This is a genomic window from Kitasatospora sp. NPDC059577 (assembly GCF_042735475.1).
Taxonomy (GTDB): Bacteria; Actinomycetota; Actinomycetes; order Streptomycetales; family Streptomycetaceae; genus Kitasatospora.
In genome coordinates this window covers 1-54,754 of sequence record NZ_JBHWBZ010000038.1, presented here as the reverse complement: position 1 = coordinate 54,754, position 54,754 = coordinate 1, and the positions used below count along the sequence as shown (strand labels likewise).

The following is a 54,754-nucleotide window of genomic DNA, read 5'->3' as shown; positions in this document are numbered from 1 at the left end:
CCGTACTACAGGCCGTACTGCGTCTGGGCCGTGCCCCCGTACGTCCCCGCAACGGTCGCCGGCGTCGCCGACCTCGCCCGGCCCGAGGTGGCCGCACGGATGACCCGGACAGTCGACGGCATCAACGCGGGGGCGGGCATCAGCCGCTTCTCCGCCGACATGATCGGCACGTACGGGCTGGACCGAGCCGGCTACCGCTTCACCCCCGGCACCGAGGCCGGCTTCCTCACCCGCGTCGAACGCGGCATCGCCCGGCAGGAGTGGTTCGTCATCCCGCTGTGGCGCCCCCAGTACCTCAACCGCCTCCACGGACTGCGCCCCCTGGCCGAACCCAAGGGCCTGCTCGGCACCGTGGACGCGGCCTGCCCCGTCATCCGCCTGGACGCCCTCGAACGCATCCACCCCGAGGCCGTCACCCGGATGAACTCGCTGCGCCTTGGCAACGAGGGCATCGAGGAACTCGACACTCTCATCAACGCCGGCGGCCTCACCCCCCTCCAGGCCGCCGACCACTACCTCGCCACCCGCCCCGAGCTGCTGCCGTGACCGCACGGAACCACCGCCCGCACCACCGACCCGAGGACGTTCCCATGAACCGGATCCCGAGCACGATGCCCGCCGTCGCCTACCGCAGGAGCCTGCCGATCGACCACCCCGAGAGCCTGACCGACATCGAGCTGCCCGTCCCGACCCCCGGCCCGCGCGACCTGCTGGTCCGCATCGAGGCCGTCGCCCTCAACCCGGTGGACCACAAGATCCGCCAGAACGCCGACCCGGCCGGGGAGCCCAGGGTGCTCGGCTGGGACGCGGCCGGCACCGTCGTCGCCGTCGGCACGGAGGTGGAGCTGTTCGCGGTCGGCGACGAGGTCTACTACGCCGGAGCCCTGGACCGGCCGGGAGTCAACTCCCGCTTCCACGCCGTGGACGAGCGCCTGGCAGCACGCAAGCCCGCGACCATCTCCTTCACCGAGGCGGCCGCGTTCCCGTTGACCGCGCTCACCGCCTGGGAGGGCCTCTTCGAGCGGCTCGGCCTGCGCAGCGGTGCGCTGGAGCAGACCGGCACCCTGCTGGTCACCGCCGCCGCGGGCGGCGTCGGCTCCATGGTCGCCCAGATGGCGCGCGCCCTGACCAGCCTGACCGTGATCGGCACCGCCTCCCGCCCGGAGTCGGCGGAATTCGCCCGCCGGATGGGTGCCCGGCACATCGTCGACCACACCAAGCCGCTCGGCCCCCAGCTCACCGAGGTCGCGCCGGGCGGCCTGGACTACGTCTTCAGCACCGTCGGCACCGACCGCAACCTCGAAGCCTACGCCGAGGCCCTCAACCCGTTCGGGCAGATCGTCGCCATCGACGACTTCGACTCACTGCCGATCGGCGTACTCAAGGCGAAGAGCATCTCCTTCCACTGGGAGTTCATGTTCACCCGCTCGATGTTCCGGACCACCGACCAGGCCATGCAGCACCACATCCTCACCCAGGTCGCCCGCCTGGTGGACGCCGGCATCCTCACCACCACCGCTACCCGGGACCTCGGACCCGTCAACGCCGCCAACCTCCGCGAAGCCCACGGCATCCAGGAAAGCGGCACCGCCATCGGCAAGACCACCCTCACCGGCTTCTGACCCCCGACACACCGGCCTTGGGCCTGTTCAGCAGCTCGGACAGGGCGGGGCCGCCGGGATACCGGTCGGTGGTGCGCACGCCGACCGAGAGGCTTCGGTATCCGCCGGGTGCGTGCGTCCGGCGCCTGCCCACGAGTTCGGCGTCGACGAAGGCCCGCACGTGTCCGGGTGAGAAGCCGCTGCAGGCGCTGTCCGAGCGTCGGCGCGGAACGCCGGCCGCATCCGCGACGCACGGCGGGCGGGGGCCGGAGGTGGGACCATTCCTGCCATGACCTATGCCGTGGATTTCGTCACCGTGTCGACCGTCGGTCTGGAGTCCTCGCCGGTCGCGGACGCGCTCGCCGGTCTGCGGGCGAACGAGGCCCGCTACTTCAAGAACAAGTACGACCACGTGTTCACGGTGGAACCGGCGGGCGACGCCGGGGACGTCGTCGACTGGGTGCACCGGATCCTCCGGGAGGAACGCGAGATCGTCATCGAGTCCCGGCCGCTGGAGGCCACGTCCTTCCAGGTGGAGAACATCCGGATGGCCTACGTCTTCTACGAGAGCGGTCTGTCGGTCAACGTGATGTACACCGTCGACGACCCCAAGAAGCGGGCGGTCGGGTTCAAGCTCTCGGACGGCATGGAGGTCCCGGAGGAGCTCGCCGAGCGGTTCAAGTTCGCACGGCAGAAGTCGAAGCTCGCCGGCACCATCCGCGGGTCGTACTTCGTCATCAAGAACGAGTACTGAGCCCCGGGGTCAACGGGTACTGGGGCCCGGCCGGGGACGACGGGCCGGGCCGTTGCCCGTGGCCGCCGCCGGAGGGCACGGTGAGGCCGCGGTCGAGCTGCTCCGCGCGGGGGGCGTCGCCGTGCGCCGCGTAGAGCTCGGCGGCGGCGCGGAGGTGGTCGGCGGCCCGGGCGGGGCGGCCGTCCGTCGTGAGGAAGTCGGCGAACCGCTGGTGGACGAGGGCGTGCAGGCGGACGTTGCCGGTCGAGCGGCAGCGCTGCAGGGCGTCGCGCCAGGCGAACTCGGCGCTCTGCGCGGAGCCGAGGGCCTGGTGGGCCAGGGCCTCGCTGACCAGGGCCCAGATGGCGGCGTTGGCGCCGGGCCGGCCCGGGAGCAGCGCGTGGGTCTGCCGGGCGTGGGCGAGGGCGGCGGCCGGGTCGCCGAGGGTGAGCTTGATGGCGGCGGCGTTGCTGAGGACCGTGGCGGCGTGCTCCCGCAGCCCGGTGCGCCGGATGAGGGCCAGGGCGGCGGTGGCGATCCGGTCCGCCCCGGCCGGGTCCCCGGACAGGGCGGTCATCGACGCACGGACCGAGAGCGCGTGGATGTGGAGGTCGCCGTCCTCGGGGGTGGTGCGGTCGGCGGCCCGGACGGCGAGCGGCAGCGCCTCGGCCACGTAGCCGGCGGAACCGAGCGCGCAGGAGGTGGCGGCCTCCATGGCGGCCAGGCCCTCCCGGCCGCCGTCGAGCCGGGCGGCGTGCAGGCCGGCCCGCAGACAGGAGAGGCGATCGGCGACCCGGTCCGCGCCGTAGTACAGGATCGCGGTCACCTTGGCCAGCCGCCAGGCGCGTTCGTGGTCGCCCCGGGCGGTGGCGGTGGTGACGAGGTCGCGCAGCACGGGCTCCTCGGCGCGGCACCAGTCGAGCGTGGCGCGGGTGTCGGGCAGGGGTGGGAGCGCGTACGCCTCGGCCCCGGGCGGCAGGTACGGCCGGTGGTGCGGGTTGGTGCGGCGGACCGCGTGGCCGCCGGCGGCGAGTTCGTAGTCGGCGAGCCGGGCGAAGGCGGTGCTCCGCAGGTCGGCGGGCAGCCGGGCGAAGAGCTCGGCCCCGTAGGCCCGGACGAGGTCGTGGCGGCCGTACCGGCCGGGCGAGGGCTCGGTGAGCAGGTGGTGCGCGGCGAGGGCGCCGAGCGCCTGCCGAGCGCTCCGGGTGTCGGCGGCACCGGTGTGCGTGCTTCGGGTGTCGGTGGCACCGGTGTCGGCGGCGAGGAGGGCGGCGGCCGCGTACACGTCGACGGTGGTCCCGGGATGCGCCGTCAGCAGGGCGAGGAGGCGACGGGCGGGCGTGGGCAGCAGACGGCAGGTGTGGGAGAGCACGGCCCGTACGCTCAGTGCTCCCCGGACGGCCCCGAGGGCGCCCAGCCGGGCCTGCTCGTCCGACAACTCGGCGACCAGGGAAGACAGTTGCCAGCCCGGGCGGGCGGCGAGACGAGCGGTGGCGAGCTGCAGGGCGAGCGGGAGACGGTCGCACAGGTCGACGAGCCGGGCGGCCGCGGCCGGCTCGGCCGCCACCCGTTCGGCCGTCAGGCGGTGCTCCAGCAGGCGGAGCGCGTCCGCGGCGGGCAGCGCGTCGATCCGGAGCAGGAAGGCGCCGTCCGTGACGACCAGCTCCTCCAGGCTGTTGCGGCTGGTGACGACGGTCAGACACCCGGCACCGGAGGGCCGCAGCTCGGCGACGTCGGCCGCCGTGCGGGCGTTGTCGAGGACCACCAGCAGCCGGCGGTGCCGGGTCCGCTCGCGGAACAGGGCGGCGCGGGCCGCGAGCCCCTCCGGGACGGCCTGCTCGGGCAGGCCGAGGGCGGTCAGGAAGCGGCCGAGGACCTGCGCCGGGTCGGCCGGGCCCGCCGGGTCGAAGCCGCGCAGGTCGGCGAAGAGCCGGCCGTCGGGGAACAGGCCGCCGTCGGGGAGGTCCGCCGTGACGCGATGGGCCCAGTGCAGCACGGTCGCGCTCTTGCCGACCCCGGCGGGCCCGACCACCGCGGCGATCCCACCGTCGTTCGCGCCGGTGCCGCAGCGGCGGTCGAGCCACTGCGTCTCGGCGGCCCGGCCGACGAAGCCCTCCGGAGCGCCGGGGAAGGGGGTGACGGGGAAGGGAGCGCTGGGGAAGGGGGTGACGGGGAGTGGGTCGACCGCCGGGGCGGACGGGTTGCCGTCACCATCGCCCCCGCCCCCGCCCCTGCCACGGCCGTCGGCCGTCGGTACCTCGGCCAAAGCGGCCCGGAGCTCCGGCCCCGCCGCGAGGCCGAGCGCCTCGTCGAGGCGGGCGACCGCCTGTCGGTAGGCGTGCCGGGCGTCCTCGGCGCGCCCGCTCTGCAGCAGGCAGCGGACCAGCAGGGCCACGGTGGGCTCGCGCAGCCCGTCCGCGCGCACGCTCTGCTCCAGCGCGGGAACGGCCGCGTGCCCGCGCCCGAGGCGCAGCAGCCGTCCGGCCCAGGCGGTGAGCAGCCCGGTGCGGGTGTCGTCGAGCCGCGCGGCGAGGTCGGCGCCGAGCGGGGTGGCGGGCAGGCCGGTGAGGGCGGTGCCGCGCCACAGCCGCAGGGCCCGTTCGAGGAGCGCGGCGGCCGTGGCGTCGTCCTCGGTGCCGGTGGCGCGTGCGGCCAGGGCTTCGGCCTGCCCGACGTCCACGGCCTCGGTGTGCCCGGTGAGCCGGTAGCCGCAGGTGCGGGTGGCGATGGCGAACTCCGAACCGTCCAACAACCGTCGGAGAGCGGCGATGTGCCCCTGTAGCGCGGCCCTCGCCCGGACGGGCGGGCGGTCGGCCCACAGCAGTTCGGCCAGCTGCCCGACCGGGACGGTGCGGTTGGACTCCAGGGCGAGCAGGGCGAGGACGGCACGGCGCTGCGCCCCGCCCACGTGCCGGACGGGTGCGGCGTGCGGCCCGGGGCCTCCGCGGCCGTCCGTCCCGGCGTCCGGTCCCACCTCGACCGGGCCGAGCAGTCGTATCTCCATGTGGCGTGTCCCCCGTGGTGTCCCGTCGTCGTCCGGAGGGCCGAACGGACCGCCGGGAAGTTTACCGACGAGTAGGTCCGGTGCGGGCCCGTCCGGGGAGGGCACCGCCTGTGTGCCCGGCTGTGCGCCCGCCTGTGCGTCCGGGTGCCGGCCGGTCAGGATCGGGACGGTCGGTCAGCGTAGAGGGCGGCGGCGCGGCGGGTCGCCTCGGTCAGACGAGCCCGGAGTTCGGGCGGCTGCAGGACCTCGGCCTCCGGGCCGAGGCGGAGGAGTTCGAGGTAGCCGATGTCCCAGCTCTCGACCGGCAGGGTCACGGTGACCCAGCCGTCGGTGTCCGGGGGGCCCGCGGTGGCCAGGGCGTCGGAGGCGGCGGTCGGTTCCAGCAGCACGGCGAGGTTCGCCACGGCGAGCGGGCTGAGCCGGACCACCGCCCGCTCCCGCAGCACCGAGCGGGCGAACTCCCGTGCCGCCGCGGCCCAGTAGCCGGCGAGGTCGAACTCCGGGTCGCGTTCGAACCGTTCGTCGCCGGCCTCGGCCGTCTCGAAGCGGTCGACGCGGTACGAGCCGACCCGGCCGGACGGGCCGCGCGCCGCCACGTACCACTGCCCGGCCTTCAGGACCAGGCCGTACGGCTCCAGCCGCCGCTCCCGGGTGCCGGCGCGCGCCGCGTAACGGGCACGGAGGATGCGGTCCTCCCAGACGGCGCGCGACACCTCGGCGAGCAGCGGCGGGGGCTCGGCGTCGCGGAACCAGGCCGGTGCGTCGAGGTGGAAGCGCCGGGTGGCGGCCGCGGGGGCGTCGCCCAGGGCGGCGGCGACCTTCAGCCGGGCGGCGAGGGCGTGCCCGGCCAGGCCCATGTCGCGTAGCGGGCCCGGGAGTCCGGCCAGGTGCAGGACTTCGGCTTCGGCGCGTTCGAGACCGGTGAGGCGGGTGCGGTAGCCGTCGACGAGCCGGTAGCCGCCGCCGCGGCCGCGTTCGGCGTACACCGGCACCCCGGCCTCGATCAGCGCGGCGACGTCCCGCTGCACGGTGCGTTCGGAAACCTCCAGCTCGGCGGCGAGTTCCGTGGCGGTCATCGTCCGCCGGGCCTGGAGGAGCAACAGCAGCGCGATGGCCCGGCTCGCCCGCACGTCGCCCCTCCGTCCCGTCGCCTGCCGTACCTGCCGCGGCTGCTGCACGGATGACGCCGGCAGTACCCGCTCGCCCCCATTCTCGCCATGGGCTCAGTGCCGCGGGGGGAGCGGGCCGAGGCGTCCGTCGGTCCCGGTCGTGGTGGCGGCGGACGCCTCGGCATCGTGCCCGTTCGGCCCGTGCGAGCCGGACCGGCAAGGGCCCGCCCCGTGCGAGCCGGACCGCACCCATCCGGTGCGAGCCGGACCGGCACGGGCCCGCCCGGCACGGGCGCGGTCATGCCCCGTCCGCCGTCCCGCCGAGCGCGGCGGGGTCGGGGGCGAACGCGGCCATCCAGTGCGGATGCAGCCGGTAGAAGACCACGCCGTCGTCCCAGTCGAAGGCGTCGTCGCCGTAGAAGTCCCGGAAGTACGCGAGCAGGTCCGGCCAGTCGGGGGCCGGCCGGCCGTGGTGGGGGTTGAGCACCTCGACGGTGCCGTGGGTGAACACGCCCAGGTCCTCCCCGCGCAGGTGCGCGGCGCTGACGGCCGGCCGGGCGGCGAGGTGCCGGGCCTTCGCGGCGTCGCGCGCGGTGCCGAAGTGCCACGTCCCGTGCAGGAAGTGGCCGTCCACGCCGCTGACCCGCGGCTCGCCCTTCGCCGTCACGGTGGACAGCGCGAGGGTGCACATGCCGGTGAGCACGCCGGTGAGCCGGCCGGCGGTGAGGGTGCGCTCGCTGCTGATGATCGACCGCAGGTGCGCCGTGGAGCGGGAGAACGAGGTGTCGAGGAGGACTTGGAGGCGGTGGAGCTCGGCGGGTGTTTCGCGCATGGGGGTCGTCCTTGTCTGTGCGTCGTCCCGGCCGGCGTCACCACGACGCGACCGGCACCCCACCGTCCCCGGGAAACCCGACACCTCCTGTCGTCTTTTTCCCGCGGCGTCGTCCACGCCCTGTCGTGGAACGGACAATTCCGCAATCCCGGGGCGCGCCGTGTCAACCGTGTCGCACCCGATCGAATGTCACAGTCCCATCCCTGTCATGTCCTGACGACTGTGACGCCACGCGTGCAGCCAAATGCCGTCGGGCGGGCGTCCTTTGGACTGTCCGAGCACGTCAGTACGAACCGTCACCGGGGAGCCACCATGTTCGTCCGCAACCGTCGCCCGCTGCTCGCCTCCGTCGTCCTCGTCGTCGGGGCAGGGCTCGCGCTGACCGCCTGCGGGCCCGACAACACCGACACGGCCGGCGGCTCGAAGCCCTCCGCGACCACTGCGGCAACCGTCGCGCCCTCGACGGCGGGCGGCCCGGCCTCCGGTGCTCCCGCGCCGAGTGCGCCGGCCACCGGAGGTGCCTCGCACACTGCCACGAAGGCCGCGTCGGCACCGCCCGCCGCGAGCCCGTCCGGCGGCACCCGGCCCGGTGGCGCGGGTGGTGGCGGCGGCACCGACGCCCGCCCGTGCGACATCGAGAACCTCACGGTCCAGGCGACGGCCCGCTCCGGGGCGCCGAGCCAGTGGGTGATCGAGGTGCACAACACCGGTGCGAGTGCCTGCAGCCTCAGCTCGACCCCGGGGGTCGACCTGGGCAGCTCCACCGCCCGGGACCGGAGCAACAACCTCAAGCCGATCCTCGCCAGCGGCACGCTGCGGTACCCGGTCGCGGCGGGCCAGAAGGCCTACGTGGTGCTCGACCTCGACCCGAGCGGCGCCACCACCGGCACCACCCCGGGCATCGACGAGTTCAACGTGCTGGTCGACGACGAGGGCATGCCCCTCGCGGGCACCAAGAACTTCCCCCTGCCCAGCGGCGCCCACGTCCTGAACCCGCAGATGGGCGTCTACCGCCCCACCGTGGCCGAGGCGGTCACCTCCGAGGCGTCCGCCGGCAAGTAGCCCCGACCGTGGTCGAGCGGCGCGGCCCAGCGCTCCCGGGCCGCGCGCCGCTCACCGGTTCCGGGCCGCGCGCCGTTCACCGGCCGCGGCGGCTTTCATCGGTCACGGCGGCCCTCACCCGCCGCGGTCCCTCACCGGCTGCGGTTACTCACCCGCCGCGGTGGCCTTCGCCGGTCACGGTGGCCCGCCCCGGGACGTTGCCCGGCCAGGTCCGCCGGAGCCTTTCCAGCCGGTCGCGGTGGTCGTCCGCCCAGTCCTCCGGGGGCAGGATCCACAGCATCGTGGTGAGCCGGTCGGGATCGTCGATCGTCACGGCCAGCGAGCGGTCCTCCTGCGGCTGGAGGGCCATGCTCAGCCCGCGGTCCCCGCCGATGACCGCGCCCCTGCCGGCGGCGAGGCCGTCGAGCGCGTCCTGCCAGGCGTCGAGGTCCCGCCGGTCGAGGTGGAACTCCAGTCGGGCGTCGAGGAAGTCGGTGTGCGCCAGCACCTCGGCCCTGAGGACCTCGTGGCCGGTCGGCCCATTCGGCCGGAAGGGGCCGGTGACGCGCACGGTGCAGTGGTCGCCGTCCGCGTCCTCCAGGTGGATCAGGTCCACCGCGTCCGCATCGGACACCGTCGGCCTCGCTCTCTCGTGTCGGTCCGGCGGGCATCCTCTCGCATCGCCGTCCGACCGGAACCGGCGCCCCGATCCGCTGCCCCCGGTCTGCTGCCTTTGGTCCGCAGGGAGTCGGGGGTCAGAGCCGGGTGTCCGACGGCGCGGGAGGGGTCTGCGCCCGGCCGCGCAGGGCCCGTCGGGCCTCCTCGGCCGACGGGGTGTCGCCGCCGAGCCGGGCCACGTCGGCCAGGGCCGCCCGGTGGGCCACCTCGTGGGCGCGGGCCGGGTCCGTCTCGGTGTCCGGGATGACGCCGGTGCCCTCCCAGTTGGTGCCCGACACCGGGTTCACCGAGCGGGCGGTCGGGATGGTGGCCTCCAGGTGCGGGTGGAGCGTGAAGCCCCGCCGGGGGTTGGCGCCGCCGCCGGACGCCTCGCCGACCACCACGGCACGGCCGCGCTGCTGGAGGTCGTACGCGAGCGCCTCGCCGCCCGAGAAGGTGGCCTTGCTGATCAGCACGTAGAGCGGCTTGCTGCCGCCGAACCGCGGGCCGGGCACCAGCGCGGGGCTCCAGAACTGCTGTTCGGTGCCCTCCTCGCGGTCGTGGAGGGTGGTGAGGTGCGTGGGCTCGTCGAAGAAGTGGCCGCAGACGTGGGCGGTCGTGTACGGGTGGCCGCCGACGCAGGCGCGCAGGTCGAGGATCAGCGCCTCGGCCCGGGCGACCAGGGTGAGCGCGGCGTTCAGTGACCCGCCGGTCATGTCGAGCGGGAAGAGGATCGGCGCGAGTTCCAGCAGGGCGACGCCGCCCTCCAGCCGTTCGATCCGCGGGACGCCGCCGAGCGAGAGGTCGGCGGCCCGCGCCAGCTCGGCGAGGACGGCGCCGTCCTCCTGCTCCGACGGGATCGGGTCCGGGTGGAACTTCAGCCGCAGGTGGCCGTCGCCGTTGACCGACCGGAGGTCCTCGGTGACCAGCCGTCCGAGCGTCTCGGGGTCCTCGGCCCGGTGGTAGCGGCCCCGGGCGAGTGCCTCGTCGAGGACCTCGGCGATCCGCTCGCCGATGTCGGGGAAGACGTAGCGCTCGGTCGTGAGCCGGCTCACTCCCGCGACGATCCCGGTGATCTCGTCCGGCTGAAGCTGCGTCATGTGCCGTCCCCCGCTGGTGCCGATCGGTCAGGTCGGGGACGAGTAGAGCACGGGCCTTGCGAAAGCGTCAAGAAAGTTGGACGCTTTACGCATGGACGACCGGACCCAGGACCAGGACCTCACCATCGAGAGCCCGCAGCAGTACAAGGCGCTCTCCCACCCGCTGCGCCAACGACTGCTGCTCGCCCTCGGCGGGCAACCCGCCACCGTCGCCCAGCTGGCGGAGGCCCTGGACAGCCGCAAGGGCACGGTGGCCCACCACCTCAAGGTGCTGCAGGACGCCGGCGTCGTCCGCATCGTGGAGACCAGGAAGGTGCGCGGCGGCAGCGAACACCTCTACCGGCGCACCGCCCGGCGGATCACGGCCGCCGGACGGGAAGCCGGGCCGACCACCGCCCTGCTCGGGGCGGTCGCCGAGGAATGCGTCAAGGCCCCGCAGGAACCGCTGCTGCTGCTCCGGCACCTACGCCTGACCGCCGACCAGGCCGCACGCCTCGGCGCCGCCCTCCAAGCCCTGGTGGACGAGGCCGCCGAAGCCCCGGACGGCGAGCCGGTCCACGGTGTGCTGGTCGCGCTCTACGAACAGGCCGGGCAGGCCGGGCGAGCCGGACAGGCAGGCGGAGGCAGCTGACCGCCCCGGGCGCGGCCGGCTGCCCCGGGCGCGGCCGGCCGTCAGAGCCGTGACCCGCCGGGTGCGGGCAGGTTCAGCCGTCCTGTCCGAGGCCGCGGTCGGGCGCGCTCATGTCGCCGGTCGCGGGCGTGCCCTCGGCGAGCCCGTAGCGCAGGAACACCGTGCCCTTGGGGCCGGCCGTCGGGGGCTGGAGGAGCGTGACGTTCGTGGGCACCGCGCCGTCCTCGAACACCTTCTTCCCGACGCCCAGCACGATCGGGTGCACCCACAGGTCGAGCCGGTCGAACAGCCTCTCCCGCAGGAGGGTCTGCACCAGGTTCAGGCTGCCGACGACCTTCACGTGCTCGTGCCGGTCCCGGACCTCCCGCACCGCGGCCGCCAGGTCCGGGCCGAGCAGGGCGGACCCGGCCCACGGCAGCGCGGGCGTGCCGCGGGAAGCCACGTACTTCGGGATCCGGTTGAACAGCTCGGCGAACCCGCCGTCCTGCCCACCCTCCTGGTGCGGCCAGTACGCGGCGAAGATGTCGTACGTCCGCCGACCGAGCAGAAGGGCGTCCGTGCCCTCGTACGCGGCGACGATCCGCGCCCCGGTGGCCTCGTCCAGCAACGGCGCCTGCCAGCCGCCGAACGGGAACCCGACCGGATCCTCGTCGGGGCCGCCGGGCGCCTGCCCGACCAGGTCGAGGGTGGTGAACAACTCGATGTCGATGAGGCCCATGGCTCCGCTCCCTTGCGTCGGTCGTCTCCGACAAGAGATAGACCCGCGACGGCCCTCGAGCCCGACGCCACGACGCTGTCGGGCCGCATCGGGCCACATCGGGCCGAACACGACGACCATCCGACCCGCGCCGTGGAACCGGCCGGCAGGTGATCGCCCACCCCTCGGGCACCGCCCTCAGGAATCCGAACTCCGGGCAGGACACTCCCAGTCGGCCGCGTCGATCGCACGGCCCGCCGTGTCACCGAGGTGGAAGCAACGGCCGTGGGCCCACACCGTCACCGAATCCCGCCGGTGGTCGACCTGGAAGGGCTCGTCCCCACGCTGCGTCCCCACGCCGTGTCCCCACGCTGCGTCCCCGGCCAGGAACCGTCCTCCGCGGGCGAGTGGGTGACGACGACGCAGGTCTGCCCCGGCAGGATCCGGTACCGATCCGTCCACGGCTCCACGGTCGGCTCCAGCGGCGCCTCACCGTCGTTCCCGACCGGCAACCGCGCGGTTCCGACCCGGCAGCCGGGGTGGCGAGGAGCAGCCGGGGTGACGAGGACGGGCGGCGTAGCCCCGAGACTTCGTGAGACTCGACTAGAGAGAATTCTCTAAGGCAGAACGTGTCTTTGCTAATCTCCTCTCATGGCGTCCTACGGCGAAGACCTGGAACGGGTCGACAAGGAGCTCCGCGAGGCCGAGCGGGAGCGAGACCTCCTCGGCGTGCGGATCGAGGGCCTCAAGGCCCAGCGCGAGGCGCTGCGCAAGCTGACCGAGGCACCGCTCGTCCAGGGGGACGAGATCCGGGACCTGACCAAGGCGGAGGCCATGGTGAAGATCCTCCAGGCGTCGACCAGGCCGCTGACGCTCGGCGAGATCGCCCGCGCCATGACCGCCGCGGGCAGGAAGACCAACAGCAACGGCGCCTCGGTGTACATCGACGCCCTGCTGAAGGCCGGACGCGTCGTACGGGTCCAGCGCGGCCAGTACCGCGCGGCCTGACGGCGGATGACAGAGGGAAGGGACATGACCGCAACCCCCCCGAACGGCTTCGAGGCGATCGACGCCCTGCTCGGCACCGGGCCCCGCCGCCCGGTGCCGCTGCCCGCACCGGCCGAACGGGCACGGCTGCGCACCGAGTACGGGCTGAGCAAGACCGAGACCGCGAAGGCCCTCGGCATCAGCGTCGGCACCTTCACCGCGTGGGAGAGCGGACAGCGCGACCCGCAGGGCGAGGGGCGGGCCGCGTACGCGAAGCTGCTGGAGGGCATCACCGCCCGGCTCACCCCGGCGGCACCGGCCGAGGCGGCGGAACCCGCGGAGGCCCCCCGGGCGCCGGCCGCGGCGGCGGACCCGTTCCCGGAGTCGATGCCGTCCCCGTCCCCGTCCTCGGCGACAGCGCCGATGCCGGCGCCGATGCCGATGCCGATGCTGGACCAGCACCCGGACGGGTCGCTGGTGATGGCGCCGGCGGCGCCGTGCGTGCAGTGCGGGCAGCCCTCGGTCTACCGGGCGCAAGGACACCCGATGCACCTGGGCGGGTTCTGCCGTCCCGGTGCCGTCCCGGTCGCCGAGCCCGCCGCTCCGGCGACCCCGGACCCGGCTCCGGCCCCAGCCGCAGCGCCAACCCCGGCTCCAGCCCCGGCCGAGTCCCCGGCCGCGTCAGGGGTTCCCGCAAGGCCGGTCGCTTCGGTCGCTTCAGTCGCTGCGCCCCGCCAGGCCACCCCGTCCGCTGCCCCCGCAGCCGCGCCGCGCCGCGCGGCCCCCTCGCGCCCGGGTGCCACGCCGTCGCGGGCGCGCAAGGCCTCGCCGGCGGCGTCGAAGGCTCCGGCCAGGACCGACGCCCCGTCCGACTGGGAGGCCGCCGCGGCCGCGCGGTTCCCCGCCGGTCCGCTCGCCGTGCTCGACGTCGCCCCGTCCGGGAAGGCCTTGGTCGCCTACCTCGCCGACGGCGGCGAGGCCGCCACCGCCCCGGCCGGGCGCACCCTCGCCGACGTCGTGGAGTGGGCGCTGGAGACCGGGCTCGGCTCGCCCCGCCTGCACCGCCACGGCAAGGACGGCGACGCCCTGGTGGTCCTCACCGACGCCGCGCTCGCCGAACTCGGCCTGCCCCCGCTGGGGCGCGACGAGAAGAAGGAGTACGTGCCGCGCCTCGGCCGGCTCCCGAAGACCCACAAGGCCGTCAAGCAGATCGAGAAGGCCGGCTGGCTGCTGACCCAGCGCGGCCTCGGCCCGTGGGCGCGGATCTACCGCACCCCCGAGGACGGCCGCCGCCAGTGCGTGCAGCTGTGCGTCCCCGCCTGGGGCGCCCTCACCTCCGGCGGCTGGCAGCTCCCCGACGGCCTCGACGCCCCGGACCTGGCCCGCCTCCTCGGCACCTACGCCACCCGCGTCCTCACCCCGCGCGGCTCCACCGCCGTCTCCGGCCTGGAACTGGTCACCGCGCTGCGCCCGCCCACCCGCGCGGTGCGCACCGAGGGCGGCTGGACCTCCGGGCCGGTCGAGGGCTCCCGCACGAGGGCGTTCGACCCGGCGCCACCGGAAGTGCCGGACGTGCACCCGCTCGCCCAGGGCCGGGAGCCCGGCGGGGAACTGGTGACCGAGGCATGGGACTGGCACCGCCCGCTCACCGACCGCGAGGCGGCGGCGCCGTACGCGGTCGGCCTCGACGTCAACATGGCGTTCCTCGCCGCCGCCGGCCGCCTCACCCTGCCGCTGTCCGAACCCGTACACGAACGCGACCCCGCCTTCGACAAGAAGATCCCCGGCTCCTGGCTGGTCGACCTCTCCCACATCGACACCGACCCGCTGCTCCCCAGCCCCTTCACCCCGGACGGCTCCCGGCCGACCGGCCCCGCCTGGTACACCACCGTCAAGGTCGCCTACGCCCTCGAACTCGGCGGCCCGGTCCGCCCGTCGGAAGGCTGGCTGCGCCACGAACACGGCCCGTACCTCGATCCGTGGCACAAGCACCTGCGTCGGGCCTACGTCGACACGATGGCCGCCCTCGGCGTCCCGCTCGACCTGGCCGACACCGACCCGTTCGCGTTCCTCGACGCCATGGCCGCCGTCAAGGCCACCGGCGACCCGGCCGAACTCGCCGTGCTCACCGCCATCAAGGCCACCGCCAAGGGCACCATCGGCAAGCTGCGCGAGCGCCCCCGCGGCCACGGCTACAAGCCCGGCGAGCGCTGGCCCGCCCTGGAACGCCCCACCTGGGACCCGCTGATGCGCGCCCTGGTCATCGACACCGCCACCGTCAACCTCCACCGCAAGCTCCGCAGGACGGCCGCCGACACCGGGCTGCACGCCATCGCCGTCCTCTCCGACTGCGCCGTCTACGCCTCCCCCGGCCCCGACGCCCCGGACGTCCTCACCACCCCCGACGGCACCCTCACCACCGCGCTGCGCCTCGGCGTCAGCCCCGGCCTGGTGAAGTTCGAGGGCTCCCGCCCGATGGCCGAGATCGCCGAACTGATCGCCGACGGCGCCAACCCGGCCCGGCACATCAAGGCCGGCGGGGTCGTCTCCGCCGACGAGTGACCGCCGCCCCCATGACGAGAGTCCGCCCCGGCGGGGGCGAGGAAGGAACGATGCCCCGTGGGGGAGATCGACGAGGGCCTGGAGCGCGCCGAGCGCACCCGCCCCATCCCGGTGCACCTCAACACCCGGGTGCGCTTCCTGCCTGGACAAGGTCGCCAGGAATGACACCAGGCGCCTCGCCGAGGCCGCCGGCGTCTCGGTGCGCACCGCGCAGCGCTGGGCGCACGCCCTCAAGGCCGTGGCCGAGGGCGAGCTGACCGGTGACATCCCGATGACGAAGGCCAACGCGGCCAGGGTCGAGCGGGCGGTCCGGGCCGCCTGGCAGCCGCGGGTGCGGCAGCGGGTGCGCCGCGACGCCGAGCGGAACGGCTTCATGCTGCAGGTCCAGGCGACCTTCGGCTACAGCGCCGCCGGCGGCTCCACCGACGACCCGCGCGAACGCATGATCACCCAGAAGATGCCCGGCGCGGTCGCCCAGCGCCTCTACGCGGCCCGCGACGCCGGCGCCCCCCGGGCCCAGCAGGAGGCGATCCTCGCCCAGGCCCTCGGCGAGCACTACTTCAAGGACGGCGGCCGCCGCGCCACCGGCCTCGACGTCGAACTCAACGACATCGCCTGGATGGACGTCGAGCTGTAGCACCGGGCCCGGTGGCAGCGCCGTGACCGAGACGGGACCGAGCGCTTCAGTCGGCCCGGGAGCGGCTGGTTCGGCCGGCCGAGGGTGCGGCCTGCCGTGACCCGTCGAGATGTCCGCCGCCAGCACCGATCCGGCGGCTGCCATCATGCTGGGATGGCCCACGACATCGTGTTCTTCCTCGCTCCCGACGACGAGAGTGCCGCTGCGACGCGCCTGCAGGGACCCGGACGAGCCTTTGAGTCTGTGACCTGCCGTTTCATCGAGCCGGACACTGCCATCGCCGAGTGGGACATGTACTTCGAGGAGCCGTCGGCCGAGGCTCCGCCACTTGAGCGGCTTCTCCGGTGGTCATGGCCGGAGTGGGTCGCCACCCCCGTGAACGACGGTATTGAGGTGTTCGCGCTGCCGCAGCGGCTGACCCGGGCGTTGGCCAACGCCGGCGCCGCCGATCTGGAGGAGCTGGCAGGCCGCTGGACCACACGACTCAGGTCCGCCGACGGGGACGACATGACCGACGATGACCTGCCGGCGGTCCTGCAGGGGGTGGCCCGGCTCGCGGTGTCTGCGGTGCGCACGGGGGGCGGCCTCTACAGCTGGAGCTACTGACCGCCCGGCGCGACCAACGCTCAAGCGGCCGACCGAGGTGCACAAGTGACGGCCAGCGACGCCGAGTCGTGACGTACTGATCGGTCGGAACCCGGTCACGAGCGTCGGAACCACGTCGGCCGACGCCCGACCAGGCTCACCTCCATGTCCGAGCCACCCCCTGACCGTTGCCCGCAGTCCTCGATCAACCAGCTCCGGCCGCGGCCCGTGAGAACGGTGAAGGTCACCGGGTTCGACGCGGGGGACGTCCCCGTGGAACTCGCGGACGCCGGAGGGGAAGCGGTCCCGGTGAGGTCAGGTCATCGGCACGATCGGACCCGCCGGGCGGTCCACGGCCCGGATGCGGAGATCACCGCTCCAGCTCTCGCAGCGGACGCCGCCCGAGGGGAAGTCCAGCTCAAGCACCATGCGGCCGGTCATCGGCTCCCACTCCTCCCAGGCGCCGAGGACGGTCTCCCCGAGGTGGCGGGCGAACGGGGTCTCCTCCTTGGTCGGCCGCACGTCGATCCGCCCCCAGTCACCCATGTCGTAGCCCTCGTACGGCTCGGACGCCTCGACGACGAGGCACCAGTCCGTTCCGCTCATGACATGGGTGGCCACCTCGTGATCGTCGATCAGCCAGAGGTCGACCGGGACGTCGTCCCTCCTGCCCTCGTACACGTGCCAGGAGGCGACGAGGCGGACCAGCCGACGGCCGATCAGCGAGGCGGGCTCGATTCCGGGCCCGTGGGTATGGCACACCGGGTTCAACTGCTTCACTCGCGGGACCGTACCGAGTCCCGCGCCGCAGCTCACCTGCTTTGTCCGGGACGGCTCTGCAGGCCCTCATGGCCCTCAGGTGGTGAGGTGCCACCACTGGTCGTCGTACTCCTCGCCGCAGGGCGCCTGCACCGCGGGCCGGGCCGGCGTGCCGCCCTGCACCACCAGGCACTTGGTGCCGCCCGGGCTGCTGCCGGTGCCGCGCAGCATGAAGTGCCCGGCCCGGTCGCCCGTTCCCCACAGCAGTTCCCAGTGCTGCCCGTCGGAGTTCGCGGTGCAGGCGAGTTGGCGGGTGGGGGCGAAGTTGTCCGGGCCGGTCGCGGTCACGCACCGGCCGCTGGACGCGTTGCGCACAGTGCGGGCAGTGCGGGCGGTGGCGTTCTGCGGGGCCAGTGTCCAGGTCCGGTCGGTGTCGCCGGTGCAGGCGTCCTGCACGGGCACGAGGCCGTCGTCGGTGCCGGGCGCCCGAAGGCACAGCCCGCTGCCGTCGTTGACCAGCCGCCCGGTGAGCACCGACGGGTCCGCACCGGCGGTGCCGGGAAGTGCTGCGCCCGGGGCCGACGCCGGGCCCGTGGCGGGACTCCCGGCCGTCGGGTTCCCGGTGGTCGGGCCGGCGGCGCCGGTGCCCGGGCTGCTGCCCACCCGGACGGCGATCACGGTGGCCACGCACACCAGGGCGACCGCGCAGGCGGAGATGATGCCCGCGCGGTGCTCGTGGAAGTTGATCTGGAGGTTCCCGCTGCCGCGCTGCACCCCGGCGGGGCCGCGGAAGGCGTCCCCGCGGCGGCCGTCCCCGCGTTGGCTGTCCCCGCGGGGATCGTCACCGCGCGGACCGTCACCCCCGGCGGGCCCGCTCCCGGTCACGGGCGGGAGCCGAACCGGTTCACCTGGACGTTGCCGTCGCCGTTCTGGACCGCCGTTGGTCCGAGGAACAGGTTCCGCGACACGCCCCCGCCGCCGGAGCGCGACGCCTCCGCGGCCTCGTCGAGCAGCACGCGGAGCTCCGCCGCGACCGCGGCCCGCTCGTCCGGATCCAACTCCTCCAGGAGGTCCTCGACACGGGCCCGCCAGGCCGCGCCGTGCCTGGCGCGCTCCGCCCCGGCGCGTTCCTCGCCCCCGTCGCCCTCCGGCCCGGCCGCCGACAGTTCGGTCGCGGTCCGGTCCAGCCGTTCCAGCTGGGTGCTCTCCCGCTGCCGGTCGGCGCGGCTCAACAGCCGGGCCAGCCGGTTCCTGAACGCCAGCCAGGCATCCGTCCCGGCGGCCTGCACGACACCCGAACCCACTGCCGCGGCCAGCGCGGCCATCGCCCCGTCCAGCACAACGATCCCCCCCTCGTCGTCCCACGCCGTGCCACCACGGTAGCCCTGCCCGTCCCGTCGCGACACCCGTCCGCCGGGGTGCACCCGGGATTCCGGGTCGGCTGCGCCCATGCCCGGGGCCGTTCCGGGATTCGCAGGACCATTTGCGGTCAAGTCGCCTTCGGCACAGTGCTGTTGCCGTTCGCGGACGCTTCCTGACCGTCATAGCGGGAACCATGCGAGGGAGACGCGGCGCGGGGCGACGCGGGTGAGACACGGGGAGACACGGTGAGACGGACCACGGGGACGACGGGGACGACACGAAGAACGCGGACGACGGCACGTGCGGTGGCAGCGGTGGCGGTGCTGGCCCTGGGGGCCGCGGCCTGCGCGGGGCAGGGCGGTGGTGACGTAATCGACTGGGGCCACTGGGCGCGGCCCGCGCCCACCGTCACCGTGCGGCCGGCAGCGGCCGGGGGCGGGGTGGTGTTGTCGGCGTCGGCGCCGACGTCGGCGCGGTGGATCGTGGACGCGCTGACCGGGGATCACATGATCCCGGAGGGCTGCCCGGCTCCCGCCCTGACGAACATGATCGTGCTCGACGACGCGGTCGGGCACACCAGCGCCGCCCTGGTGTGGCTGGGGGGCGACGACGTGACGTGTCTGGCCGTGATCGGGAACGTCGACGGCGGCGGCTGGGCCGTCTTCGGTGTCTCGCTGGACGACATGGCGGGATGGCAGTTCCCGATGTGGCTCGCGGGGCGGGCGATCTTCACCGTCTTCCCCGGCGACGCGGGGAAGGTCGTGATCAAGGGCGACGACGACCACGTCTTCGGGGCGCCGCACCAGCGGGCGGTGGACTTCGGCGACGGCCGGGAACTCACGATCGTCGAGTACTCCTACGTCTCCCCGGCGTCCGACGCGCCGGCCCCGCCCGCGAAGCCCCCGTCCGCCCGGGCGCAGGTGTGCCCGCAGGACGTCAGCCTGTGCCGACCGACACGCTGGATCCCTCCACGGACCGGACCGACGCAGGCCCCGTCAGCTCCTGCTTGACAGTGCAGGGCGCCCGGGCCGTGTCAGCAGCACTGGCCGGCGGCCCGGGCCCGGCTGAAGTCGCCTGCCGCGAACGCGCCGGCGGGGATGGTGAAGTACATCGTTCCGGCGTCGCCCCATCCCCAGCCGAGGTCGGTGTCCTCGGCGAGTTGGAGCAGGTGGACGGCGGGCCCGTCGTCGTCGCGGGTGGTCACCGCCATCGTGTACGAGGTGTCCGGCCAGCCGAAGGCGCAGTGGTGGCCGGCGGTGTTCCCGTCGACGTCGTCCATGGCGTCGAGGACGAGCGCGGCCGCGCCCCAGTGGCGCTCCCGGTCGTAGGCGAGGTCGTCGTCCTGGACGTCCCAGCCGTCCGGGAGCATCGTCACCTCGACCGCGTGGACGGGCCGCGGCGGGTAGCGGTGGGCGGGCTCGGGGGCGGTCGTCGGGAGCGCCCGGGCGGGATCGGCGGGGATGACCCGCCATGCGTCGGGGCTGTAGGAGTCCAGTTCGCTGTACTGCTCGTACGGCACGTCGGGGTCGAGGTAGAAGAAGTTCAGCAGGCCGGGCCGGACGGGCAGTTGCTCACCGAGCCAGGTCACCAGCGCATCGGTGTCGAGCACGGCGTGCAGGGACAGCGGGACACCGTCCAGCGTCGGCCAGGGAGTGCCCGGTTCGAGCAGCGCGGCCCCGCCGAGCCGTGACCGGCCCGCGGCGGGTGCCTCCTCCGAGGCCGCGACCAGCCGGAAGCCGCGTCGGGCCATCGCCGCGAACTGCCGCCCGGCCTCCGGGCCGAGCCGCTCCACGCACAGCCGGCGCATGGCGGCCGGATCGTCGAACTCCATGGCCCGATCCTCTCAACCCCCGCGCGCGCCACCGCGTGCACCCCCTCCTCGCGGGGGTGTGCTGAGGCGCGGTCAGGGGCGGGGAGGGCGATCCGGTGTGCCGGGCGTCGTCCGGGGGCGTTCCGTGGACGGGGTCCGCGCGGCCGGGCGGGCGGTCCGTTCGACGTGCGTGCGGTGGTGGCGGCGATCCGCCCGCCCCGCGCCGACAGGGCACGGCACGATCCGCACCGGTCGTCTGCTCGGTCCCGGCAACACCTCGACCGGACCCGGGACGTGGCCGGACCCGGGGAGCAGGACGTGGCCGGACCCGCGAACAGGACCTCAGCGGCCGGCAGGGCGGGGAGCCCCGCCCCCGCGCCCGCCCCCGCGCCGGCCCGGTGCCTACGCGGGCTCCGTGCGCAGTAGTGCGTCCGCCAGTTCCCGGGGGCGGCTGAGGGCGGCGAGGTGACCGCCGGGGATCTCCTCGACCTCCAGACCCAGCCGTTCACGGACGATCCTGCGCTGGAACTCCAGCGGGAAGAAGCGGTCGTCCCGCCCCTGGAGGAACCGGGTCGGCACCTCGGGCCAGTGCGTGAGCGGCCACGGCTGCGCGAACAGCGCGGAGGGCGGCGGCGCGCCGCCGACGGAGAGCGCCTCCTCCGTCACCTCGGCCGGGACGTCGTGGAAGAAGTCGGTCCGCAGGTCGAACTCGGGGTCGGGGCCGCGCCCGGTGGCGGCCGCGTGGTCGGACCGGGCCGCGGCCTGCCCGGTGTTCTCCCACCACTGTCCGGCGGTCTCTCCGGGCGCCGGGACCATGGCGTTGAGCAGCACCAGCTCGGCGACGGGCACCGGCAGCCGCCCGCACACCAGCGGCGCCGAGAAGCCCGCGAGTGACTGCGCCACCAGCACCAGCGGCTCGGCGGGGCCGCCGCTCCGCTCCACCGCCGAGACGACGGCTTGCGCGATCTCCTCCAGCCCCGCGGAATCGTCGCCCGGCAGGTCCATCGTGACCACGTCGTGCCCCCGGGAGCGGAGTTCGGGCACCAGCCGGTGCCAGAACCAGGCCCGGCCGTCGGCGCCGGGAACGAGCGTGAAGGTCGCCATCGTCGTCCTCCTCCTGCGGGTCGCCGCCCACCTGTCGCTACCTCGCCCCGACGCTATCGGGCGGCACCGACATTCCGTCGTCGGTCGTCCCGGCGCGCCGTGGCCCGGCCCGGCACGTCGGGGTGCCGGTGCGGGCCGGGGTTGCGATGGAGTGACGATCAGTCAGGGCCGTTCCGTCCGGGCCGGATCAGCCACATCCTGGACGCATGCGGGGGAATCGGTGGATGCCGTGGATGCGGCGGGTGGCGCAGGCCGCGGACAGTGACCTCGTCCAGGCGTGCTCGTACGGCGCACTCACCCTGGCGCTGGACCTGTGGCTGCTGTCCCACTTCAGGGGCGACCTGCGCGGCGTCGCGGCCGCGCTCGGGGTCCTGGTCGCGGTCGGCGGGCTGGTCGGCCTCGGTCTCGGCCTCGCGATCGGGCGCTGGAACGCGCACCACCGGCGGGCCGCGGCGTCCGTGCCCCGCCCCGGAGTTCGCCTGGTGCGGTGCGTGCTGACGGGAGCCCTCTACATCCACCTCGTCCTGCCGGTCGCCGTCCTGGTCGACATCGTCCTGCACCCGGACCACCTCGTCGGCTACCTCGGTGGGACCCTCGACAGGGTCTGAAGGACCGGCCGGCGCCCGTCGGGGCGTTCCGGCCGGCGGGTGCGAGGCCGGGCCGTCCGCGTGGGGTGGCGACCGCCCCGCCGTCGCGCTGCACGGTCCGGGGGTGTTGTCAGGCTTCGGCCTGTTCGGGTTCCTCTGCTTCTGCGGGGATGGTCCGGCGCAGCAGGGTGGTGGTGTCGCACGGTTCCAGGGTGACCGCGTGGACCTGGTTCCAGGTTCGTTCGCCGTGGTGGCACATGGAGTGGTCGCCCGGGTCCCGGCCGGGGTGCAGGGTCCGGCATCCGTCGATCTCCATGTGCCCGGCGAGCAGGGGGTGGGTGCGGCCGGCCCGGAGTCGCAGACCGTCGTGCCCCACTCGCGAACCACGGTGCTCCGTCAGGCCCGTCAGGCCAGTCACTCCCGTCACGGCGCGGAGCCTGCGGCCGAGCGGCGGTCGAGCACGGCCTCGACGATCCGCATCAGCCGCTCGCCCGCGTGGTCGATGCTGCCGTTCTGGGCGCTCACCTGGGCTCCTTCGAGGAGGAAGGTGATCTCGGCGGCGGCCTCGTCCGGGTCGGTCAGTCGGGCGCGGGCGCACTGGTCGGTGAGCCGGCGTGCCTGGCCGGCCTTGTGGGCTTCGATCAGCTGACGCGCCGGGTGGTCGCGGTCGGGCAGTTCGGCGATGGAGTTGATGAACGGGCAGCCGCGGTGGGAGATCGCGGGGAGGCCGTCGGCGATGAAGCGGGCCATTCCCAGGATCTGGGCCCGGGGGTCGTCGGGGTGCGCGGTCTCCAGCCGGTCGAAGGCGGCGGTGTAGTCGGCCGCGACGATCCGGAGCCATTCCTCGACCAGCGCGTCCTTGGTCGCGAAATGGCGGTACAGCGCCATTTTGGTGGTCTCGGCCCGGTCGGCGATCGCCTGGACGCCGACCGCCTTGATCCCCTCGCGTGAGAAGAGTTCCTCCGCCGCGTCGAGGATCCGTTCCCGGGGCGGCAGTTTGGCCACCCGGCTCTGCCGGCCGGCTCTCTCGGTGCTCACCATCCCGCTCTCCATCGGTCCGTCGGGTGTGTCCGGTGGGGCGGCGCACCGCCCGCCCGCAATGCTACGGTACCGCCCAGTCCCGAACGATACCGATCGGTCTCATGCGAGACCGTTCGGTATCGACGGCCCGTGCCGGTCGTCCCGGCCTCCCGGCCTCCCGGCCTCCCGACCTCCCGAACGGACGAAGATGAAGCTCTCCGAGTACGTGACCCACGACGGCGTCGGCCTGGCCGAACTGGTCGCCCGCGGCGAAGTGACGCCCGCGGAACTCGCCTCCACCGCCCGGCTGGCGTCCGAGGCCGTGAACCCGCAGATCAACGCCGTCGTCGAGACCTGGCCCGCACAGGACGCGCCGGCCCCGGGCAGCACACCACTGGCCGGCGTGCCGTTCCTGATCAAGGACCTCGCCGTCGCGATGGCCGGACAGCGGACCGAGCTGGGCAGCCGGCTCGCCGCCGGAAACGTCGCCACGTCCGACTCCTCGCTCATGGCGCGTTTCCGCTGCGCCGGGCTGGTGACGCTCGGACGCACGGCGACCCCCGAGTTCGCCTACAGCACCACCACGGAAGGCGTCCTGTACGGCGCCACCCGCAACCCCTGGGACCCGACCCGGAGCCCCGGCGGCTCCAGCGGCGGCTCCGGAGCCGCCGTCGCCGCCGGCATCGTCCCGCTCGCCCACGCCACCGACGCGGCCGGTTCCATCCGCGTCCCGGCCGCCGCCAACGGCCTGTTCGGGCTGAAGCCGACCCGCGGCCGGATCTCCATGGGCCCCGACGCGGACGAGGTCTTCAACGGGCTCGCCGTCCACGGCGCCCTCAGCCGTTCGGTCCGCGACAGTGCCGCGCTGCTGGACCTCGTCCACGGCCCCGAGGCCGGCGACCCCTACGCCGCCGGGCGGCCGGAACGGCCCTACGCGCAGGAGGTCACCCGCTCCCCGGGCACCCTCAGGATCGGGCTCCTCACCCGGCCCTGGGGCGGCCGGACCGTGGACGGCACGATCATCGACGCCACCCTCCGCTCCGCGCGGCTCGTCGAGTCCCTCGGGCACCGGGTCGAGGAGGTCCGGGTCGACCTCGGCGTCAGCTGGGAGGACTTCGTCCTGGCCAACGCGCGCCTGTGGACCACCAACCTGGTGACGTGGATCGACGGCTTCGCCGCGGCTTTCGGACGGCCCGTCGACTCCACCACCCTCGAACCCGAGGCACTGGCCGCCTACGCCTACGGACGGCGCGTCAGCGGGGCCGAGTTCGTCCACGCGCTCGCGACGCGCAACGGCGTCGCCCGCGCGCTCGGCCGGTACTTCACCGACCACGACCTGCTGCTCACCCCGACCCTGCCCGAACTGCCCGTGCCCCTGGGCACGTACGCCGACGGTGCCGAGGAGGCCGACGGCCTCGGCTGGCTCCGCCAGGTCTTCCACCGCTCGCCCTTCACCGCCCCGTTCAACGTCGCGGGCACCCCCGCCATGTCCGTTCCGCTGGAGACCGACCCCGCCACCGGACTGCCGGTCGGCATCCAGTTCGCCGCCGGGTACGGGCGGGAGGACGTCCTCTTCCGCCTCGCCGGACAGCTGGAACAGGCCGCCCCCTGGGCGCAGCGGACCCCCAGCGTGTGGGCCGGCCGGCACGACCGCGGCTGACCGCGCTCGCGCTGCCCCGCCGCCGGAGGGCCTGGCACGGACGGAGGGCCCGGCACCGTCGGGGTCGGTCGGCACCGTCGGGGGGTCCGGCACCGACGGGGGCGGTCGGCGCCGGAGCGGTTGCGCGTGCCGTGATCCAGCCGGGCCGCCGGGCAGCCGGGCCGCCGGCCGGCCGGACCGACGGGCGTCCGGGTCCGGACGCCGTGCCGTCACAACCGGGCGTGGGAGCCGATGTCGGCGCGGAACGCCTCGACCATGGCGGCCGTCACCGTCGGGCGGCTGGCGCCGATCGCGGCGAGGTGGTCCGCGGTGGTCGCCCCGGGCACGGCGTCGTCGCGCTCGAACGCGGTCTGCGCCGCCAGCCGCGCGGCGTGCTCGATGTCGGCGGGGGAGAAGCGCTCGCTCGCGGCGACCAGCGCCGGGACGTCCACGTCGAGGCGGTCGGTGGCGAGCGCGTGGCGCGACCAGATCGCGGCGCGGGCGTCCGGGTCGGGGGTGCCGATCGGGATGACGTAGTCGAACCGGCCGGTGCGCAGGAACGCCGGGTCGAGCGAGCGGACGGAGTTGGTCGCGCAGACCAGCAGCCGGCCGTCCCGCTCGCGGAAGCCGGGGATCAGCTTGAGCAGCTCGTTGGTCACCCCGTGCATCGCCCCCGTCGGGCCCGCTTCGCCGCGGACGGGGGCGATCTCCTCCACCTCGTCGATGAAGACCAGGACCCGCTCCAGCTCGCCGATCCGCGCGAACGCGCTGCGCAGCGCGGCGGCGAGGTTGCCCTCGTCGGCGAGGCGGGACGGCAGCAGTTCGACGAACGGCCAGCCCAGGCGGGAGGCGATGGCCCGGGCGAAGGTGGTCTTGCCGGTGCCGGGCGGCCCGAACAGGGTGATCGCGCGCGGTGGCCGTACGCCGTGCCGGGCCGCGCGCTCGGGTTCCGCGAGCGGCAGCACGATCCGCCGTTCGATCAGTTCCTTCTCGGCGGTCATCCCGGCGACCTGGTCCCACAGGTCTCCGCTCAGGACGCGCCCGCCGAGTTCGTCGAGGGTGCCGGCCAGGGGGCCGGCGGCGGGCTCGGTCTTCTCGAAGTACGCGGCGGCGGGCCGTCGTTGGTAGCCGGCGTTGCGCAGCCCCTCGCCGAGCAGTTCCTCCTCCGGCAGCACGTAGGCGATCCGCCGCACGCGGGCCTCGACCAGCCGCCGCTCCAGTTCGCGCAGCAGTGCGCTGGCCAGCCCGCGCCCGCGCCAGGCCGGCGCGATCGCGACCCGCATCACCCACGCCCGCTCGCCCGCCCCCGCGACCTGGGCGAGCGCCGCCCCGATCGGTGTGCCGTCGTGCACGGCGACGACGGCGGGCTGGCGCGCGGTCAGCGCGGCGATGCACTCGGCGAGCGAGAACACGGACTCCTGTCCGAGGCCTGCGGTGCTGTCGATCAGGTGGACGACGGCGGCCAGGTCGTCCTCGCGGTAGTCATGGATCAGCCAGTTCACGTGTGTCGCTCCCGGAGGTCGCCGGTCGTGGGGTTCCGGTGAATCTAGGGGCGCGGGGCCGGACCGGTCGCGCGCCGTCCAGGACAACGCGCCGTGGACGAACCGTACGCGGCAGCGGGTTGCGCGGTCGCGCGCCGTCGCGGCGGCCCGCCCTCCGGCGGTGCGGGCCACGGGCGGCGGGCCGCGGGCCCGACGGCGTACGGCACCGGGCCCCGACTGTGTGGTCGGGGCCCGGTGCGGTACGCGGGGTGCGCGGGCGGCGGGGTCAGTAGATCCCGCCGTAGTAGCTGCCGATCGCCCGCTGGTAGTCGGGGTCGTCGGTGTGCCGTTCCCGGACGTACTCGGGCGAGTTCTTCACCTCGTCCTTCGTCCGGTTCACCCACACCGTCCGCTCCTCGCTGTCCACGCGCCGGATCGTGCCGGCCGGGAGCAGCACCTCGCGGCCGAAGATCCACGGGCCGGTGTCGACCACGATGTGCGCGGAGTCGACCTCCGCGGTGTGCCGGTCGACCTTGCCGATGTGGCCGTCCTCGGCCTCGACCCGGTAGCCCGTCAGGTCCGTGCCCGGGGTGTAGCCCTCGGCGTTGCCGTAGCCCCACAGTCCGCTGGTCACAACTGCCTCCTCGTCGAACGGGGTTCCGTCTTCGTGGTACGGCTGTCGGCTGCCCCGGTCCGGCCGGAGCATGCCACCCGGGACGGCACTTTCCGGCCGGAGCATGCCACCCGGGACGGCACTTTCCGACCGGAGCATGCCACCCGGGACGGCACTTTCCGACCGGAGCGCCGTCGTGGCGGCCCCGGCGCCGCCGCCGGGGCCGGAGCGCTGACAGCCGTTCGACAGGGCCGACAGCGGTCTGTCGGCGGCATGCCGGTGGCCGCCGGAACCGTGGGTGCCGAGCCGTCCGGCGAACCGCCGTGGCCGCTGTCACCAGCAAGGGAGTCCCGATCAGCATGTCGTCCGCAGCCGCACCCGCACCCACGCCGGCACCCTTCTCCCCGCCCTGGAACGTCCGGCGCCTGCCGCGGGCCGACGGCAGCGTCTTCCTGGTCACCGGCGGCAACGCCGGCATCGGGTACTTCGTCGCGGAGCAGTTGTCGTCGACCGGGGCGACCGTCGTCCTGGGGAGCCGGAACCCCGCGAAGGCCGCGGACGCCGTGGCGTCGATCCGCGCCCGTGTCGTCGGCGCCCGGGTGCGGGCCGCGCGGCTGGACCTCGCCGACCTCCCGTCGCTGCGATCCGCCGCGGAAGCACTGGAGGTGGAACGCCTCGACGCGGTGGTCCACAACGCCGGCGTCGCGCTCGACGATCCGCCGCGCGAGGAGACCGGGGACGGCCACGAGCTGATGTTCGGCACGAACCACCTCGGGCACTTCGCGCTGACCCGGTGGCTGATGCCGCTGCTGTCGGCCGCGCCGGCGGCCCGCGTCGTGACCACGGGCAGTTTCGCGGCGAAGTCCGAGCGGCTCGACCTGGACGACCTGCAGTCCCTCGGGGACTACCGGCCCAAGCGCAGCTACGGGCGTTCCAAGCTGGCCCAGATGTACTTCGGCCTCGAACTCGACCGCCGCCTGCGCGCCGTCGGCAGCACCGTGGCGAGCGTGGTGGTCCATCCCGGCGGCGCACTGGACTCCCTCACCCCGTCCCGGCCGCCGGTCCACGTGCGGACGGCCGGCGCACGGCTGGGCGCGACACCCGCGGCCCTGCTCGTCCAGGGCAAGCACGCCGGTGCGTGGCCCGCGGTCCGGGCGGTGCTCGACCCGGCCGTGCGCGGGGGCCAGCTGTGGGGACCGCGGGTCCTCGGCCTGCGCGGCGAACCCCGGCGCGAACGGCTGTGGCAGCACCTCGCCGACACCACCGTCGCGGCACGGCTGTGGGACGCGAGCCGTGACCTGACCGGCGTCGACCCGGCCGATCCCGCCGGCGTCCGCGGCCTTCCCGGGTAGCCCCGGACGGTCGGACGGTCCGGGCTACCTCGGACGGTCGGACGGTCCGGGCCACCCCGGACGGTCCCGGCGCGGGGCGGCGCGGGACGGCGTTCCCGGCAGGCCGCTGCTACGCGACCTTGCCGGTGCTGCCGGCACCGTACTGGGTGATCCGGTCCCCGATGTGCACGCTCTCCACCGTGACCCGGAACTCCGCCTGGGGGTTCTCGATGGCCTCGTTGATCAGGTCCGACAGCTGCCGGACCTGGGCGGCGTCCCGGCTCGCGACGGCGGTGTCGGCCGAGCTGGACGTCTCGATGACCAGCTGGTGCAGGACGGGCGCCCGCAGCCCCTTCACGAGCACGGCCACGAGCACGGCGAGGCCGAGGACGAGCACCAGGCCGCTGAAGGAGTCGCTGAAGTTCTTGGCGATCAGGACGACGACCGGCAGGGCGACGACCCCGCCGAGGAAGCCCTTGACGGGCGCGAAGCGGTTCGGGACCACCTCGCGCATGCGGGTGCGGGCGATGTTCCTCAGCGGGTAGGAGTCGTCGCCCACCCTGAGCACGCGGTTGCTGACGCTGACGTCGACGGTGTTGCTCTTGCCGGCCACCTGGGCCCCCAGTCGTGAGTGGCCTCGCCGGGTGCGAGGGAGCGGCACGATAACAACGGGCGGCTGCTCCGGGCGAAATGATCTGTACCGGAATTGACGCCCGGTCATTTCAGCTGACCACAGCTCCCGTCAGGTCCCGTATCCCGGTCCCGCCGTCGGGTTCCGTTCGTTCACCGACCGTGTCCGCTCCTCCACCGGCGGGTGCCCGCTGGAGGAGCGGGGAGCGCCGGAAACCGGGAAGCGCCGGAAACCGGGGAGCGCCGGAGGCGCCGGGTCCGGCAGGATGGCCTGATGCTCTCCTCCTCCCGCGCTCAGCGGTCCCTCCCGCGCCGCACCGCGCGCACGGGCCTCGTGCGACCGCCCCGGGCCGCCACGGCCGCCGTCCCTGTCGCTGAGGCCGTCGGGTGCCCGGCTGCCGAAGGGCCGTGACGTGCTGCCCTACGTCTACCGGGTCACCAAGTACGACCCCGCGGACCGCGACGAGCGGGGCGTCTACACCGGAGCGGAGGAGTCGGTCAGCGACCACGGACCGGTCGAGGCCGCCTACCTCGCGGCCGTCGCCGCCTTCGCCGAGGACAGCGGCGTGCGGCAGCTCTCGATCCGTGAGCCTCAGGTCGCGACGGGTTTCGTGCACTTCGGCCTGGAGCCGCCGGTCGACGGCGGCGGTCTCGCGGGACTCTTCCCGCCGGACCTGACCGGCTTCCACGACGGGGCGCCGGTGTCGGTGCCGGTCGGCCTGGAACTGGTGCGGGCCATGCTCCGCGACAACGGCGCCTGGTGCAGCCTGGAGGTCGAGGACACCTTCTCCGTGCACGTCGGCTGGGACCAGTACGTCTACGTGGGCAGCAACGTGCCCTGTGACGGGGCGGTGGCGCGGGCCCGCGCACTGGGGCTGTTCCCGGAACCGGTGGACGCCTCCCCGTACGAGGGGGACTTCGACGAGCCGGGCGAACAGCGCCCCGCCGACGACGACTTCTGGGCCCGGGTGCGCTGGTGCGTGGAGACGCGCGAGGCGGCGCTCCTGGAGGAGATGCACGTCCTCAACGACTCCCGCTGGCACCGGCTCGACGAGGGCGGGATCGACGAGGTTCGGGCCCGGCTGGCCCCGCGGGCCCGACTGGCGGTCTGGCCGGACCTGTCCACCGACGTCGCCGCGGTCCTGGCCGCGCTCCCCGACGACGGCCTGGTCGAACTCGTCCGGGAGGACCGGGACGGCCGGATCACCGGCGCGGTCGCCGACGAGAGCGGGTTCACGGAGCTGGCCGCGCGGGCCCGTGACGCACGGGCCGCCGCCCTGCTGTCCTGCTACGTCGACGAGCGCAGCCCGCTGTTCACTGCCGTGCTGCCCGACGCCGACGGCGTCCTGCGCGCCCGGTGGCGCACCGATCCGGCCCCGGGCGACCGGGACTGGGCCCTCCTGCGGACGCTGCGCCGCGGCGGGACCGTGACCGGCACCGTCACCGGGATCGCCGGCTCCGGTGTCACGTCCGTCGACATCGGCGGCTTCACCGCGACGATCGGCGCCCCCGGACCGGCGGCGTGCGCGGCCGACCACTGCTGCGGGGCCGTCGCGGTCGGCCGGCGGATCACGGCGGAGGTCCTGGACGTCGACCTGGTGCGGCACCGCGTCGCACTCTCGCACCCGCGCACCCGCGCGGCCCGCCCGCACGAGGACCACCGCGATGCCTGACACCGCGCCGGACCCGCGGCGCACGGACCCCGCCTGTGCCTCTGCCGACCCGGCCCGTACGTCCGCCGTCCCGGCCCGTACCTTCCCCGACCCGGACCGGACCCGTGCCGAGCGCGACCCGGCCCGGCGCGAGCTCGACGATCTGCGGTCCGCCCTGTGCGAGGCGCTCGACCTCACCCGCAGGGGCACCGGGCCCGCGGGCCCGACCCCCACCGACCGGGAGATCGTCGCCGCCGTGGTGCGGCTGCGGCTGGAGGTCGATGCCCTCAGGCAGCCGAGCGACGGCACCGACCCCCGTTGGTCGCGGATCGACTACCTGATCCTGGAGGGCCGCCGGATCCAGGCACTGCAACGGATCCGGGACGAGTTCGGCGGCGGTCTCCACGACGGGCTCGAGCTGCTGAACAGCCGCTCCCTGCGCCTGCGGGAGGAGCGTCCGGACGACTTCACGTCCGTCGAGTGGCAGGGGTTCTCGTAGGGGCCGTGTACCACCGGGGCGCCCGTGTTCCGCCCGCCCGTCAGACGCCGACGGGTGAGGCGCCGTCGCCGTCGTCCGCGCCGTCGGTCGCGCCGCCGTCCGTGCCGTCGTTCCCCCTGCCGCCCGCCGTCTCGGGCCGGCCGGGCCACCAGAAGTGCCGGCCGGTGAGCAGGACGAGCGCGGGGACGAGGACGGTGCGCACCAGCAGGGTGTCCAGGAGGACGCCGATGCCGACGATGACCCCGATCTGGGTGAGGGTGATCAGCGGCAGGACGCCGAGGACGGCGAACACGGCGGCCAGCAGGATGCCGGCGCTGGTGATGACGCCGCCGGTGGAGGCGAGGGCGCGTCGTACGGCGGTGCGGGTGTCGTGGCCGGCGACGGTGTCCTCGCGGGTGCGGGCGATCAGGAAGATGTTGTAGTCGACGCCGAGGGCGACGAGGAACAGGAAGGACAGCAGCGGGACGTTGGTGTCCAGGGCCGGGAAGTCGTAGACGGTGCGGAACAGCAGCCAACTCGCGCCGAGGGCGGCGAAGTAGGAGGCGATGACGGTCGCGACGAGCAGCAGGGGCGCGACGAGGGCGCGCAGGAGGGCGACGAGGACGAGCAGGACGATGGTGAGGACGAGCGGCACGACGACGCGGGTGTCGTGGGCGTTGGCCTGCGCGGTGTCGTAGGCCTCGGCGGTCGCTCCGCCGACCGCGGCGTCGGCGCCGGGGAGGGCTGCCACGCGGTCCCGCAGGGCCCGGACGGCGCGGTCGGAGTCGGCGGTTCCGGGGGCCGCGGTCAGGACGACGTCGGCGCGGGCGTACCGATCGGTGCGGGCGGTGGTCGTGACGGAGGCGACGCCGGGGACTAGGCGGGCCGCGTCGGCGACGGCCTCGCCCGTGGCGGCCGTGGAGACGAGGGTCAGCGGGGCGGCGGCTCCGGCGGGCCGGACGGCGGCGAGGGTGCGCTGGCCGAGGACGGCTTCGGGGGTGCTGCGGAAGGAGTCGGCCTGGGCGAGCCCGGTGCGCAGGCCGAGCGCGCCGGAGGCGAGCAGGAGCAGGACGGCGGTACCGCCGACGGCGACCAGGGCGGGGCGGGCCGCGACGGCCCGCCCGATGCGTGACCACGGGCCGCGGCGGTCGGCGGTGACGGGCTCCCCGACCTTGGGGACGAACGGCCAGAACAGTCGGCGCCCGGGCAGGACGAGGGCGGCGGGCAGGACGACGAGGCCGAACAGCATCGCGGTGAGGATGCCGACGGCGCCGGCGAAGCCGAGGCCGCGGTTGTTGGTGAGGTCGGCGGCGAGCAGGGTGAGCAGGCTCAGGACGACGGTGGTGCCGCTGGCCAGGACGGCGGGGGCGGTGCCGCGCCAGGCGCGGGCCATGGCGGTGAAGCGGTCGTCGGTGAGGTGGAGCTCGTCCCGGTAGCGGGAGACGAGCAGGAGGGCGTAGTCGGTGCCGGCGCCGAAGACCAGGACGGACAGGATGCCCGCGGCCGAGGCGTCGACCCGGACGCCGGCGTGCGGGGCGAGGACGCCGACGAGGACGCTCGCCAGGCGGTCGCCGGCGCCGACGACGGCCAGGGGGACGAGCCACAGCAGCGGGCTGCGGTAGGTGACGAGCAGCAGGACGGCGACGACGGAGGCGGTGGCGATCAGCAGGTCGGTGTCGGCCCCGGCGAAGACCTTGCCGATGTCGGCGCGGATCGCGGGCGCGCCGGTCACCTGGGCGCGCAGCGGTGCCGGCAGGTGTTCGGAGGCGGTGCGGCGGATCCGCTCCACGGTGGCGCTGTTGTCGCTGTCGCCCGCCCCGGTGGGGAGCAGGACGGCGACGGTGGCGACCTCGTCCCGCACGGTCTCGGGCCTCGACGCGCCGGGGACCAGGCCCAGTGGGGCCAGGGCTTGGGCGCGTGCGGCGATGGCGGTCTGCTGGTCCGGGGTGAGGGGGCTGCCGTCGCCGTTGCTGTAGACGACGATCGCGGGGGCGGCCGTGCCGGTGGGGAAGGTCCTGAGGATCTCCGCGACGCGGGCCGACTGGGCGGAGGCGGGCAGTGCGGCCCCGGTGGTCCTGGTCGTGGTGGCGCCGTTGGGGCCGAGTGCGAAGGCGGCGGCCAGTCCGATGAGGGTGAGCAACAGGACGAGCCAGGCCGTGGTGCGGGGCCGCCCGGGCGCGTGCGGGCGGTCGCCGGCCGGGCCGGCGGGGCCACCCCGGCCGGCCGGGGGGTGTGTGGGGCTGGGGTGCAGGGACACGTCGCTCGCCCTCTGTATCGTGACGCCATATCGTTAAGTTACTTAGCGAGTTCTACCGTGTCAGACTTGTCGACATGGCGCAACACGCAGCATCCGGAGCCGACGGGGAGTCGGATTCCCGTACCACCCGCCGGGCCGCGGCGGCCGGCGCACCCGCGGGGGACGAGCTGTCGGAGGTGTTGCGGGACGTCCTGACCCTCACCCAGCTGGCCCGCGCGGCGCTCGCCGAGCGGCTCGGCATGCCGCTGACGAACGTCGAAGCCGTCGAGCACGTCGTCATGGCGCAGGGCGCCGGTGAACCGATCGGTCCGGTCGAACTCTCCCGACGCCTCGGAGTCACCAGCGCCGCCGGCACCCAGTCCGTCAACCGCCTCGTCGCCGAAGGCCACATGACCCGCGGGCCGCACCCGCGCGACGGCCGCCGCCAGGTGCTCGACGTCACCCGGGCCGGCCGCGACCACGTCATGGGCGAACTCGCGCCCCTGCTCGGCTCGCTCGTGCACGCCTCCGACGGCATGAGCCCGCAGGAACGCGCGGCCGCCCAGCGCTACCTCGGCCGGGTGGCAGCCGCCTACCGCGCCTACCTCGACCGCGACGACCCAAACCGCGGCGACCCGGACGGCGGAGACCCGGACCGCGCCTGCCCGTGAGGGCACGGACGGGCCGCGGCACACCGGCCGGCGCGGACGCCGACCCGGGTGTCCCGGCCGAGCCAGTGCCTGCGGCGCAGGGTGAACTCGGCGGGGCCGGCGGCGGCCGGGTTGTAGGTGTCCGCGTGGATCCAGCCGCGGCCCGGCGCGGTCGTCGCGTTCAGGCCGGGGCCGAGCGCGGAGTGCTCGCGCCGGCCGTCCCTGGGGGTGGCGGGGATGAACGGGCCGCCGATGCCGCCGTAGGCCATCGCGCTCATGATGCAGTACGGGTGCGCGTAGCCCCCGTAGTCCTCCCCGGGATCCTTGAAGGCCGGATCGCCGAAGGAGTGCGTCAGGCCCAGGGCGTGGCCCAACTCGTGGGCGAGGAAGTCGAATCGGTCGCCTGACCGGGTCACGATGCCGTGGTGCCTGCGGTGCCGGGAGGTGGCGGTGGTCGACCCGCCGTTCGACGGGTAGCCGTCCCGGAGGCCCAGCACCACGACGACCACGTCGAAGGGCGAGAAGTCGGTGTTCCGGTCGTCCTCCATCGCGCGGATCACCCTGTGGACCGTCGTCTCCCGGTCGGACGGGTCGGGGGCCGGATCCTCGAAGAGGGCCCGGTCGAACGCCTCTCCGTCGAACGGCATGTCGTGGGCGGTCTGTTTGGGCCAGTACGCCGCCTGTCCGTGCGTGGGGCTGAAGAGGCAGGAGACGTACCAGGGGGCGTCACCCTGGAGGTCGAGCGGCTGCCCGGCGGGAAACTCGGTGAGCAGCACGGCGGTTCGGACGACGGGCACGATCGCTCTCCCTCATGCGCGGGGCGGCCGTGGTCGGCTCCGCGGCCCTCGACCCTCTCGGCCGAGCGCAACTGTCGCACGGGCGAGGGTCATTGGGTTCGCACCGGAACCGTCCGGCGTGTCGTCGGGGCGCCGTCCGGACGGTGCGGTCCGTGCGGGACGGTGCGGTCCGTGCGGGACGGTCCGGTCCGTGCGGGACAGTGCGGTGTTCCCCGGCGTGGCGGTGCCGACGGACGGGCGGGCGGCCGGGGTCAGCCGGTGCGCGTGCCGGGCCAGCCGTTGTCGAGCAGGTCGAAGACCCGGGCGAGGGCGGCGTCGGGGTCCTGCGTGCCGCGGACGAGGACGGGCGCCTCCAGGGCGAAGTGGGCCAGCGCCCGGCAGCCCGGGTCGTCTGCGGCCAGTCCGGCGTCGTCGGCGATCGCGGCGGCCAGGGCGTGCTCGTGCCGCAGCCACATCCGGCGGGCGTACTCGCGCAGCGCGGGGGTGGTGTCGATCAGGCGGAGGAAGTCGTCGAACCCGGGGTCGGCGTGGACCGTCCGGGAGTGTGCGCCGAGCAGCATCCGGTGCAGGGCCTGCGGGACGGTCAGATCGGCGGGGCGCTCGCGGACCGCCGCGACCAGGGCCGCCTCGCGGTCCACGTCCTGGTCGAAGACCAGGGCCTCCTTGCCGTCGGGGAAGTGCTTGAAGAGCGTCGTCACCGAGACGTCGGCCGCGTCGGCGATCTCCCGCACCCCGACCTCGTCGTAGCCCCGTTCGGTGAACAGCCGCAGTGCCGCGTCCGCGAGGGACTGGCGGGTGGCTGCCTTCTTGCGCTCTCGGCGCCCCATCTCGCTCACCGGGCCACCCTATCGCGTTCGTGGATCGAATCATAAAGTTGAGCTGTTACGCTTTTTTAGCGGTTGCACCCAAAGGGTGTCGCCGTGACCCATGCGCGACCCGTTCGCGACCCCGTTCGCGAACCGCGCCACCCGACGGAGGGGAAGATCCCGATGACGAACAGCACACCCCGGATCTGCGTAGTCGGCGGCGGGCCCGCCGGCCTGACCTGCGCCCGCGTCCTGCAAGGACACGGCATCGAGGTCACCGTGTACGACGCCGACGACGCCGTGGACTCCCGCGACCCCGGCGGCACGCTCGACCTGCACGCCGACTCCGGACAGATCGCCCTCGCGGACGCCGGGCTGCTCGACGCCTTCACGGCACGGGCCCGGCCGGAGGGGCAGGCCAAGACCCGCCGCGACCACCACGGCACGGTGCTGGCGGAGTTCACCCCGCGCCCCGGCGACGAGGCCGCGCCCGAGATCGACCGCGGCCGGCTGCGCCGCCTGCTCTTCGACCACCTGCGGCCCGGCACCGTGCGCTGGGGCCACCGGCTCGTCCGCGTGACCCCGCTCGGTCACGGCGCGCACCGCCTGGAGTTCGCGGGCGGCACCACCGTGGAGGCCGACCTGGTGATCGGCGCCGACGGGGCCTGGTCGAAGGTCCGCCCCCTGGTCAGCGCCGCCGTCCCGCAGCACCTCGGGGTCTGCTTCCTGGACGCCCGCTACGACGACGTCGACTCCCGCCACCCCGACGTCGCCGGGATCGTCGGCGCCGGCCACATGTTCGCCAACGACAACGACGGCCGCGCCGTGATCCTCCAGCGCAACGGCGACGGCGTGGTCCGCGGCTACCTCGCGTTCCGCGCCGCACCGGACTGGCACGTCGGGGCCGGCGTCGACCTCACCGACCGGGAGAGCATCCGCGCCCACCTGGCGCGGGAGTTCGGCCACTGGTCGGCCGCCATGCGCACGCTGATCGTCCGCAACGACGGCGACTACGTGCCGAGGTCCTTCTCCGCGCTGCCCGCCCCGCTCGCCTGGGACCACGTCCCCGGGATCACCCTGATCGGCGACTCGGCCCACCTGATGGCGCCCTTCGGCGGGCACGGCGCCAACCTCGCGATGCTGGACGGCGCGGAGCTCGCGCACGCCGTCAGCCGGGCGGTCGGCCAAGGCGCGGCGGCCGGGCCCGACGCGGCGATCGGGCTCGACGCGGCGGTGGCCGGCTACGAGTCGGACATGTTCGCCCGCTCCGGAGCACTCGCCGTGAGCGCGAACGAGGCCCTGGTGCGCTTCTTCGCCACCACCGACGAGCCGGACCTGCCGCCGGACCAGGAACAGGAGCACCAGGACTACCTCGCCCGGGCACAGGCCTACCGGCAGGAGCGGGCCCGGCGGGCGGGGGAGCCGGGGGAGACGGGGGAGCGAACCGGCGCCTGAGGACCCCGGCGCGGGCACCGCCGTCCGCCCGGTCGGCGCCCGGGCGGACAGCGGGACCGGGGGAAGGCTTGGGGGCGGTGCCGGGGGAGGGGCGCGGACCCCGTCCCCGGCACCACCTGCCGGCCGTCAGCCGTCAGCGGTCAGCCGTCCTCCGGCGACGGCCCCGACCCGGTCCCGGCCGAGAGGTCCTCGATGAACCGCTTGAAGCGGCGCAGGTCGCCCCGGACCTGGACGCCGAGCACCCCCAGCTTGTCGGCGGCCTTCTCGGCCAGGCCGGTGGGCTGGAACACCATGGTCATCCGGACCCGGGTCCGGCTCGCGCCGAGCGGTTCGAAGTCGACCGTTCCGGTGTGCTTCACGCTCTCGCCGGTGGTGCGCCAGGCGACCCGTTCGTCGGGAACCCGCTCGACGATCTCGGTGTCGAACTCCCGGGACAGCCCGGCGATCCTGGTCCGCCAGTGGGCGTGGCGGTCGTCCAGCTGCCTGACCTGCTCCACGCCCTCCATGAACTTCGGGAAGTCCTCGAAGGTCGCCCACTGGTCGTAGACGACGCGGACGGGCACGTCCACGTCGATCGACTCCTCCACCGTGCTCATCGCCGCACCTCTCCACGCCGTCCTGTCGGCCCACCCGCCGGGCCCGGCGCCGAGGAGGGCGCCCGAGCGGGCGGTGTCCCTGCCAATCTGGGCCGTGCGCCGGGCGGCGGCAACCGGGAGGAGGGCGCGCCGAGAGGGCACGCCACGTGGACGGCCGGACGAGGACCAGCCGACGGGGCTCAGCCGACGGGGAGGCCGTTCGCCATGTCCCGGAAGCGGGCGGACGGCCGCATCATGCCGTTGTCGCCGACGTTCAGGTTCTCCAGCCAGCCGTCCCGGTACCAGAAGATCGACGAGGTCAGCGGGGCCGGATCGTTGATCTGGAGCTGCTTCGACACGTCGATCATGAACCGGATCGCGTTCAGTGACGAGCCGGTCCGGATGGGCGCCGCGCAGAACGCGTTGCTCGTCGGCAGGGTGACCAGGGCGCCGTAGGGCAGCTCGGCCACGCCCAGGGCGGTCTCCAGGCGCAGCGCCTGGGCGGCGCCGGGCCACACCCCGGTCCCGTTGACGGCGTAGAGGACGTCGCCGTTGGTCGCGTTGAACGACTGTCGGTTGAGCTGCTCGGTGGCCAGGTTGGCGAAGGCCCGCTCCCAGAGTTCCGCCCGGCTGACGCTCCACTGGTCGGCGGCGTGCTCGGCTATCGACAGGGCCTCGGTCTTCCCGCCCCGCTTCCCGCCGTTCACGCACAGGACGACCGACAGCTCGTCGTCGATCTGCCGGGCCATGGGGTCGGGGCCCAGGCCGCGGGTCGGGGTGACCAGGAGCCGGAGCCGGTCCCGGACCTCGAAGACCGAGATCGCGGCCAGTGCCTTGCACGGGCCGTGTTCGTCGCAGAGCGGCTTCGGAAGGTTCTTGCGATTGCCGAACAATGGCACAGGTGGCTCCCCCGGATCGGTGCGGTGGTCGGACCAAGGTCACAGCATCCCACCGGAGTTCGCCTCCGTCTCATGGATCATCCGATTCTCAGACTGCATCCGGACGGTGCGTCAGCCGACCGGATGTTCCGTCGGTGAGCCCGCCGCATCCGGTACGGCCGACCGGCCCCGCGCTCCGACCGCGCCGGTCGCCGCCCGGCCCGCCGTCCGAAACGCACGATCGCCGCAGGTCAGCGAGTTCCGGTTCGCACCCGAGGAGTTTCGGCACCGATCGACTGATTTGTGATCACGGTTCGGCGACCTTTCGTCCGCGGGGGCCCCGATCGACCGTCCTGGTGTTCGAGCGGCGGTAGGTTGCGGAGTCACACACTCTTGATCGTCACGGGGGATTCACCATTTCCACTCAGTCCGCCGAGCTGCCCCACGGCGCCGAGCCCGCTGAACCTGTCGCACTCACCAAGCCCGCCGGGCCCGCTGAGCCCGCCGCGCCTGCTGAGCCCGCCGATGCCGGCGCACCCGCCGCGCCCGAGGCCGCGGCCCCGGAGCTGCCCGGCTACGGCGAGGGGCAGCTCGGCTGCCAGTACTGCGGTTCCGTCCCCGCCGTGGACGCGACCATCCGCGGGCACCTGGGCCTCATCGTGATCCTGAAGTACCTGAAGCGCCAGGGGCCGTTCTGCCGCAGCTGCGGCATCGCCACGCACCGCGAGATGACCTCCGACAGCCTCTGGCAGGGCTGGTGGGGCATTCCCTCGATGATCGTCAACCCGATCATCATGCTGATCAACATCCCGCAGCGGCTGAAGATCAACAAGCTGTCGGAGCCCGTGCCCGGCGCTCCGCGCCCGCCGATGGACCCCGGCAAGCCGGTGTACCTGCGGCCCACGATCCTGGGCGTGCTCATCCCGGTGATCCTGATCTCGCTGATCGTCTTCATCGAGAAGGGCGATCCCGAGTTCGCCAAGGCGGGCGACTGCATCCACAACAACAGTCCGGTCCTGGTGCCCGGCGCCGTCGACAAGAACCCCGACGTCATCGTGGTGCCCTGCTCCGACGCGCGGGCCGAGGCCCGCGTCGTGAGCCGCGAGGACGACACCGTCGACGGCGAGACCGTGTGCCGGAAGTACCCCGACGCCGACGGCTACTTCACCTACAAGCGGCGCGACGAGAAGTACACCCTCTGCCTGCACGGCCTGAACGCGAAGCCGGGCACGATCACCCTCCCGTAACGAGGCGCCCGGACCGGGGCCGCTCTCCCGCTCCGTCCGTCCGGGATCCGCACCGCGCCGCAGTGCGGATCCCGGCGTGCACCCGGCCGGACATCGCCGTCGCCCGCGTTCTCCCGTCGGTGACTATTCGAACCTGGTCCGCGGCGGCGCGCCCGGCCGGTACGAACTGCGGGCCGACGGGGTGTCGGGGCCGCTGCTGACGGTCGAGGTCACCGGCGAGCCCGTGGCGCCGCGAATGGAGCTGCCGGCCTCACCGGAGCGCCCTCCCCCGCCGCCGCCCCGCCGACGCGGAGTGCCCCGGCGGCCGGCCCGCGCAGGGCGGCCGTGGCACGGGGAGCATTCGCACGCCGAGCAGGCGCGACAATGGGATGGTGGTGCGCCACGGGCGGGATCGTCCACGAGCACGCGCCCGGCCGGAACCCCGCGCTCCGGCCGGCCGGAAGGGCCCGCCCGCCCGCCTGCCGCAATGCGACCTTTGAGGAGAAGAGAACACCTTGGCAACCGACTACGACGCCCCGCGCGACACCGGCGACGAGAGCAGCGACGACAGCATCGAGGCCCTGAAGAGCCAGCGCGACGACAAGCAGAGTTCCGCCGTCGACGTGGAGCCCGAGGCCGTCGAAGGGCTCGAACTCCCGGGCGCCGACCTCTCCGGGGAGGAGCTCACGGTCCGGGTCGTGCCCCTGCAGGCGGACGAGTTCACCTGCATGACCTGCTTCCTGGTCCACCACCGTGCCCAACTCGCCGGTGAGGACAAGAACGGTCAGCCCATCTGCCGGGACTGCGCGTCCTGAGCACGGCCGGGCCGGGCACGACCGCACCGGGCACGACCGGGCCGGGCACGACCGGGCCAGGCCACCCGACCCGGGACGAGCGGACCGAGGGTGCGCGCCCTGCTGTCCCCGCCATGGTGCAGGGTGGGGGCCATGCTTGCTGATCATCACGAGTACGACGTGGTCGTCACCGTCGTGACCCCGACGGGGATCACCGTCCACGCGGACGGGCACGACGGCTTCCTCGACCGGACCAAGCACCCCTCATGGTGGTCGGACACTCCCCCCGCCGCGGTCGGCGACCGGATGCGCGCGGTGGTCCTGGACGCCGGCAGGACGCCGCCGCGGTTCAGCGCCCTCCCGACCGACCTCCGGACGGCCCGGAGCCTGCGCCACACCGAACCGCTGGAACGCCTCTGCCCGCCGCCCGCCCCCCGCGGCCGCCTCGACGTGGAGTGGGCCGCCGTGGAGGAGGCGCTGGGCACCGCCCTGCCCGCCGACTACAAGCGGCTCGTCCGGACGTACGGCGGCGGCCTCTTCGGGGGGACGCTCTGGCTGCTGGAACCGGACTGCCCGGAGGCGATGTACGACCTGGTCGCGCAGACCGCGGAACGTGCGGAGATCCTCGCCGAACTCTGGGAAGCGGGCGAGGAGAAGCCGTCGGAACTCGGTGAGGGCGACGTCAGGCTGGTGCCCTGGGGGTACGTGGAGGGCGCGGGGCACGTCCTGTACTGGCTGGTCCGGCCCGGTGTCGAGCCGGAGGAATGGACCGTCATCCTCAACGAGGGGCGCGGCCCCTTCTGGGAGGCCCACCCGGTCCCCTGCAGCCGGTTCCTCCTCGACGTGGTGGCCGGCACGTCGCCGTCGTTCTACTTCACCGACCTCGACGACATCGTCGCCCCGGAGGACAGGACGCGCTTCACGCCCACCGCGCAGATCCTCGGCACGTAGCAACCGGCCGCGGCGGCCTCCGAGGGCACCCGGACGCCTCCCGGAAGGGCCCTGCGCGGATCCGCGGCGCACCGACCACGGAAGTTGGGCCGTCTCCACATTTCTGCGGCCGTCCTCGAAACGCCCAGATCAGCGCCCTGAGACACCCGTGGGACGGCCCCGACCCGGTCCCGTCCGGCATTCGAGGGCCTCCCACGCGCCTACGGTTGACGACGTGTCGGACCGGCAACCCGACGGTTGCCACACCGCACACGAAGCACGATCAGCTCGAAAAGCACGATAAGCACGAAAAGCACGAGAAGTTGGGAAACGCACCATGAAGCTGAACACCAAGGCGGCGCTGCGCAGGGGAGCGGCCACCGTCTCCGCCGCCCTCCTCCTGGTCGGCATCGGCGCCTCGGCGGCGAGCGCCCAGCCCGGCGCGCGCAACGTCCGCTACGGCGACCGCGGTTCGGCCGTGACGTGCGTCCAGCTCGCGCTCAACCACTGGAACTCCCACCGCGGCCCCGGCCTGCCCCACCCCGAGATGGCCCTGGACGTGGACGGGCAGTTCGGTGGCGAGACCCTGCGGGTGCTGAAGGCCTACCAGAGCGCCCAGAACCTCGACGCCGACGGCGTCGTCGGTCCCCAGACCGGCGACCTGCTCTACTGGGCCCACCTCCACCAGAGCGACCCGTACTGCCACTCGGTCCTCCCGACCAAGTCCTGACCCTGCCTCTGACTCCGGCCCGGACTCTGACCCGGGAAGCTTGCCTCAAGCCGCCCGCCGGCCCTCCCCGCCAGGGGAAGGCCGGCGGGTGTCCGGCATTCGGTGGCCCGGACGGAGACGGTCCGAGGCCCTACGTCCGTCCCTCCATCACGTCTCAAGGGCCTTCGCCGCGTCGCGGATGACGTCGAGGACGATGTCCGGGCGGGAGAGCATGGGCACGTGGCTGCTGTCGACGGCGTGGGTCCTCGCACCCATGCGCTCGGCGGCCGCCCGCTCCAGGTCGGGGTTCACGGTGCGGTCGCCGTTCGCGACGATGTACCAACTCGGCTTCGTGCGCCACGCGGTGCCGGGGACCTGCTGGTCGAACAGGTCCGGTACGGGCACCGCGCCGGTCGCGAGGACGAGCTTCTGCTCGGCTGCCGGCAGATCGCCGCAGAAGTCGCCGATGCCCGACTCGCGGAGCCAGATACGGCCGTCGGAGACGTCGATGTGGTCGAAGACCGGCGTGCGCGGGAACTTGTCCTGCTGGCCCTGCGAGGTCTCGTCCTCGTCGGGGGCGAGCGCGGCGATGTAGACCAGGGCGCCCACGCGGTCGTGGGTACCGGCCTTGGTGATCAGGGTGCCGCCGTAGGAGTGGCCGACGAGCACGACCGGGCCGGGCACTCGGCCGATGGAGCGGGTGACGCACGCGACGTCGCCTTCGAGCGAGTCCAGGCCGTGCTGCGAACTCGACACCGCATGGCCCTCGGCCTGGAGCGCGGGGACGAGCTTGTTGAAGCACGACCCGTCGGCCCAGAGCCCGTGGGCGAAGACGATGCTTGCCTTGCCGGACATGATTTCCTCCTCCGTGGACGGCACATCTCGACGGATACTACGGCGCGTTCCAGCTCGGTCACCCTGAGTGCCGGTCGTGGCGTCGCGGCGCCTCGAGCCGACCAGGTCGTCGACACCGCAACCAGGACACCGTGTGGCCGCGCATCACCCACGGCGCCGGTGGCACCTGCCACTGCCTCTCCGGCGCGAGCCGCTCCGACACCGGCTGCCGACTGCCGACGGCACTGCCCGGACCACCGGGCGGTGCCGTCGGCAACCGGTGCCGCGGCGAGGGCCGCTCAGGTCCGGACGTGGTGTTCGATGTCCTCGTTGAAGCTGGTCAGGGCCTGCGCGGTGAGGGTGGGGCGGGTGCCGGAGATCGCCGCGAGGAAGTCGTCGGTGCCGGCGGGGACCCCGGCGCGGTGGGTGATCTCGTTCTCGAAGGCCTGCTGGGAGCCCTTGCGGGCGGCGTACTCGATGTCGGCGGGGGTGAACATCTCGCTGGCGGTGACCAGCCTGCCGATGTCGACGTGCTGCGCGGCGGGACCGAGGTAGCGGCGCCAGATCGCCTCGCGCGCGACGGCGTCGGGCGGACCGACGGGGATGACGTAGTCGAAGCGGCCCGGGCGCAGGAAAGCCGAGTCGAGGGTGCGCAGCGAGTTGGTGGCGCAGATGAGCAGCCGGTCGTCGTGGTCGCGGAACGCCGGGATGAGCTTGAGGAGTTCGTTGGTGACGCCGTGGCCCGGGTCGACCGCGGTGCCGGAGCGGGCGGCGGCGATCTCCTCGACCTCGTCGATGAACAGCAGCACGCTGTCGAGCTCGGCCAGGTCGGCGAAGGCCTCGCGCAGCGAGGCGGCGAGCGCCCCGTCGGCGTCGGCGGCCAGGCGCGAGGGGAAGAGTTCCACGAACGGCCAGCCCAGTCGGGAGGCGACCGCCTTGGCGAAGGTGGTCTTCCCGGTGCCGGGCGGACCGAAGAGGATCACCGCTTTCGGCTGGCGGACTCCGTAGCGTTCGGCCAACTCCGGTTCGGCGAGGGGGAGTACGACCCGCTTCTCGATGGTGTCCTTGGCCGCGTGCATGCCCGCGAGCTGTTCCCACAGGCCGTGCGGCATGACCCGGCCGCCGAGTTGGGCGAGCAGCCCCGCGTCGCCCGCGCCCCGGTGTTCCAGTTTCTCGTAGTAGACCAGGCCCTCCACGTGGCGGTAGCCGGAGTTCTCCAGAGCGCCCGTCCCGGTCGAGCCGGGGGTGAGGACCGCGCTGATCCGCCGCACCCCCTTGGCCCGCAGACGCTGTTCGATCTGCGTGATCAGCGCGCTGCCCAGGCCGCGGTTGCGCCACGCGCCGGACAGGGCCACGATCATGATCCAGCCGCGTTCGCCCTCGGCCCGCGCCACCGCCATGCCGACCAGCTCGTCCCCGACCCGGGCGACCACCGCCGGCTGGCCCCCACGGGCCGCGGCGACGACGTCGGAGACCGGGAACACCGGAAGGGACAGGTCGGCTTGCCGGCCCTGGTCCCACAGCTGGATCGCCTGGTCCAGGTCGTCGTCGTGGAAGTCCCGTAGGTGCCACACCGGCACGGCTGCCTCCTTGACCGTTCCTGGGGCCATTGTCCGCGCGGCCGTCACGGCGGGCGAGTCGCCGACTCACGGCGGACTGGTTGCCGACCCGTCCCGCCGGGCGAGTCGCCGACCCGTCCCGCCGGTGGTCGGAACGGCTAGCCGTCCGTTCGCTTGATCCACTCGCTGGAGCCGGGCGGGTAGTCGAAGCCGGGGCGCTTGACGTCGGCGCTGGTGCGGAAGGGGAGGCCCTTGTTGTCGACGCGGATGGTGCCGCGGCGGCTGCCGCTGGACCAGTCGAGTGCGAGGTCCCAGCGGACGTCGTGCGCCTTGGTGTGCGCGGTGACGTAGAAGACCTCCGGGTCGGACGCGCTGACCTTGTACGGGAAGTCGCGCTGGCCGCCCTTGACGGTGATCGTGGGGCTTCCCCGGTCGAGGTCGATGTCGAAGGACTTGGTATCGACCGCGCCGCCGCAGCCGACGCCCATCGAGTAGTCGTTCCAGGCGAGCGGTGCGCCCTTGGCGGTGATCCGCACGTGCAGGGCCTCCAGGACGACCGTCTCCGCTCCGCTGCCCTGGACGGTGAGGGCGACCTCCTGTTCGTCGGAGGACACTGCGCCGTAGGCACCGGCCCAGCGCGGGGCGTCGCGTTCGCCTGCGGGCGGCCCGACCTGGGCGGGCGCGCTGTTGACGAGGAAGTGCTGGCTGCACTGGTCGGCGTAGACGTACGGGCGGACGCCGACGGTGAGCGGCGCGGGTGCGTCGTCCGGCGGGGTGGGCGTGGGGGTGGAGGTCGGGCTCGTGGCCGCCGTGGTGGCGGTGCTGCCCGTCGCGGTCCCGGTGGGGGGCGGCTCCGGCAGGGCCGTGGTGCCCGCACCCGTGTCTGTACCCGTGCCCGTGCCCGTGCCCGTACCCGTACCCGTGTTCGTTCCCGTTCCCGCCGCCGTCGTCCCTGTGCCGGCCGCCCGGCTGCCGTCGCCGCCCCAGAGCACGGGCCGTACGACGATCACCGCGGTGGTCAGCACGGCGAGGGCCGCGGCGGAGGCGATCAGCGCGGTGCGGCGACGCCGCGGCGGGGTGGGCGGTGCCACCGCCTCGACGACCGGCGTTCCGGCGGCCTCCCCCTCGGGGGGTTCCGTCGCGGCGGCGGGTCCGGCCGGGTCGGCCGGAGCCGGGGCGGGCACGGGAACACCTGCCGGGGCGGGACCCGGTGGCGGCACCGGCGTGCCCGCCGTCGGCGGTTCGCCGGCCCGGTCCGTCCGGCGCGACCGGGCCGCGTCCGCCAGGATCCAGGCCCGGTGCAGCTCCACCAGCTCGTCCGGCGTGGCCCGGCACAGCCGTGCGATGCGCTCGGCCGACGCGTACTCGTTGGGCAGCGCGGTGCCGCTGCAGTAGCGGTGCAGCGTCGACGTGCTCGTGTGCAGCCGCTTGGCCAACGTTCCGTAACTCAGGCCCGAGCGGGTCTTGAGTTCGTGCAGCAGCCGCGCGAACTCAAGCGTCTCCGCGGCCCCAGTGCCCTCCGACACCTGTCCCCTCCGATCCCCCGGCGTCCCGTTCCGGCGTTCCAGGCCCGTTCCACCTCTGCTGGTCAGGGCCCGATTCGCCGTTCCACCCTACCCATCGTGCCGTCAGACGTTGTGGCCGGGACGGATCGCTCCGCAAGCTTCGGTCATCCGATCGACCCACCACCCGAGCACCTGCCGAAAGGGGCACGACCACATGTCCGTCCGCACCTCCCGCACCCGCCTGATCACCGCCGCCGCCAGCGTCGCACTCGCCGCCTTCACGATGACCGCGTGCGGCGACAACGGGGAGATCAAGTCGGCGGGCCCCGCGCCGTCGGTCAGGTTCACCAGCTTCGCCGGGGCGCCCACCTCGCCGGCGGCCGACCCGGCGGCACCCCCGGCGTCCGCCGCCCCCGGGTCCGCCGCCCCCGGGTCCGCCGCTTCCGGGTCCGCCGCTTCCAAGCCCGCCGCGAACGCCCCCGCGAACGCCTCGCCGAACGCCCCCGCGAACACCTCCGCGCCGAAGGCCCCCGCCGCTCCCGCCGCCACCAAGCCGACCACCTGCGAGGGCTCCAACACCAAGACCACCGCCGCCCCGCTGAACCGCCCCGTGAACCACATGCTGCTCACGGTCACCAACACCGGCTCCGGCATCTGCTACCTCCACGGCTACCCGGCCGTCCGCTTCGGCGAGGCCCAGGCCGTGCCCCCGGTGATCACCGACTCGAAGCCGCAGGCGGTCGTCACGCTCAAGCCCGGCGAGTCCGGCTACGCCTCCGTGAACCTGTCCTCCACGGACGGCACCGACGGCTCCAACGGCCACACCGTGACGTCCCTGGCCGTCTACTTCCACGGCCCCTCCGGCAACGAGAGCGTCGGCGCGGGCGCCAACCCGGCGCTGCCCCCGAAGGGCGTCTACGTGGACGACTCCCTCAAGGTCACCTACTGGCAGCAGTCGATGGACGACGCCGTCTCCTGGTGACACCGGCGGCACCCGAACAGCCTTCAGCACCCGAACAGCCTTCAGCACCCGAACAGCCTTCAGTACCCGACCCGAAAGCAGGCACCACCATGCGCAGCACCCCTCGCAGGATCGCCCGGCACCTGGTCGTCTACGTCGGCACGGCCTTCCGGATCCTCGTCCTCGGCCGTCCGGACGACCCGGACCTCTCCCGGCGGGCCGGCCTCTCCTGGCGCTGAGGCCCGGCGCCCCGCCCCACGACACCGACCCCGGCGGCCGCCCGGCGGTTCGCCGACCCGCACCGCGCACCTTGGAGTCCGCATGGCACTACGGATGGCAGTCACAGCCGAGCCGATACCGTCGCACGTGTCCGCGCTCGACTACGTCACCGTCCCGGCCGTGGAGCAGGGCCACGAGGTCACGCTCTACGCCCCCCACATGTTCCGCCTCGAAGCCCGGCGGCGAGGGGTGGCGTTCCACGGGGCGGGAACGGACTGGACCTGTGCTCCCGCCGTCCAGCGGTCGGCGAGTGGGATCTGGCGGGATCGCGGGAACGTCGCCTTCAACCGCTACGCCTTCGGCCGGCTCTGGCCGGACAACGCCGGACGGAAGGCCCGTGACCTGATCACCGCGTGGACCCGCACGCGGCCCGATCTGGTGATCGCCGAGTGCGGCGACTTCGGCGCGCACCTGGCGGCGAAGGTCCTGGACCTGCCCGTGTTCGCGGCCGACAACGGTCTCGGCCCGGTGCTCCTGGACCTCTGGGACACCGACATCGCGCCCGCGCTGACCCCCCTCCACCAGCAGTACGGGCGGGACACGCCCGTACTGCCCCCGATGCTCGTCCCTGCGCCGGTTGCGTGGTTCCACGCGACGCCCCCGCCCTCGGCGCACGCCGTCGCACGCACCGTCGCCGCGTCCTGGTCGACCCTCCCCGAGCGGCTGGACCGTTCCTCCTCCCGCCCGCTGGTCTACGTGAGCCTCGGCACCCTGGCCACCACGATGACCGGCCTGCGTACCGTGGTCGGGAACGTCTACCGGGAGATCATGGCCGCGATCTCCGGAACCGGCTGCGACGCGATCGTGTCCGCGGGAGACCTAGCCGGGGAACTGCACAGCGCGGACCCCCGCATCACGGTCGTCGGGCACGCCCCGCAGCCCGCCCTCCTGCACCGTGCCGACCTGTTCGTGACGCACGGCGGACGGGCGTCCCTGCTCGACGCGGTGCAGGCCGCGACGCCCGTCCTGGGCATGGGTGTTCTCGCCGACCAGCCCGACAACACCGCCGCGTTCGCCCGGCGCGGCCTCGGCCGCGCGCTGCACCTCACGGCCACGCGCCGCGAGATCGCCGACGCCATGACGGCCGTCCTCGGAGATTCCCGCTACGCCGCCGCCATGAGCGCCGCCGCCGCCGAGCTGGCACAGCTGCCGCCACTGGACATCACGGCCCTGTACGACGGGCGGGTACGGTGCCGACCGGGTGGGACCCGACGTCGGGCGTCCGCCGACGCGGCACGGTCGTGGCCGGACGGCGCCGTCTGCCTCTGACGGCGCACGACCCGACCGCACACGACCCGACCGCACACGACCCGACGGCGCGCGGCGTGGGCCTGCCGGTACGACCACGGCGGGGAGAGGGGTGCTCCCGTCGATCCGGTCCGTCCGGTGAGCCGCGCCGGCGTCCATCGGGCCCGCCCGGCACCGATCCCCACCGGGAACGTCAGCGAGGACGCCGCCGGGGCGCCGAAACCGGACCGCCCGGGTGCCGACTCCGTGAGTGGGCACCCGGGCGGTCCGGGGGTCTCCGGGATGCCCGGAGGTGGGTGTCGCGCGGTCAGACGGTGACCCGTTCGGTCCGCTCCGCCTGGACACCGGCGGGCTGCTCGGGGGCGGTGGCGGAGGTGCCCTCCCGGGGCGCGGGGAGCACGGCCATGATCGCGCCGGAGATCACGATGGTCGCCGCCCAGGCGAGCCCGTACCTGCCGACGGGGGTGTCGGAGAGCGGGCCGGCGAACCAGTCGCACTTGGTGAAGGCGAGCCCCATCAGCAGCGCGAGCACCCAGGACACCATCGCCTGCCAGCAGAAGCCGCCCACGTACCAGTACCGGCTGTTCCGGGTGGTGTCCATCAGCGCGTCGGCGTCGTAGCGCACCGCACGCGAGCGGCGGCGGAACATGTCCACCGCGTAGACGCCGATCCAGGCCGAGAAGGAGACGGCGAGCAGGATCAGGAAGGTGATGAAGGAGCCGAGGAAGCTCTTGGCGACCAGCATCAGCAGCAGGCCGCCGACCAGCGAGATCACGGCGTTGATGCTGACGGCCATGGCGCGCGGCAGCTTGACGCCCATGGTCTGCGCGGTGAAGCCGGCCGAGTACATGGAGAGGCTGTTGATCAGCAGCATGCCCACGATCGCGGTCAGCAGGTAGGGCACGGCCAGCCAGGTCGGCAGCAGGTCACCGAGGAAGGAGACCGGGTCCGCGGCCTGCGCCAGGCCGGGCGAGGCCACCGCCATCACGGCACCCATCAGCACCATCGGCACCATCACCAGGCCGGCGCCGGAGACCGTCACGCCGACGATCTTCTTGCCGGAGGCGGCGTGCGGCAGGTAGCGGGCGAAGTCCGGGCCGGTGGGGACCCAGCTGATGCCACCGGCGGCGATGGTCCCGATGCCGGCGATCATCATCGCGGTGGTGCCCGCGGGCTTGGCGAAGACCTCGCTCCAGTGCATGGTCGCGACCAGGTAGCCCAGCACGAGGACGCTGAAGACGCCGAAGAGGTACGTCGACCAGGTGTTGCACACGTTCAGGGCCTTCCGGCCCATGCCGGAGACCAGGAAGGTGCAGGCGACGAAGAGGAAGAGCGTGATGACGATCAGCGCGGTGTTGCTCTTGATGCCGAAGAGCAGGTCGAGAACGGTCAGCACGGCGTAGGCGCCGGTGACGGCGTTGATCGTCTCCCAGCCGAACCGGGCGATCCAGAGGATCGCGCCGGGGAAGAGGTTCCCGCGCACACCGAAGGTGGCCCGGGAGAGCGTGGCACCCGGGGCCCCGCCCCACTTGCCGGAGACCGACAGCACGCCGACCATGCCGAAGGAGGCGAGCGCGGCGCACGCGGCGACGATCAGGACCTGCCAGAAGTTCAGCTGGTTGAACACCACCAGGGCCGCACCCATGGTGAGCAGCAGCACACTGATGTTCGCCGCGACCCAGGTCGGGAAGAGCTCGCGGACTCTGCCCCGGCGTTCGTGGTCCGGGACGGGTTCGATACCGCGGGTCTCTATCGCACCGTCGACGTCGGCGGTGGACTGGTTGTCCATGAGGGTGGCTCCGTGCGTGTGAAGCGGGAGATGAATAGGGCAAATGGGACATTTATGGAACTCTTCGCGCGTAGCGCGGGAGTTGAGTCATCCTACTTTGTTGCAGATGTGACCTGATTGATGCGGTTGCCTGCTAAGGGCGCCAGAGGGTCGGACGGGCGTGCGGCCGGGTGGCCCTCCGGTACGCCCCGCCGGCCCTCGACCGGTACACCGCACGCCCCTTGGGGCCCGGGCGGGAGCGCCCGTTGCGGCACGCTCGCCTTGGCCGGCGGTGCCCGTTCCACCGGGCGGAGCGCGAAGACCGCCACCCCGCGCGTGTGACCGTCGTCACCTGTGATCGGGCTCGGCGCCGCCGTCCCGCTGTCCGCCGAGGATCAGCCTCGGCTGCCGCGCGGAGACTGGCGCGTGAGGGTCGCCGCGCGAGGGCCGCCGCGTGAAGGCCGCCGCGCGAGGGCCGCCCGCGCGAGGGTCGCCGATCAGACGGCCGCCGACCTGCCGTTTCGGCGGGATCGGCATCAGGACCCCCCGGATCCCCCGATCCCCCCATCCCCGACCGGGCGTTCCGGCCGGCCGGGCAAGCCGGCGGATCGATCCGCTTGACCTCAAGTCGACTTCACCTACAAGACTGGCGGCATGCCGAACGACACCGCAGCCATCCGCCAACCCGCCACCACCGAACCGAACATGACCGACCGCCACCTGACCGAATCCCTCCCGCTGGCCGACACCGCGCTCGACGAGATCGCCGGACAGCTGGCCGTCGGGGCGACGGTGGTCGGCATCGGGGAGTCCACGCGCTTCTCCCGGGAGACCTTCGGGGTCCGGGACCAACTGTTCCGCCGACTGGTCCGGGACCACGGCTTCCGCGCGCTGGCCGTCCAGGACGACGCGGGTGCCGCGGCCGCCCTCGACGCGTACGTGCGCGGTGGCCGGGGTTCGGCCGCGTCCGCGCTGGCCGACGCCTGGAAGCCCTGGCGCACCGCCGAGACGGTCACGGCCCTGGAGTGGATCCGGACGTTCAACCGGGACCACGCGGACGACCCGGTCCGGATCTTCGGCGTGAAACCGGCCCAGGCGGGGCCCGCGGACTACGACGCCGTCCTGGAACACGTCCGCGCGTCGGCGCCCGAGCGGCTCGCGCAGGTGACGGCCCACCTGGAACCCATCCGCACCGCCCACGAGACCGACGAGCACGTCCAGCGGGCGCGGGGAATCCACCCGGGCCGGCCGTTCGCCGAACACGCCCGCGACGCTCTCTTGCTGGTCGAATCCCTCCCCGGCGCCGACGACCGAGCGGACGGCGCGGTCGCCCGGATGCGCCTGATCGCGCGCTTCCACGAGCACAGCGTCGCCGGGCGCGGCACCTACGCGGGCGAGGCCGAGACCTGGGCCGACGCCGTCGCCGACTTCCGGCACCGGACCGGCCTGCGCACCGTCTACTGGGACGGCATCGCGCACACGTCGGCGGCCGACACGGTGCTGGGCCTGGCCCCCGAACGCGGTCCGCAGGCCACCGTCGGCAGCCTGCTGCGCAAGCGCTACGGCGCGCAGTACGTCTCCGCGGCGATCGGCTTCCACCATGGAGACCTCGGCGTCGCCGTCGTCCCGGACCCGGCCGCGGACCTCGTCGACGCGAGGCTCGGCGGCACGGACCTGCCCGCCCGCTGGCTGGACCTGCGCCACGACGACGTCCGCAGCCAGTGGGACGGACCTGCGAAGGCCCGCGTCATCAGCGGCGTCTACACCCCGGCCCGCGACGCCGCCGAACACCTGGCCGTCGCCTCCCTGGCCGACGCCTTCGACGTCCTCATCCACATCCGCCAGGCCTCCCCGGTACGCCGGCTGCCCTGACCCCGACGGAAACGACCGGCCGACCCCGACGAGCCCCGACGAGCCCCGACGAGGCCGGACGAGGCCGGACGAGGCCGGACGAGGCCTGGGCGGACGATCCGAGGTGCTGTGCCCGATTCGGCCGTCGGCCCGGCTCAGGAGGAGGGGTCGGCCGGGGAGTCCGGCTGGGGCCGCATCAGGAGCAGGTCCTCGCCCCAGGCGTCCAGCACCGCTGCGTGGCCGGCGGCCCGGGCATCCGCCTCGACCCGGGCGAAGAGCTGCTGTTGCTGCGTCACTTCGCCGGTCGCGGTGATCCGGGCGACGGTGTCCAACAGCGCGGTGCTCTCCCAGCCGGGCAACGGGAAGCGGTCCAGCTCCCAGGCCAGGTACTTGTTGTAGGGGCGGGGCCTGCGGTCCAGGGCGAAGAGCAGGTCGAGCAGGAATCCGACACTTGCGGCCGCGTCGAGGCGGCCGGCGAGCGGGTTGCCGTCGCGGTGGTTCTTGACCGAGCGGTAGAGCGAGTTGGTGTAGGCGTCCAGCAGGGCGGCGCAGGACCGGAAGGCCTCCTCGGCGCCGAGCCGTCCCATCGCGGCGACGATCCGGGTGACCTCCCCGTCGCGGCGGTCGATCAGCACCCGGGAGCGGGCGATGGCGTACCGCTCCCAGTCGGCGGGCCGGCGGAACCGGTCGAGGGTGGTGACGACCAGGTCGAGCTGCGCGGAGCGGTAGCCGTCGAGCGCAGCCAGTTCGCTCGCCGTGTCGTCGGCGAGGACGACGTAGAGGTCGTGGTCGGAGTGACGGGTGGTCATGCCGTCGTGGGCCCGGGAACCCTTGAGGACGAGCCCGACGACGGCCGGGTCGGCCGTCGCGGCGGCGACGAACGCCGCGAAGTCCGGCGTCACGTCAGGTCCTTGCGCATCAGGGCGCACATCGTCTCGTACCGCCGGAGCGAGCCGTCCTCGGTCTCGACGTCCCAGGAGTCGAGCGCGCGGCCGAAGGCCCGGTACCCCAGGCGTTCGTACAGGGCGCGGGCGCGCGGATTGCCCTCCTCGACGCCGAGTTCGGCGCGGGTCAGGCCCCGGGCGGCGATCCGCTGCTCGGCGGAGCGGATCAGCAGGGTGCCGATCCCGCAGGACTGCAGGGCCGGGTGGACGCCGAGCTGCCAGAGCGTTCCGGCGCCGGGCGTGACCGTGTAGTCGATGCCGCCGACCGCCACCGGGAACCCGACCGGTGTGCAGACCGCCAGGTAGTCGATCTCGCCCGCCTCGGCACGGCGGATCTGGTGGACGAGCTCGCGCACGTGCTTCGGGGAGCCGGCCCAGCCGCAGGACGGCACATCCGCATCGGTGAGGTCGCGCACCGACAGGCGCAGCCCGATCCCGGTCATCGCCGTGCCCCTTTCGATTCCGACAGCGGCCGTCTCCCATTCCAGCAAGCCGATCCCCCTGCTGTCCAAGGCATTTCGGACCGGCCCCGGCATCAGCCGGAAAGGGCCTGCGCTCGGACCGGGGCAGTGCGTCGGTCCGGGTCGGGCGCGGTCCGGCACGATCGAACCGGTGGAGCTGCCGAACCGGTGGGGATGGCTGCGGGCACTCGCTCCCCGGTTCCCTGCGGCCGTGGAGCACGACCGGGACGGCTCGTCGACACTCCGCGAGGTGGTCCGGTCGTGGATGTTCGGACTCGGCCTCACCGCCCAGCGGGCGACACCCCGGTAGAGGTCGTACGGCCCGGGAGGATGGCGTACGAGCCGTGGCCGTCGTCGATCTTGTCGGTGGTAGACGTCTTCCGGGCCCGGGTAGCGGTGATCACGCCGGACGGCCCCGCCGTGCTGATGTGGTTCACCCCGGACTGAGCCCGCCGACCGGCTGTCCGCCCTGCGTCAGGGGATCAGGGCATCAGGGCATCAGGGGGATCGGAGGGGGCCGGCGACAGGTCCGAAATCCAGGGATGCCCCGGGTGCACGCGGGCGAGTAGTCCGCTCAGGGTCGCGCGCTGAGCCGGGGTCAGGTGCGGGACGGCCGCGTCGAAGTCCGTCTGGTCCTTCGGGCGGACGTGCTTGGCCTTGAAGAGCAGGACCAGTTCGGGTGCCAGGTACGGGATGCCGTCCGCGGTGTGGCGGACGATGTCGCCGTAGGGGAGCCGGATCGTCCCGTCGCGTCGGCAGATCCAGGTCTCGCCGTCGTGCGGTTCGCGGAACACGTCGAGCAGGTAGTTTCCCGTGGCCGGATCGCGGAGCCAGGTCTGGTGTACGGCGGCCAGCACCTCCGGTGCGGCGTCCTCCCAGATCCGGCCGCTGCCTGCCGCGTCGAAGACGAATCCGGGGAAGCGGTTGCGGACTTCGGGAAACGTTCCCGCCGGAATCGCGATCTCGAGGTCTCCGTGAGCACGTGTCTGCCTGCCGAGGAACAGGTCGAGTGCCCAGCCCGCGGCCACGTACCAGGGGGTGTCGATCCCGGCCAGCTGCCGCGCGACCTCACTCGGGGTCCAGCAGGACGACCACCTGGTGTGGAGGGCTTCGATCTCGTCGGGCGACAGTTCGATGCCGCCGCTGGGCAGTTGCTCGCTCATCGCGGGAATCTATCAGCGAACTCGAAGGCCACCGGCCTTGTCGAGGACGGAGACCAGCGGGGCGTGGAGCCGTACGTGGCCGGTGGCCGTACAAGGTCACCAGCCGGCCAGTCAGCCAGCGGGCCGGCCGGGAGGGTCAGCGCTTCGCGTCGTCCTGGGCGGCGAGGGCGCAGGGGGCCGCCCACAGGGGGACGACCCGGACGGGGGCGGCGCCGCCGCGGGTGCGGGGCTCGGTGATGCGGTGGGGCCCGGTGGTCGGCCGGATCGTCCTCATGCGGGTGGCGGTGGTGTGTGCGGGGGTCATGGTCGAAAACCTAGCGGCCGGCACTGACAGTCCTCGGGGGCCGACGGCGAGGGGGTGGGTCCGGCGGCGGTCGTCGCGCGCGCTGCCCGTGAACGCGGGGCCGGGGGTGGCGAAGGGGGGGGGTGACGCCCCCCACGCCCATGTGTTGGGCCCCCGCCCCCGGGAGCGGCGACAAAAAA

54 protein-coding genes (1 of these 54 cut by a window edge) are annotated in these 54,754 nt (G+C 74.0%); 25 read left to right on the top strand and 29 right to left on the bottom strand.

What is annotated here, in order from left to right; genetic code table 11:
- From ACFV0O_RS26095 to ACFV0O_RS26085, 3 genes are all read left to right on the top strand, one after another.
- Positions 1 to 546 carry the 3' portion of a glycine betaine ABC transporter substrate-binding protein gene (locus ACFV0O_RS26095; protein WP_380345795.1) on the top strand. 243 nt of this gene lie to the left of the window's left edge, so the window shows 546 of its 789 coding nt (coding positions 244-789); the start codon falls outside the window, past its left edge; the stop codon is at positions 544 to 546.
- A 44-nt stretch (positions 547 to 590) separates the two neighbouring features.
- Complete coding sequence (locus ACFV0O_RS26090; protein WP_380345793.1) at positions 591 to 1,622, top strand: zinc-binding alcohol dehydrogenase family protein; 1,032 nt, start codon at positions 591 to 593, stop codon at positions 1,620 to 1,622.
- Between the two features lie 268 nt (positions 1,623 to 1,890).
- Complete coding sequence (locus ACFV0O_RS26085) at positions 1,891 to 2,355, top strand: phage tail protein (RefSeq protein WP_380345792.1); 465 nt, start codon at positions 1,891 to 1,893, stop codon at positions 2,353 to 2,355.
- Here the strand turns inward: ACFV0O_RS26085 and ACFV0O_RS26080 are convergent.
- The 3 genes from ACFV0O_RS26080 to ACFV0O_RS26070 all read right to left on the bottom strand — a co-directional run bounded on the left by ACFV0O_RS26080 (position 2,339) and on the right by ACFV0O_RS26070 (position 7,279).
- Positions 2,339 to 5,338, bottom strand: a complete 3,000-nt coding sequence (locus tag ACFV0O_RS26080) for a BTAD domain-containing putative transcriptional regulator (RefSeq protein ID WP_380345790.1) — start codon at positions 5,336 to 5,338, stop codon at positions 2,339 to 2,341. The two genes, ACFV0O_RS26085 and ACFV0O_RS26080, sit on opposite strands and share 17 nt — an antisense overlap.
- Before the next feature lie 155 nt (positions 5,339 to 5,493).
- Positions 5,494 to 6,468 carry a helix-turn-helix transcriptional regulator gene (locus tag ACFV0O_RS26075; protein ID WP_380345789.1) on the bottom strand — a complete coding sequence of 325 codons (975 nt, stop codon included), beginning with the start codon at positions 6,466 to 6,468 and terminating at the stop codon, positions 5,494 to 5,496.
- A gap of 277 nt (positions 6,469 to 6,745) precedes the next feature.
- Complete coding sequence (locus ACFV0O_RS26070; protein WP_380345787.1) at positions 6,746 to 7,279, bottom strand: pyridoxamine 5'-phosphate oxidase family protein; 534 nt, start codon at positions 7,277 to 7,279, stop codon at positions 6,746 to 6,748.
- 312 nt (positions 7,280 to 7,591) lie between these two features.
- Here ACFV0O_RS26070 and ACFV0O_RS26065 point away from each other — a divergent pair, with 312 nt between their 5' ends.
- Entirely contained in the window at positions 7,592 to 8,341 is a 750-nt protein-coding gene (locus tag ACFV0O_RS26065; RefSeq protein WP_380345785.1) for a DUF4232 domain-containing protein, read from the top strand.
- A gap of 148 nt (positions 8,342 to 8,489) precedes the next feature.
- Here ACFV0O_RS26065 and ACFV0O_RS26060 read toward each other — a convergent pair whose 3' ends face one another.
- Positions 8,490 to 8,954 carry a DUF5959 family protein gene (locus ACFV0O_RS26060; protein ID WP_380345784.1) on the bottom strand — a complete coding sequence of 155 codons (465 nt, stop codon included), beginning with the start codon at positions 8,952 to 8,954 and terminating at the stop codon, positions 8,490 to 8,492.
- 121 nt (positions 8,955 to 9,075) lie between these two features.
- Positions 9,076 to 10,077, bottom strand: a complete 1,002-nt coding sequence (locus ACFV0O_RS26055; RefSeq protein ID WP_380345783.1) for a S41 family peptidase — start codon at positions 10,075 to 10,077, stop codon at positions 9,076 to 9,078.
- Positions 10,078 to 10,168: 91 nt separating this feature from the next.
- Here ACFV0O_RS26055 and ACFV0O_RS26050 point away from each other — a divergent pair, with 91 nt between their 5' ends.
- Positions 10,169 to 10,708 carry an ArsR/SmtB family transcription factor gene (locus ACFV0O_RS26050; RefSeq protein ID WP_380345781.1) on the top strand — a complete coding sequence of 180 codons (540 nt, stop codon included), beginning with the start codon at positions 10,169 to 10,171 and terminating at the stop codon, positions 10,706 to 10,708.
- A gap of 73 nt (positions 10,709 to 10,781) precedes the next feature.
- On the opposite strand, the gene ACFV0O_RS26045 is transcribed toward ACFV0O_RS26050, so the two are convergent.
- A complete protein-coding gene (locus ACFV0O_RS26045) occupies positions 10,782 to 11,426 on the bottom strand; it encodes a dihydrofolate reductase family protein (RefSeq protein WP_380345779.1) in 645 nt (214 codons plus the stop codon).
- A 630-nt stretch (positions 11,427 to 12,056) separates the two neighbouring features.
- Between ACFV0O_RS26045 and ACFV0O_RS26040 the strand changes: the two genes are divergently transcribed.
- The 4 genes from ACFV0O_RS26040 (at position 12,057) to ACFV0O_RS26025 (ending at position 16,197) form a co-directional block, all read left to right on the top strand.
- A complete protein-coding gene (locus ACFV0O_RS26040) occupies positions 12,057 to 12,413 on the top strand; it encodes a hypothetical protein (RefSeq protein WP_380345777.1) in 357 nt (118 codons plus the stop codon).
- 24 nt (positions 12,414 to 12,437) lie between these two features.
- Entirely contained in the window at positions 12,438 to 14,954 is a 2,517-nt protein-coding gene (gene tap / locus ACFV0O_RS26035; protein WP_380345775.1) for a telomere-associated protein Tap, read from the top strand.
- Between the two features lie 199 nt (positions 14,955 to 15,153).
- A complete protein-coding gene (tpg, locus tag ACFV0O_RS26030) occupies positions 15,154 to 15,591 on the top strand; it encodes a telomere-protecting terminal protein Tpg (protein ID WP_380345774.1) in 438 nt (145 codons plus the stop codon).
- Positions 15,592 to 15,744: 153 nt separating this feature from the next.
- Positions 15,745 to 16,197 (top strand): hypothetical protein, encoded by a 453-nt coding sequence (locus ACFV0O_RS26025; RefSeq protein WP_380345772.1) that lies wholly within the window; start codon positions 15,745 to 15,747, stop codon positions 16,195 to 16,197.
- Positions 16,198 to 16,491: 294 nt separating this feature from the next.
- Here the strand turns inward: ACFV0O_RS26025 and ACFV0O_RS26020 are convergent, their stop codons facing one another.
- From ACFV0O_RS26020 to ACFV0O_RS26010, 3 genes are all read right to left on the bottom strand, one after another.
- Positions 16,492 to 16,956, bottom strand: a complete 465-nt coding sequence (locus ACFV0O_RS26020) for a hypothetical protein (protein ID WP_380345770.1) — start codon at positions 16,954 to 16,956, stop codon at positions 16,492 to 16,494.
- Positions 16,957 to 17,031: 75 nt separating this feature from the next.
- Positions 17,032 to 17,820 (bottom strand): RICIN domain-containing protein, encoded by a 789-nt coding sequence (locus ACFV0O_RS26015; protein ID WP_380345768.1) that lies wholly within the window; start codon positions 17,818 to 17,820, stop codon positions 17,032 to 17,034.
- Positions 17,817 to 18,386 (bottom strand): hypothetical protein, encoded by a 570-nt coding sequence (locus tag ACFV0O_RS26010; protein ID WP_380345766.1) that lies wholly within the window; start codon positions 18,384 to 18,386, stop codon positions 17,817 to 17,819. The genes ACFV0O_RS26015 and ACFV0O_RS26010 overlap by 4 nt, the downstream gene beginning before the upstream one ends.
- A gap of 216 nt (positions 18,387 to 18,602) precedes the next feature.
- Here ACFV0O_RS26010 and ACFV0O_RS26005 point away from each other — a divergent pair, with 216 nt between their 5' ends.
- Positions 18,603 to 19,307, top strand: coding sequence for a hypothetical protein (locus tag ACFV0O_RS26005; RefSeq protein WP_380345764.1), 705 nt, complete (start codon positions 18,603 to 18,605; stop codon positions 19,305 to 19,307).
- A 23-nt stretch (positions 19,308 to 19,330) separates the two neighbouring features.
- Here the strand turns inward: ACFV0O_RS26005 and ACFV0O_RS26000 are convergent, their stop codons facing one another.
- Positions 19,331 to 20,128, bottom strand: a complete 798-nt coding sequence (locus ACFV0O_RS26000; protein WP_380345762.1) for a DUF1963 domain-containing protein — start codon at positions 20,126 to 20,128, stop codon at positions 19,331 to 19,333.
- Positions 20,129 to 20,509: 381 nt separating this feature from the next.
- Complete coding sequence (locus ACFV0O_RS25995; protein ID WP_380345760.1) at positions 20,510 to 21,211, bottom strand: alpha/beta fold hydrolase; 702 nt, start codon at positions 21,209 to 21,211, stop codon at positions 20,510 to 20,512.
- 206 nt (positions 21,212 to 21,417) lie between these two features.
- On the opposite strand from ACFV0O_RS25995, the gene ACFV0O_RS25990 reads away from it, so the two are divergent.
- Positions 21,418 to 21,819: a hypothetical protein gene (locus ACFV0O_RS25990; protein ID WP_380345758.1), complete on the top strand. Its 402-nt coding sequence runs from the start codon at positions 21,418 to 21,420 to the stop codon at positions 21,817 to 21,819.
- Between the two features lie 109 nt (positions 21,820 to 21,928).
- Here ACFV0O_RS25990 and ACFV0O_RS25985 read toward each other — a convergent pair whose 3' ends face one another.
- Positions 21,929 to 22,225, bottom strand: coding sequence for a hypothetical protein (locus ACFV0O_RS25985; protein ID WP_380345756.1), 297 nt, complete (start codon positions 22,223 to 22,225; stop codon positions 21,929 to 21,931).
- The gene (locus tag ACFV0O_RS25980; protein WP_380345754.1) at positions 22,222 to 22,839 is read right to left on the bottom strand and encodes a TetR/AcrR family transcriptional regulator; all 618 of its coding nucleotides are present in this window, start codon (positions 22,837 to 22,839) and stop codon (positions 22,222 to 22,224) included. The genes ACFV0O_RS25985 and ACFV0O_RS25980 overlap by 4 nt, the downstream gene beginning before the upstream one ends.
- Positions 22,840 to 23,026: 187 nt before the next feature.
- Between ACFV0O_RS25980 and ACFV0O_RS25975 the strand changes: the two genes are divergently transcribed.
- A complete protein-coding gene (locus tag ACFV0O_RS25975) occupies positions 23,027 to 24,478 on the top strand; it encodes an amidase (protein ID WP_380345752.1) in 1,452 nt (483 codons plus the stop codon).
- 209 nt (positions 24,479 to 24,687) lie between these two features.
- Here the strand turns inward: ACFV0O_RS25975 and ACFV0O_RS25970 are convergent, their stop codons facing one another.
- Together ACFV0O_RS25970 and ACFV0O_RS25965 are read right to left on the bottom strand one after the other, a co-directional pair.
- Positions 24,688 to 25,959, bottom strand: coding sequence for an ATP-binding protein (locus ACFV0O_RS25970; RefSeq protein WP_380345750.1), 1,272 nt, complete (start codon positions 25,957 to 25,959; stop codon positions 24,688 to 24,690).
- 265 nt (positions 25,960 to 26,224) lie between these two features.
- Entirely contained in the window at positions 26,225 to 26,572 is a 348-nt protein-coding gene (locus tag ACFV0O_RS25965; RefSeq protein WP_380345748.1) for a PRC-barrel domain containing protein, read from the bottom strand.
- Positions 26,573 to 26,910: 338 nt separating this feature from the next.
- Here ACFV0O_RS25965 and ACFV0O_RS25960 point away from each other — a divergent pair, with 338 nt between their 5' ends.
- Positions 26,911 to 27,903: an SDR family NAD(P)-dependent oxidoreductase gene (locus ACFV0O_RS25960; protein ID WP_380345746.1), complete on the top strand. Its 993-nt coding sequence runs from the start codon at positions 26,911 to 26,913 to the stop codon at positions 27,901 to 27,903.
- Positions 27,904 to 28,012: 109 nt separating this feature from the next.
- Here ACFV0O_RS25960 and ACFV0O_RS25955 read toward each other — a convergent pair whose 3' ends face one another.
- Positions 28,013 to 28,495: a DUF6232 family protein gene (locus tag ACFV0O_RS25955; protein ID WP_360262269.1), complete on the bottom strand. Its 483-nt coding sequence runs from the start codon at positions 28,493 to 28,495 to the stop codon at positions 28,013 to 28,015.
- A 430-nt stretch (positions 28,496 to 28,925) separates the two neighbouring features.
- Between ACFV0O_RS25955 and ACFV0O_RS25950 the strand changes: the two genes are divergently transcribed.
- Complete coding sequence (locus tag ACFV0O_RS25950) at positions 28,926 to 30,185, top strand: RNA-binding protein (RefSeq protein WP_380345744.1); 1,260 nt, start codon at positions 28,926 to 28,928, stop codon at positions 30,183 to 30,185.
- Positions 30,178 to 30,663 carry a hypothetical protein gene (locus ACFV0O_RS25945; RefSeq protein ID WP_380345742.1) on the top strand — a complete coding sequence of 162 codons (486 nt, stop codon included), beginning with the start codon at positions 30,178 to 30,180 and terminating at the stop codon, positions 30,661 to 30,663. The genes ACFV0O_RS25950 and ACFV0O_RS25945 overlap by 8 nt, the downstream gene beginning before the upstream one ends.
- A 40-nt stretch (positions 30,664 to 30,703) precedes the next feature.
- Here ACFV0O_RS25945 and ACFV0O_RS25940 read toward each other — a convergent pair whose 3' ends face one another.
- Positions 30,704 to 32,899 (bottom strand): MMPL family transporter, encoded by a 2,196-nt coding sequence (locus tag ACFV0O_RS25940; protein WP_380345740.1) that lies wholly within the window; start codon positions 32,897 to 32,899, stop codon positions 30,704 to 30,706.
- A gap of 74 nt (positions 32,900 to 32,973) precedes the next feature.
- Here ACFV0O_RS25940 and ACFV0O_RS25935 point away from each other — a divergent pair, with 74 nt between their 5' ends.
- Positions 32,974 to 33,549 (top strand): MarR family winged helix-turn-helix transcriptional regulator, encoded by a 576-nt coding sequence (locus tag ACFV0O_RS25935; RefSeq protein ID WP_380345738.1) that lies wholly within the window; start codon positions 32,974 to 32,976, stop codon positions 33,547 to 33,549.
- Here the strand turns inward: ACFV0O_RS25935 and ACFV0O_RS25930 are convergent.
- Positions 33,480 to 34,325, bottom strand: a complete 846-nt coding sequence (locus ACFV0O_RS25930) for a reprolysin-like metallopeptidase (RefSeq protein WP_380345736.1) — start codon at positions 34,323 to 34,325, stop codon at positions 33,480 to 33,482. The genes ACFV0O_RS25935 and ACFV0O_RS25930 overlap by 70 nt on opposite strands.
- A gap of 251 nt (positions 34,326 to 34,576) precedes the next feature.
- Positions 34,577 to 35,152, bottom strand: a complete 576-nt coding sequence (locus ACFV0O_RS25925; RefSeq protein WP_380345828.1) for a TetR/AcrR family transcriptional regulator — start codon at positions 35,150 to 35,152, stop codon at positions 34,577 to 34,579.
- 162 nt (positions 35,153 to 35,314) lie between these two features.
- Here ACFV0O_RS25925 and ACFV0O_RS25920 point away from each other — a divergent pair, with 162 nt between their 5' ends.
- Complete coding sequence (locus tag ACFV0O_RS25920) at positions 35,315 to 36,586, top strand: FAD-dependent oxidoreductase (RefSeq protein ID WP_380345734.1); 1,272 nt, start codon at positions 35,315 to 35,317, stop codon at positions 36,584 to 36,586.
- A gap of 140 nt (positions 36,587 to 36,726) precedes the next feature.
- On the opposite strand, the gene ACFV0O_RS25915 is transcribed toward ACFV0O_RS25920, so the two are convergent.
- Complete coding sequence (locus ACFV0O_RS25915) at positions 36,727 to 37,182, bottom strand: SRPBCC family protein (protein ID WP_380345733.1); 456 nt, start codon at positions 37,180 to 37,182, stop codon at positions 36,727 to 36,729.
- 179 nt (positions 37,183 to 37,361) lie between these two features.
- The gene (locus ACFV0O_RS25910) at positions 37,362 to 38,054 is read right to left on the bottom strand and encodes a hypothetical protein (RefSeq protein WP_380345731.1); all 693 of its coding nucleotides are present in this window, start codon (positions 38,052 to 38,054) and stop codon (positions 37,362 to 37,364) included.
- 608 nt (positions 38,055 to 38,662) lie between these two features.
- Here ACFV0O_RS25910 and ACFV0O_RS25905 point away from each other — a divergent pair.
- The 4 genes from ACFV0O_RS25905 (at position 38,663) to ACFV0O_RS25890 (ending at position 41,719) form a co-directional block, all read left to right on the top strand.
- Complete coding sequence (locus ACFV0O_RS25905) at positions 38,663 to 39,286, top strand: hypothetical protein (protein ID WP_380345729.1); 624 nt, start codon at positions 38,663 to 38,665, stop codon at positions 39,284 to 39,286.
- Between the two features lie 494 nt (positions 39,287 to 39,780).
- On the top strand, positions 39,781 to 40,080 hold the full coding sequence (locus tag ACFV0O_RS25900) for a DUF4193 domain-containing protein (RefSeq protein WP_360268914.1): 300 nt from the start codon (positions 39,781 to 39,783) through the stop codon (positions 40,078 to 40,080).
- 132 nt (positions 40,081 to 40,212) lie between these two features.
- Positions 40,213 to 41,010 (top strand): SMI1/KNR4 family protein, encoded by a 798-nt coding sequence (locus ACFV0O_RS25895; RefSeq protein WP_380345727.1) that lies wholly within the window; start codon positions 40,213 to 40,215, stop codon positions 41,008 to 41,010.
- Positions 41,011 to 41,326: 316 nt separating this feature from the next.
- Positions 41,327 to 41,719, top strand: coding sequence for a peptidoglycan-binding protein (locus tag ACFV0O_RS25890; RefSeq protein ID WP_380345725.1), 393 nt, complete (start codon positions 41,327 to 41,329; stop codon positions 41,717 to 41,719).
- Positions 41,720 to 41,866: 147 nt separating this feature from the next.
- On the opposite strand, the gene ACFV0O_RS25885 is transcribed toward ACFV0O_RS25890, so the two are convergent.
- The 3 genes from ACFV0O_RS25885 to ACFV0O_RS25875 all read right to left on the bottom strand — a co-directional run bounded on the left by ACFV0O_RS25885 (position 41,867) and on the right by ACFV0O_RS25875 (position 45,617).
- A complete protein-coding gene (locus tag ACFV0O_RS25885; protein WP_380345723.1) occupies positions 41,867 to 42,553 on the bottom strand; it encodes an alpha/beta fold hydrolase in 687 nt (228 codons plus the stop codon).
- Between the two features lie 278 nt (positions 42,554 to 42,831).
- Positions 42,832 to 44,142: an ATP-binding protein gene (locus tag ACFV0O_RS25880; RefSeq protein ID WP_380345721.1), complete on the bottom strand. Its 1,311-nt coding sequence runs from the start codon at positions 44,140 to 44,142 to the stop codon at positions 42,832 to 42,834.
- Positions 44,143 to 44,249: 107 nt separating this feature from the next.
- Positions 44,250 to 45,617, bottom strand: a complete 1,368-nt coding sequence (locus ACFV0O_RS25875) for a helix-turn-helix domain-containing protein (RefSeq protein ID WP_380345719.1) — start codon at positions 45,615 to 45,617, stop codon at positions 44,250 to 44,252.
- Positions 45,618 to 45,810: 193 nt separating this feature from the next.
- On the opposite strand from ACFV0O_RS25875, the gene ACFV0O_RS25870 reads away from it, so the two are divergent.
- The 3 genes from ACFV0O_RS25870 (at position 45,811) to ACFV0O_RS25860 (ending at position 48,105) form a co-directional block, all read left to right on the top strand.
- The gene (locus tag ACFV0O_RS25870; protein WP_380345717.1) at positions 45,811 to 46,578 is read left to right on the top strand and encodes a DUF4232 domain-containing protein; all 768 of its coding nucleotides are present in this window, start codon (positions 45,811 to 45,813) and stop codon (positions 46,576 to 46,578) included.
- A gap of 89 nt (positions 46,579 to 46,667) precedes the next feature.
- The gene (locus ACFV0O_RS25865; RefSeq protein WP_380345715.1) at positions 46,668 to 46,796 is read left to right on the top strand and encodes a hypothetical protein; all 129 of its coding nucleotides are present in this window, start codon (positions 46,668 to 46,670) and stop codon (positions 46,794 to 46,796) included.
- Between the two features lie 94 nt (positions 46,797 to 46,890).
- Positions 46,891 to 48,105 carry a glycosyltransferase gene (locus ACFV0O_RS25860; protein ID WP_380345713.1) on the top strand — a complete coding sequence of 405 codons (1,215 nt, stop codon included), beginning with the start codon at positions 46,891 to 46,893 and terminating at the stop codon, positions 48,103 to 48,105.
- A 286-nt stretch (positions 48,106 to 48,391) separates the two neighbouring features.
- On the opposite strand, the gene ACFV0O_RS25855 is transcribed toward ACFV0O_RS25860, so the two are convergent.
- On the bottom strand, positions 48,392 to 49,873 hold the full coding sequence (locus ACFV0O_RS25855) for a purine-cytosine permease family protein (RefSeq protein ID WP_380345711.1): 1,482 nt from the start codon (positions 49,871 to 49,873) through the stop codon (positions 48,392 to 48,394).
- A gap of 633 nt (positions 49,874 to 50,506) precedes the next feature.
- Here ACFV0O_RS25855 and ACFV0O_RS25850 point away from each other — a divergent pair.
- A complete protein-coding gene (locus ACFV0O_RS25850) occupies positions 50,507 to 51,724 on the top strand; it encodes an erythromycin esterase family protein (protein WP_380345709.1) in 1,218 nt (405 codons plus the stop codon).
- A gap of 134 nt (positions 51,725 to 51,858) precedes the next feature.
- Here the strand turns inward: ACFV0O_RS25850 and ACFV0O_RS25845 are convergent, their stop codons facing one another.
- From ACFV0O_RS25845 to ACFV0O_RS25830, 4 genes are all read right to left on the bottom strand, one after another.
- Positions 51,859 to 52,605 (bottom strand): hypothetical protein, encoded by a 747-nt coding sequence (locus ACFV0O_RS25845; RefSeq protein ID WP_380345708.1) that lies wholly within the window; start codon positions 52,603 to 52,605, stop codon positions 51,859 to 51,861.
- Positions 52,602 to 53,090 (bottom strand): GNAT family N-acetyltransferase, encoded by a 489-nt coding sequence (locus tag ACFV0O_RS25840; RefSeq protein ID WP_380345706.1) that lies wholly within the window; start codon positions 53,088 to 53,090, stop codon positions 52,602 to 52,604. The genes ACFV0O_RS25845 and ACFV0O_RS25840 overlap by 4 nt, the downstream gene beginning before the upstream one ends.
- Positions 53,091 to 53,590: 500 nt before the next feature.
- Positions 53,591 to 54,271 (bottom strand): nucleotidyltransferase domain-containing protein, encoded by a 681-nt coding sequence (locus ACFV0O_RS25835; RefSeq protein WP_380345704.1) that lies wholly within the window; start codon positions 54,269 to 54,271, stop codon positions 53,591 to 53,593.
- A 136-nt stretch (positions 54,272 to 54,407) separates the two neighbouring features.
- The gene (locus ACFV0O_RS25830) at positions 54,408 to 54,575 is read right to left on the bottom strand and encodes a hypothetical protein (protein ID WP_380345703.1); all 168 of its coding nucleotides are present in this window, start codon (positions 54,573 to 54,575) and stop codon (positions 54,408 to 54,410) included.
- Between the last annotated feature and the right edge of the window lie 179 nt (positions 54,576 to 54,754).

What these genes read in the sequence shown, in the direction of transcription:
- ACFV0O_RS26090 (WP_380345793.1), top strand. Translation starts at nt 591, where the DNA reads ATGAACCGGATCCCGAGCACGATGCCCGCCGTCGCCTACCGCAGGAGC.
- ACFV0O_RS26085 (WP_380345792.1), top strand. Translation starts at nt 1,891, where the DNA reads ATGACCTATGCCGTGGATTTCGTCACCGTGTCGACCGTCGGTCTGGAG.
- ACFV0O_RS26080 (WP_380345790.1), bottom strand. Translation starts at nt 5,338, where the DNA reads ATGGAGATACGACTGCTCGGCCCGGTCGAGGTGGGACCGGACGCCGGG.
- ACFV0O_RS26070 (WP_380345787.1), bottom strand. Translation starts at nt 7,279, where the DNA reads ATGCGCGAAACACCCGCCGAGCTCCACCGCCTCCAAGTCCTCCTCGAC.
- ACFV0O_RS26065 (WP_380345785.1), top strand. Translation starts at nt 7,592, where the DNA reads ATGTTCGTCCGCAACCGTCGCCCGCTGCTCGCCTCCGTCGTCCTCGTC.
- ACFV0O_RS26055 (WP_380345783.1), bottom strand. Translation starts at nt 10,077, where the DNA reads ATGACGCAGCTTCAGCCGGACGAGATCACCGGGATCGTCGCGGGAGTG.
- ACFV0O_RS26050 (WP_380345781.1), top strand. Translation starts at nt 10,169, where the DNA reads ATGGACGACCGGACCCAGGACCAGGACCTCACCATCGAGAGCCCGCAG.
- ACFV0O_RS26045 (WP_380345779.1), bottom strand. Translation starts at nt 11,426, where the DNA reads ATGGGCCTCATCGACATCGAGTTGTTCACCACCCTCGACCTGGTCGGG.
- ACFV0O_RS26040 (WP_380345777.1), top strand. Translation starts at nt 12,057, where the DNA reads ATGGCGTCCTACGGCGAAGACCTGGAACGGGTCGACAAGGAGCTCCGC.
- tap (WP_380345775.1), top strand. Translation starts at nt 12,438, where the DNA reads ATGACCGCAACCCCCCCGAACGGCTTCGAGGCGATCGACGCCCTGCTC.
- ACFV0O_RS26025 (WP_380345772.1), top strand. Translation starts at nt 15,745, where the DNA reads ATGGCCCACGACATCGTGTTCTTCCTCGCTCCCGACGACGAGAGTGCC.
- ACFV0O_RS26010 (WP_380345766.1), bottom strand. Translation starts at nt 18,386, where the DNA reads ATGGGCGCAGCCGACCCGGAATCCCGGGTGCACCCCGGCGGACGGGTG.
- ACFV0O_RS26000 (WP_380345762.1), bottom strand. Translation starts at nt 20,128, where the DNA reads ATGGAGTTCGACGATCCGGCCGCCATGCGCCGGCTGTGCGTGGAGCGG.
- ACFV0O_RS25995 (WP_380345760.1), bottom strand. Translation starts at nt 21,211, where the DNA reads ATGGCGACCTTCACGCTCGTTCCCGGCGCCGACGGCCGGGCCTGGTTC.
- ACFV0O_RS25990 (WP_380345758.1), top strand. Translation starts at nt 21,418, where the DNA reads ATGCGGGGGAATCGGTGGATGCCGTGGATGCGGCGGGTGGCGCAGGCC.
- ACFV0O_RS25980 (WP_380345754.1), bottom strand. Translation starts at nt 22,839, where the DNA reads ATGGTGAGCACCGAGAGAGCCGGCCGGCAGAGCCGGGTGGCCAAACTG.
- ACFV0O_RS25975 (WP_380345752.1), top strand. Translation starts at nt 23,027, where the DNA reads ATGAAGCTCTCCGAGTACGTGACCCACGACGGCGTCGGCCTGGCCGAA.
- ACFV0O_RS25960 (WP_380345746.1), top strand. Translation starts at nt 26,911, where the DNA reads ATGTCGTCCGCAGCCGCACCCGCACCCACGCCGGCACCCTTCTCCCCG.
- ACFV0O_RS25945 (WP_380345742.1), top strand. Translation starts at nt 30,178, where the DNA reads ATGCCTGACACCGCGCCGGACCCGCGGCGCACGGACCCCGCCTGTGCC.
- ACFV0O_RS25935 (WP_380345738.1), top strand. Translation starts at nt 32,974, where the DNA reads ATGGCGCAACACGCAGCATCCGGAGCCGACGGGGAGTCGGATTCCCGT.
- ACFV0O_RS25925 (WP_380345828.1), bottom strand. Translation starts at nt 35,152, where the DNA reads ATGGGGCGCCGAGAGCGCAAGAAGGCAGCCACCCGCCAGTCCCTCGCG.
- ACFV0O_RS25920 (WP_380345734.1), top strand. Translation starts at nt 35,315, where the DNA reads ATGACGAACAGCACACCCCGGATCTGCGTAGTCGGCGGCGGGCCCGCC.
- ACFV0O_RS25915 (WP_380345733.1), bottom strand. Translation starts at nt 37,182, where the DNA reads ATGAGCACGGTGGAGGAGTCGATCGACGTGGACGTGCCCGTCCGCGTC.
- ACFV0O_RS25895 (WP_380345727.1), top strand. Translation starts at nt 40,213, where the DNA reads ATGCTTGCTGATCATCACGAGTACGACGTGGTCGTCACCGTCGTGACC.
- ACFV0O_RS25890 (WP_380345725.1), top strand. Translation starts at nt 41,327, where the DNA reads ATGAAGCTGAACACCAAGGCGGCGCTGCGCAGGGGAGCGGCCACCGTC.
- ACFV0O_RS25885 (WP_380345723.1), bottom strand. Translation starts at nt 42,553, where the DNA reads ATGTCCGGCAAGGCAAGCATCGTCTTCGCCCACGGGCTCTGGGCCGAC.
- ACFV0O_RS25880 (WP_380345721.1), bottom strand. Translation starts at nt 44,142, where the DNA reads ATGGCCCCAGGAACGGTCAAGGAGGCAGCCGTGCCGGTGTGGCACCTA.
- ACFV0O_RS25870 (WP_380345717.1), top strand. Translation starts at nt 45,811, where the DNA reads ATGTCCGTCCGCACCTCCCGCACCCGCCTGATCACCGCCGCCGCCAGC.
- ACFV0O_RS25865 (WP_380345715.1), top strand. Translation starts at nt 46,668, where the DNA reads ATGCGCAGCACCCCTCGCAGGATCGCCCGGCACCTGGTCGTCTACGTC.
- ACFV0O_RS25860 (WP_380345713.1), top strand. Translation starts at nt 46,891, where the DNA reads ATGGCAGTCACAGCCGAGCCGATACCGTCGCACGTGTCCGCGCTCGAC.
- ACFV0O_RS25855 (WP_380345711.1), bottom strand. Translation starts at nt 49,873, where the DNA reads ATGGACAACCAGTCCACCGCCGACGTCGACGGTGCGATAGAGACCCGC.
- ACFV0O_RS25850 (WP_380345709.1), top strand. Translation starts at nt 50,507, where the DNA reads ATGCCGAACGACACCGCAGCCATCCGCCAACCCGCCACCACCGAACCG.
- ACFV0O_RS25840 (WP_380345706.1), bottom strand. Translation starts at nt 53,090, where the DNA reads ATGACCGGGATCGGGCTGCGCCTGTCGGTGCGCGACCTCACCGATGCG.
- ACFV0O_RS25835 (WP_380345704.1), bottom strand. Translation starts at nt 54,271, where the DNA reads ATGAGCGAGCAACTGCCCAGCGGCGGCATCGAACTGTCGCCCGACGAG.
- ACFV0O_RS25830 (WP_380345703.1), bottom strand. Translation starts at nt 54,575, where the DNA reads ATGACCCCCGCACACACCACCGCCACCCGCATGAGGACGATCCGGCCG.